Below are 41,234 nucleotides of genomic sequence, written 5' to 3' on the forward strand. Positions count from 1 at the left end.
GCGGACCAGGAAGCCGGCCTCTCGGGGCGGCGGCGCGGCCTTGGGCCGCAACCTGGGAGACTTTATCATTGCCCCATGGATTCCTCGCCGCGCCTGACCATCGAAACCGACCTGTCCCGCATCGACGCCCGTCAATGGGACGCGCTGGCCGGCGACCAGCCCTTCCTGCGCCACGCCTTTTTGCGGGCAATGCACGAGACCGGCTGCGCCTCGCCACGGACCGGCTGGTCGCCGCACTACCTGGCGCTGTGGCGCGGCCAGACGCTGGCCGGCGCCGTGCCGCTGTACCTGAAATCTCACTCGCGCGGCGAGTACGTGTTCGACCATGCCTGGGCCGACGCCTTCGAGCGGTACGGCTTGCGCTATTACCCCAAGCTGCTGTCGGCCATTCCCTTCACTCCCGTGACCGGCCCCCGCCTGCTGGCCGCCGGCCCGGACGAGCGCGCCGCGCTGGCGCGCGCGCTGATCGCCTTCGCCGAGGAAATCGGCGTGTCCTCGCTGCACCTGCTGTTCCCGTCCGATACTGACATGCGCGCGCTGCGCGAGGCCGGCTTCCTGGTCCGCGAAAGCGTGCAGTTCCATTGGCGCAATGCCGGCCATGCCGATTTCGACGCCTTCCTGGCCTCGATGAGCCACGACAAGCGCAAGAAGATCCGGCAGGACCGCAAGAAGGTCGCCGCCGCCGGCCTGCGCCACCGCTGGCTGCGCGGCGACGCCATCGGCGCGGACGAGCTGGATTTCTTCTACCAGTGCTACCGCGCCACCTACTTCCAGCACGGCAACCCGCCCTACCTGAGCGCGGACTTCTTCCACCGCGCCCACCGCGACCAGCCCGACGCCTTCGTGCTGATCCTGGCCGAACGCGACGGCGTGCCCGTGGCGGCGGCGCTGAACCTGGCCGGCGGCGACGCGCTGTACGGACGTTACTGGGGCGCCACGGAATACGTGCCGGGCCTGCATTTCGAGACCTGCTACATGCAGGCCATCGCCTACTGCATCGCGCACGGCTTCGCCCGCTTCGAAGGCGGCGCGCAAGGCGAACACAAGATGGCGCGCGGCCTGCTGCCCACCCCCACCTGGTCCGCCCACTGGGTCGCCGACCCGCGCTTCGCCGACGCGATCCAACGCTTCCTCGACGAGGAAACCACGGCGGTCGAAGGCTACCTGGACGAACTGGAAGCGCACACACCGTTCAAGCAGAACACGCCCGATAGTGCTGGTTAAAAGTCCGCCCAGCAACTACCCCACGAAGCCAACACTCGCCGCATGAAGCAGGCCTCGCCCAAGCGGGGCCACGCGGAGCCGGCTTTGCCGGTCCGCAGTGGCGCCCCCTTGAGGGGGGCCCGCCGAGGGGGAAGCGCGCAAGCGCTTCGGGGGTGATCCTACAAGAACCTATCCAGCAGCTTGCGGCTGTGCTTGTCCAGCGACATCAGGTCGCGGATCAGATAGAAGATGCCGTGGTTGTCGGCGATCAGCAGCGTCTGCGCGTTCAGGCGGCGGATGTCTTCCTCGCCGCGCAGCGTGAAGGCCGTCTCGCCCCGGTCGGTCTCGACCTTCCAGACGGTGGGGGTGGCGAAGGCCGACACGCTCTTGAGCTTGCGGATCTCCGGCATGAACTCGCGGCTGGCGAGTTCCTCTTCCACCAGCGCCCGGGCGTCGGCGGGCAGGTCCGCCAGTTGATCGATCCAGAGCAGTTCGTGGCCGTCGGCGGTCACCAGCGACAGGCCCCGGCCCGGCTGGCTGATGGGAAAGGCGCGCACGGGCAGCACGCCCTCGTGCGCCTGGCCGTCGGCGCCCTGGAACACCAGGCGGCCGAAGGCATTGCGGCGCAATTGGAATGTGGGAAGCGTCATGGCTGGGTTTCCGTTTCCGCGTCAGGCCACGGCGGCCATGTCGTCGCTGCCCGGCGACTGGGCGTCGGCCTCGGCCTGGCGGGCCTGCGCCTGATAAAGGCGGTAGTACGCGCCTTCCTTGGCCATCAGTTCCTCGTGCGGCCCCTGCTCGACGATCTGGCCTCGGTCCAGCACCACCAGCCGGTCGGCCTTGCGCAGCGTGCTCAGGCGGTGGGCGATGGCGATGGTGGTGCGTCCGCGCACCAGGTTGTCCAGCGCTTTCTGGATTTCCTTTTCGGTGGTGGTGTCCACCGAGGACGTGGCTTCGTCCAGGATCAGGATGCGCGGATCGATCAGCAGCGCGCGCGCGATCGAGATGCGCTGGCGTTCGCCGCCGGACAAGGCCTGGCCGCGCTCGCCGACCAGCGAGTCGTAGCCATGCGGCAGCCGCAGGATGAACTCATGCGCGTGCGCGGCGCGCGCGGCCGCGACGATTTCCTCGCGCGTGGCCTCCGGCTTGCCGTAGGCGATGTTCTCGGCGATGGTGCCGAAGAACAGGAACGGTTCCTGCAGCACCAGGCCGATGTTGCGGCGGTACTCGGACACGCGCAGCGAGCGGATGTCGGCGCCGTCCACCATCACCGCGCCCTCGGACACGTCGTAGAAGCGGCAGATCAGGTTGATCAGCGTGCTCTTGCCCGAGCCGCTGTGGCCGACCAGGCCGATCATCTCGCCCGGCGCGATGTTCAGGTTCAGACCGCGGATGACCTGCCGGTTGCCGTAGCGGAAACCCACCTCGCGCAATTCGATGCGGCCGTTGATCTGCGGCAGCTTGGCCGGATTCTGCGGTTCGGGCACGCTGGAAACGTGATCCAGGATGTCGAAGATGCGCTTGGCGCCGGCGGCGGCCTTCTGCGTCACCGACACGATCCTGCTCATGGAATCCAGGCGCGTGTAGAAGCGGCCGATATAGGCCAGGAAGGCCGCCAGCACGCCCACCGTGATCTGCTTCTGCGAGACCTGCCAGATGCCGAAGATCCACACCACCAGCAGGCCGACCTCGGTCAGCAGCGTGACCGTGGGCGAGAACAGCGACCAGACCGTGTTGACGCGGTCATTGACTTCCAGGTTGCGGTTGTTGGCTTCGCGGAAACGGGCGACCTCGCGCTTTTCCTGGGCGAAGGCCTTGACCACGCGGATCCCCGGGATGGTGTCGGCCAGCACGTTGGTGATTTCCGACCAGATGCGATCGACCTTCTCGAAGCCATGCCGCAGCCGGTCGCGCACGGCGTGGATCATCCAGATGATGAAGGGCAGCGGCACCAGCGTCACCAGCGCCAGCCAGGGGTTGATCGACACCAGGATGACCGCCGTCATGACGATCATCAGGATGTCATTGGCGAAGTCGAGCAGGTGCAGCGACAGGAACACGCAGATGCGGTCGGTCTCGCTGCCGATGCGCGAGATCAGGTCGCCGGTGCGCTTGCCGCCGAAGTATTCCAGCGACAGCTTCTGCAGGTGTTCGTAGGTGGTGGTGCGCAGGTCCGCGCCGATCCGCTCGCTGACCCAGGCCAGGATGAAGGTGCGGGCCCAGCCCAGGCCCCACGCCAGGACAGCCGAGGCCAGCAGGCCACCCAGGTAGAGGCGGACCTTGTCGTAGTCGATGGGCGCGCCGTTCTGGAACGGGATCAGCACATCGTCCATCAGCGGCATGGTCAGGTACGGCGGCACCATCGCGGCGGCCGTGCCCAGCAACGTCAGCAGGAAGCCAGACAGCAGCGCCAGCCGGTACGGCTTGGCGAAGCGCCACAGCCGCAGCAGCGCCCAGGTCGATGACGGCGCCGCCTGCTCGCGATGGCAGACCGGGCATTCCTCGGCGTCTTCGGGAATCGGGTTGTGGCAGATGATGCAGGCGCGATCGCCGTCATGTTGCGGCGGCTGCCCCGACAGGCGGATGGCCTGCTGCGCCTCGAACTGCGCCAGCAGGCGCAGCGCCGGCGGGTTGCAGGCCAGCGTGAAGCGCCAGATGCCCAGGCGCGCGTTGTCGTCGTGCAATTCCATGACCGCCGCGCCGGCATGGTCGGCCAGCGTCAGGGACAATTGGGGACCGTACGCCCAGGACTCCCAGCCGCTGTCGTCGGCCTTGCGCGCCAAAAGGCGCTTGTCCGTGGCCGCCACCAGGCCAGGATGGAACTTCAGCCGCTGGTCCAGGTCTATCTCGACCCAGGCCAGCAGGGTTTCGCCATCGGTCAGTTCGGCGCGGATTTCATCCCGCCAGCGGGCAGGAAAGGCATCGGCAAGGCCTGAATGCAGGTTTGGTTTTTTCATTGGTACGCATACCGGGGCCCAGACACTGCCCTAGACACTGCCATGCAAGGTGGCAAAGCTGTTTTCCGCCAAGGGCCGAAAACGTGTCCTTTCCTTACAACAAATCGAGTTCCCGCCCTTGAAGGCGTCGTATAGTATCAGCCGATTTTTCTAATTAGGAATATCTCTGGGATCCCCCACTTGTTGGCATTATTCTTTAAGCGCAACCCCAATCAAATTCGCGGTCATATGCATAGGGGCTTCCGCGCGTGCCAACCTGCATCTCGAGCAAATTAAAACATGAAAAAGAAAGACATTGAATTTCTCGATGTCGTGGCTTTGCGCGGCCCGAACATTTGGACCTACCGTCCGGTCCTGGAAGCCTGGGTGGACATCGGCGAGCTGGAAGACTACCCGTCGAACACGATCCCCGGATTCTACGAACGCCTGACCGAATGGCTGCCGACCCTGATCGAGCACCGTTGCAGCCCGGGGGTGCGGGGCGGCTTCCTGATGCGACTGAAGGAAGGCACCTGGCCCGGCCACATTCTTGAACATGTCACCCTGGAACTGCAGAACCTCGCCGGCCTGCGCGGCGGTTTCGGCAAGGCCCGGGAAACCTCCACCCGCGGCGTCTACAAGGTCGTGGTGCGCGCCTGGCAGGAACAGGTCACCCGCGCCGCGCTGGAAGAAGCCCGCAACCTGGTCATGGCCGGCATCGAGGACCGCCCGTTCGACGTGCCCGCCGCCGTGGCGCGCCTGCGCACGCTGATCGACCGCCACTGCCTGGGCCCCAGCACGGCCTGCATCGTGGACGCGGCCGACGACCGCGACATTCCCTACATCCGCCTGTTCGAGGGCAACCTTGTGCAGTTCGGCTACGGCTCGCGCCAGCGCCGCATCTGGACCGCCGAGACCGACCGCACCAGCGCCATCGCCGAGGGCATCTCGCGCGACAAGGACCTGACCAAGGAACTGCTGTCCACCTGCGGCGTGCCGGTGCCGGAAGGCCGCCTGGTCGACAGCCCCGAGGACGCCTGGGACGCGGCCGAGGACATCGGCCTGCCGGTGGTGGTCAAGCCCTATGACGGCAACCACGGCCGCGGCGTATTCACCAACCTGACCACGCGCGAGGAAGTGCTGTCGGCCTACGCCGTCGCGGTCGAGGAAGGCAGCGGCGTCATCGTCGAGCGCTTCGTGCTGGGCAACGAGCACCGCCTGCTGGTCGTGGGCGACCGCATGGTGGCCGCCGCCGCCGGCGAGCCGGCCTGGGTCACGGGCGACGGCAAGTCCTCCATCACTGAGCTGATCGACAACCAGATCAATACCGACCCGCGCCGCGGCCGCACCGAGAATCACCCGCTGAACCCGGTGCGCCTGGATTCCGCCGCGCGCCTGGAGATCGCCCGCCAGGGCATGGACGCCGACAGCGTGCCCGCCGACGGCCAGCGCGTGCTGGTGCAGCGCAGCGGCAACGTGGCGTTCGACGTGACCGACAAGGTCCACCCCAGCGTCGCCGCGACCGTGACGCTGGCCGCCCGCATCGTCGGCCTGGACATCGCCGGCGTGGACCTGGTGGCCGAGGACATCTCGCGGCCGCTGGACGAGCAGCGCGGCGCCATCGTCGAAGTCAACGCCGGCCCCGGCCTGCTGATGCACCTGAAGCCGGCCGACGGCACGCCCCGCCCCGTGGGCCGGGCCATCGTCGACCACCTGTTCCCCGAAGGCGACGCCGGCCGCATCCCCATCGTCGGCGTCACCGGCACCAACGGCAAGACCGTGGTCGCGCGCCTGATCGCGCGCCTGCTGTACCTGTCGGGCAAGCGCACCGGCCTGGCCTGCAGCGAGGGCCTGTACCTGGACCGCCGCCTGGTGCAGAAGGGCGACCGCGCCGACTTCGCCTCGGGCACGCGCGTCCTGATGAACCGCAACGTCGACGCCGCCGTCATCGAGAACGACAGCAGCGTGATCCTGGGCCAGGGCCTGGCCTACGACCGCTGCCAGGTCGGCGTGGTCACCAACATCGACGACGCCGACCACCTCGGCGATTTCGACATCAATGACGCCGAACGCATGTTCAACGTCTTCCGCACGCAGGTGGACGTGGTGCTGCCCGGCGGCTACACGGTGCTGAACGCGCGCGATCCGCGCGTGGTCGAAATGGCCGAGCTGTCCGACGGCGCCGTGATCTTCTTCGGCATCGACCCCGCCCTGCCCGCCATCGCCGCTCACCTGCAGCAGGATGGCCGCGCCGTGTTCGTGCGCGACGGCGCCATCGTGCTGGCGCAGGGCCCGCGCCAGGAACGCCTGGCCGACGTGGCCGCGATCCCGCTGACCCACGGCGGCCGCGTGGCCTTCCAGGTCAAGAACGTGCTGGCCGCCGTCGGCGCGGCCTGGGCACTGGACATTCCGGTGGAGCTGATCCGCGCCGGCATCGAGACCTTCGACATCGATCAGGCCGACGCGCCCTGGCAGTTCACGCTGTTCGAGCGCGGCGGCAGCACGGTCGTGGTCGACGACGCGCACAACGCCTCGGCGCTGCGCCCGCTGATCGCCGCCATCGACCAATTCCCCGCCACCGCGCGCTGCGCCGTCTACTCGGCCGGCGCGGACCGCCGCGACGCCGACCTGATCGAACAGGGCAAGCTGCTGGGCGACGCCTTCGACCGCGTGGTGCTGTACGACGACGCCACGGTGCGCAGCAAGCGTCCCGAAGGCCAGGCGCGCGCGCTGCTGCGCCAGGGCCTGGCGCAAGGCAGCCGCGTCAAGCACATCGAGGACGAACCCGACCACGGCAAGGCCATCGCCGGCGCGCTGGACGCCATCGCCACCGGCGACTTCGTCCTGCTGCAGTCGGACGAAGCCTTCTCCGGCCCCACCATCGATCTGGTCCGCCGCTGGATCCAGCAACACTGACACCACCCCGGCGCGCCCTGATCGGGGCGCGCCTGAGCCAGACAGACAGGAATACCTGCCATGGAAGTTTCCCGCATCCGAGCGCTGCGCGGCCCCAATCTGTGGAGCAAGAACACGGCGATCGAGGCCATCGTGTCCTGCGCCGACGCCGAGTGCTCCATCGACAACCTCCCCGACTTCGAGGCGCGGCTGCGCGCCCGCCTGCCGCAGACCGGCCTGCTGCGCCCCGAGGGCCACCAGGGCGCCGTCTCCATCGCCCACGTGCTGCAGATCGTCTCGCTGACCATGCAGGCCCACGCCGGCTGCCCGGTCACGTTCGGTCGCACCTCGACCACGATCGAACCGGGTGTGTTCCAGGTGGTGGTCGAGTACAGCGAGGAAGAAGTCGGCCGCCTGGCGATGGAGCTCGCCCAGCAGCTGGTGCGCGCCGCGCTGGACGACACGCCCTTCGACCTGCCCGACGCCCTCAAGCGCCTGCGCGAGCTGGACGAGGACGTGCGCCTGGGCCCGAGCACCGGCTCCATCGTCAACGCCGCCACCGCGCGCGGCATTCCCTACCGCCGCCTGACGCAGGGCAGCATGGTGCAGTTCGGCTGGGGCAGCAAGCAGCGCCGCATCCAGGCCGCCGAGACCGACCTGACCAGCGCCATCTCCGAATCGATCGCGCAGGACAAGGACCTGACCAAGATGCTGCTGGACGCGGCCGGCGTGCCGGTGCCGCTGGGCCGCTCGGTCACCTCCGCCGAAGCAGCCTGGGAAGCCGCCCAGGAACTGGGCGGCCCGGTCGTGGTCAAGCCGCGCGACGGCAGCCAGGGTCGTGGCGTGGCCGTCAACATCGAGACGCGCGAACGCGTGATCCAGGCCTTCGAAGTGGCCGAGGAAATCAGCTCGGAAGTCATCGTCGAGCGCTACATCCCCGGCCATGACTTCCGCCTGCTGGTGGTGGGCGGCAACCTGGTCGCGGCCTCGCGCCGCGATCCGCCGCAGGTCACCGGCGACGGCCGCCACACCATCCGCCAGCTGGTCGAGCAGGTCAACGCCGACCCGCTGCGCGGCGACGGCCACGCCACCTCGCTGACCAAGATCCGCTTCGACGACATCGCCCTGGCCACGCTGAAGAAACAGGGCTATGACGCCGATTCCGTGCCGCCCCCGGGCACGCTGATCTTCCTGCGCAACAACGCCAACCTGAGCACTGGCGGCTCGGCCACCGACGTGACCGACGAGGTCCATCCCGAGATGGCCGCGCGCGCCGTGTCGGCCGCCCGAATGATCGGCCTGGACATCTGCGGCGTGGACATCGTCGCCGAGAGCGTGCTGTATCCGCTGGAGGAACAACACGGCGGCGTGGTGGAAGTCAATGCCGCGCCCGGCCTGCGCATGCACCTGAATCCGTCCTTCGGCAAGGGCCGCAACGTGGGCGAGGCCATCATCGCCAACATGTACGCCGACGGCGAAGACGGCCGCATCCCGGTCGTGGCGGTGGCCGGCACCAACGGCAAGACCACCACCGTGCGCCTGACCGCGCATCTGCTGGGCGCCGCCGGCCACCGCATCGGCATGACCAATTCCGACGGCGTGTACGTCGACAACCTGCGCATCGACACGGGCGACTGCAGCGGCCCGCGCAGCGCCCGCAGCGTGCTCATGCACCCCGACGTGGACGCGGCCGTGTTCGAGACCGCGCGCGGCGGCATCCTGCGCGAAGGCCTGGCGTTCGACCGCTGCAACGTGGCCATCGTCACCAACATCGGCATGGGCGACCACCTGGGCCTGGGCTACATCAGCACGGTCGAGGACCTGGCCGTGGTCAAGCGCGTCATCGTCCAGCACGTGCATCCGTCAGGCATGGCGGTGCTGAACGCCGCCGATCCCATCGTCGCCGAGATGGCCGCCAGCTGCCCCGGCTCGATCACCTATTTCGCCGAGGACCGCAACCATCCCATCATGGCCACGCATCGCGCCCAGGGCCTGCGCGTGGTCTATCGCGACGGCGACAGCATCGTCGCGGCCCAAGGCGCGGAGGAAACCCGCTTCCCGCTGGCCGAGATCCCGCTCACCCGCAACGGCACCATCGTCTTCCAGGTCGAGAACGCGATGGCTTCCATCGCCGCGGCCTGGGGGCTGAACCTGGACTGGAGCATCGTGCGCCGCGGGCTGGCCAGCTTCGTCAACGACGCCCAGACCGCGCCGGGCCGCTTCAACGTGTTCGACTATCACGGCGCGACGGTCATCGCCGACTACGGCCACAACCCCGACGCCATCCTGGCGCTGGTGCGCGCCGTGGACGCCATGCCCGCCAAGCGGCGCTCGGTGGTGATCAGCGGCGCCGGCGACCGCCGCGACGAGGACATCCGCATGCAGACCGAGATCCTGGGCGAAGCCTTCGACGACGTGCTGCTCTACCAGGACCAGTGCCAGCGCGGCCGCGCCGACGGCGAAGTGGTGGCGCTGCTGCGCCAGGGCCTGGTCAACGCCACCCGCGCCAAGCAGGTCGATGAGATCTACGGCGAGTTCCTGGCCATCGACACGGCGCTGGCGCGCCTGCAGGCCGGCGACCTGTGCCTGATCCTGGTCGACCAGGTCGAGGAAGCGCTGGAGCACATCGCCAAGCGCATCCGGGAAGCCTGATTCCGGTCCGTAGCCGGCGATAAGCGAACGGGGCGCTTGCCGAGCGCCCCGTTCGCTTTTTGTTGCTGCCCGGACCTAGCCGTAGGCGCGGACCACGTCCGCCTGCGCCTGGAAGCGGTCCGTGCCCGCGCAGCCCGCCGTCGCCAGGACGGCCAGCGCCAGCATCAGCGCGGCGCAGATTCGTTTCGGCATGCTTGACTCCTTGCTCATTGCCGCCGACATCCGGCGGCCTCCCGGACGAAGATACCAGCGCGCTCGTCCGCCGCCAATCGCACGCGGCGCGCAGCCGGACATGCGCTGGCGGCGCGCGCGAAAACGCCCTCAGATCCCGTTACCTGCCCCGCTCAAAACGGGACAAGACGTTGCTCAAATGTAACTCCCTCTCTGGGCGCAGGCTTGCCTTCACCCGGTCGGAAACGCGGGGATTTGTCCCCATCACCACCGTTACATTTGCCCACAGCCAGGTTTGACAGCCCTTCCGGCCGGCACGTACGGTGGAGCCATGCTGATCAGCGTCCTACTCAACCGCGAACACAGCGCTTACGGCCATAAGCCGACATTCGCACACACGCAGAGAGGTACTTATGAACAACGACATCATCGCTGGCAAGTGGAAGCAACTGACGGGCAAGGCCAAGGCCGCCTGGGGTGAACTCACCGACGACGAGCTGACCCGCAGCGAGGGCAACGCCGAACGCCTGGCGGGCCTGATCCAGGAACGCTATGGCAAGACCAAGGAACAGGCGCAGAAGGAAGTCCGCGACTTCTTCGACCAGAATCGCTGAACCACGCCTGATTCCGTTAACGACCACCGGGAGAAGCTGACATGCTGCACTACGCCGTGGTTTTCTTCGTGATCGCGATCATCGCCGCGATCCTGGGCTTCGGCGGCATCGCCGGCGCCGCCGTGGGCATCGCCAAGATCCTGTTCTTCGTCTTTCTCGTCCTGGCGCTGCTGTCCCTGCTGGGCGGCAGTTTCCGCAAAAAATAACGGCGACAAGCCGTCACAGCCATCGCGTCCACGACGCGCCGAATTCTAACCAACCAGGAGCACTATCTATGGAAATCCGCAAGCTGATCGCCGCCGCCGCACTGGGCACGGGCGCCGTCTTCACTTCCATGGCTTACGCCGCCGACGCCGACAACAAGCCCAAGCAGTCCGTGGGCGAGTACGCGTCCGACGCGACCGTGACCACCAAGGTCAAGGCCGCCTTCGTGGCCGACAAGCAGCTCAGCGCGTTGGACATCGCGGTTGAAACCAACAACGGCGTCGCCACGCTGACCGGCACGGTGGGCACCGCCGCCGAAGCCGACCACGCCGCCAAGGTCACCCGCGGCATCGAAGGCGTCAAGCAGGTGATGAACAACATCAAGGTGGATCCCGCCAAGAACAAGAAGTAGGCCGGATCTCATGCGCCTGAAGGCGCCCGTGCCACGGCACGGGCGCTTTTTTTTTGCGCGACCGATGTCAGAGCGTGATGACGCCGCGCCCGATATCGAGCGCGCGGCCGCCCACCTGGATGCGGCCGTCGGCCGACACATCCAGCAGCAGACGGCTGGGCCGGCCGATCTGCGCGCCCTGGCGCACCACGAGGCTGGCCGGCAAGGCGCGGCCCTGCGCCTGCAGCCAACCCCCCAGGTTGGCGCAGGCCGAGCCGGTGGCCGCGTCCTCGTCCACGCCGCCGCCGGCCTTGGCGAAGAAATAGCGCGCCTCGACCACCAGCCGGCCGGCTTCGACCGCGCCTTCGTCGAAAGCGAACAGATACGTGGTCTTGCGTCCCAGGCTGCTTTCCTGCCAGCGGTCCAGTTGCGAGCTGTCCGGCAGCGCGCGACGCACCGCGTCCACGCTGCGCAGCGGCACCAGCAGCTGGTCCGCGCCGGTATCGATCCAGATGGGATCGCCCAGCAGGTCATCCTCGTTCAGGCCGACCAGGCCGGCGATCTCGGCGCGGCCCAGCGCCGGCGCGGCGGTGCCGACTCCGTTCGGACAAGGCGCGGTGAAGGTCCAGGCATCGCCCTGCGCCGTCACCGGCACCACGCCCGCCTTGAACTCCAGGGTCAGCGCATCCCCGGTCTTCAGCAGGTCGCGCACCACCTGCGCGGTGCCCAGCGTGGGGTGGCCGGCGAACTTCATTTCGTAGCCGGGCGTGAAGATGCGCACGCGCGCATCCGCCTGCTCGGACGGCAGGATGAAGGTGGTTTCGGACAGATTGAACTGCGCGGCCAGCTGCAGCATGACGGCGTCGTCCAGGCCGCGCGCGTCCTCGAACACACAGAGCTGGTTGCCGCTGAAGGCGGAGTCGTTGGTGGCGAAGACGTTGAGCAGGCGGAAGGCGTAATCGGTCATGGCGAGCGGGCGCGAGAGTCTCTGGGTTGGGCCGCGGACACGGCCGGGCCCAACACTTTATCTCAAAGCGCCGCCGCCTTCGCCGCCTGGTTCACCAGATGGCGAAGAACAGCACCCAGGACCAGCAGAACGGCGCCAGGCCAGCCGCCAGCACCAGCCACGCCAATACTTTGCGCGGCACGCCGCCGGGCCTTGCGGCCAACAGCCGCGCGAACAGACGCAGCGTCCACAGCACCGCCAGCGTCAGCAGCGTGAAGCGCACCGGCGCGGCCCAGCCCGCCTGCACGCCTTCATGCTTGAGCAGGTTGACCGTGGTGGCCGACAGGCCCAGGAACACGCCGATGCCGGCGGACGGAATCAAGGCCTGCGCCAGCTTGTGCAGGCCGGGCCGGCCCCAGCGCGTGGCGGCCGCGCCGGGCACGGCCGGCGCCGGCGCGATGCGATCGGCGATCCACAGCGACAGATAGGCCGCGCCGCCGACGCAGATCGTGGCGCCGACCACGAACATCAGGATGCCGGCGCCGTCCAGCCAGGAAAAGCTGTCGTTGACCTCGGGATAGTGCGTGAGGATGAACCAGGGCGCATTGTCCAGCAGCGGCCACATGATGTCGTGCTCGACCAGCCAGGTCGCGGCCCATTGCTTGGCGCTCACATACCAGGGGCTGGCGCTCCACAGGAAGGCGCCGATGGCGATGCCCATCAGACCGAAGCACAGCAACGCGGTCTGCCAGGGTTCGCCTTCGGTGACGTGGACGATCTCGGCTTCCGGCGAGCGCGGCGTCAGCGCAATGGCGCCGCGGTAGCCGCTGCAGCGGCCACAGACATGGCAGTCGCCCGCGCCCTTCATGTGGCGCAGGGGCACGAGCGGCGCACAGTTGATGGGCTCGATGCGGATCACCGGATGACGCCACTTTTCTTCGTCGACCTTGAAGTGCCAGGGCGCGAGCTTGGCCAGCAGGTTGAATACGCCGTTGACCGGGCACAGGTACTTGCACCAGACGCGCTTGTTGCGACCGTACAGATAGCCCACGATCATGGCGGCCACGGTGGACCCGCCCAGCACCGCCAGCACCGCCAGCGGGTATTGGTAGACGCTGACCAGCTGGCCATAGACCGTGGTGAGCGCGAAGGCGACGAAGGGCCAGCCGCCCCAGCGCATCCACTTCGGGATGGCCTTGCCGCGCCCGCGCTCGCTGGCCCATTCGGTCAGCATGCCTTCCGGACAGAGCCAGCCGCACCAGGCGCGCCCGAGGATGGGCATGGACACCAGCACGAACGGCCACCACACGCCCCAGAACGCGAACTGCGCGACGATGGTCAGGTTATTGACGACCGAGGCCGAATTGTCCGGCAGCGGCAGCACCGCCGGCACGATCAGCAGGAAAGCGTATATCGCGACAATGCCCCACTGCAGCTTGCGCAACAGGGGGGCATGGTCACGGAGAAAATCGGCGATACGGGAGGTCGCCCTCCCGAGTGCTGCGGCCATATCTAAACCTTCATGTGTCTGTCATCCGCCGACGTGCCGGATCAGGACGCGCTGCGAGCCGCCGACGGCGCCGGGGCGGGCTTGGCGCCGGCCCAGCGCAGCAGCGCCCAGACCAGGATCCAGTACGCCACCCAGACAAGCACCGAGATCAGGGCCGGCATGGCGCGGTAGCCGGCGAAATCCGCCAGGATCTTGCCAAGGCCGGTGCTGTCGCTCAACAGCGCCGAGGTGTCCCAGACCGGATCGACGATGGCCGGGACCACGTCCAGCGAGATCAGCCGGTCGAGCCCGCCGACCAGCAGGGCGCCGGCCAGCAGCAGCAACAGGATCTCGGTGACGCGGAAAAAGCGGCGCCAGGTGATCAGCTTGCCGCCCAGCTGCAGCAGCCAGAAGGTCAGCAGCGCGGCGATGAAACCGCCCACGCCGGCCAGGGCCAGCTTGATCATGTCGCCGCCGCCCTCGCCCGCCGACACGGTGCCGTACAGGAAGACCACGGTCTCGCTGCCCTCGCGGGCCACGGCGATCGCCACCAGCAGGAACAGGCCCCACCAGTTGTCATTGGCCACCGAGGTGCGCGCGCCGCCTTCAAGCTCGCTCTTGAGCGTGCGGCCGTGCTTCTTCATCCAGATGACCATCTGCACCACCAGCGCGCAGGCGGCCAGCGACATGATGCCCTGGAACCATTCCTGGCCCTCGTCGCTGAGCCAGGACGAGATGCCCAGCAGCACCAGCGCCAGCGCCACGGCCAGCGCCGCGCCGGCGGCGACGCCGCCCCACAGGTAGGCCAGGCCGCGCTTGCCTTGCGGCGCGGCGCGCAGCCAGGTGTACAGGATGCCCACCACCAGCAGGGCTTCGACGCTTTCGCGCCAGACGATAAAGAGGACCTGTTCCATGTCTTGCTACCGACCTATTCCTTGGGCTTGACCACCAAGGTGCCTTTCACGTTCTGGTGAAAGTCATCGAAAAACGGATACTCGCCGGGACGGGAGATCGTGATCACCACGAAGGATTTCACGCCCGGGCCCAGCACTTTTTCCTTGCGCAGCGGGATGCTCTCGAATTCCACCGGCTCGTTGCTCTCGTTGATGAGTTCGATCTTGAAGCGCCCCGCCGGAACTTCCAGCGTGGCGGGCTCGAACGTGCCGTTCGGCTTGAAGGTCAAGGTGAACGTGGGCAGCTCGTCGGCCGCCGCCGGCGCGGCGGCGCCGATCAGGGCCGCCGCGATGACGCTGAGCAGGCGACGCACGATCAGTAGCCGCCCTTCTTGCCGGTGCCGGCGTAGACGAATTCATATTCCAGGTCGATCGGCTCGAACCACGGGCCCACGCCCGTTTCCTTGTCGACATGGCGGCCGAAGTGATTCATCTTGTTGGCGGTCGGCGGCAGGATCGAGTACTTCAGCTTGTACTTGCCCGGGCCTTCGAGCTTGATGTTCTCGCCGTAGTGCGGGCCGTCGTTGGCGACCATGGGCATGAAGGTGCCCTTCTGCACGTTCTGGCTGCCGACCTTCTGGATCTCGTAGTTCACGACCAGGTAGGGCACCCACTCGCCTTCCGGAAAGCCGGTCTTGTTGTCCGCGGTGGCGTGGATGTCGGCTTCGAGGTGCACGTCGGAATCCTTGGCCGGACGCATCATGCCGGGAGGGTCCATTTCGATCGGCTGCAGGTACACCGCGCCGATTTCCATGCCGCCCTTCTGTACCGGCTTGCCGATGGGGTATTCGGCCGCCTGCGCGGCAGACACGCTCAAACCGACAATGGCCAGCGCCAAGGCTTTCTTGATCATGTGCATATTCCTCGATACATGGATGAAACGATGGTTCTTAAAACATAAACAAGAACCGTTTTCATTAATGTAACCAAAGAATCTGACATCTCCCTGAACCGGAACCGCCGGAAACAGGCGGACGATTGCGCCGGATCAAGCCCGCAAAAAAGCCGGCGCACCGCGCCGGCTTCGTTCCCGGACCGCCGCGACGGCGGCCGGCCTTGCCTGCCTACTTGCGTCCGCCCGGGTTCCCGCCCGGCGTGAACGGGAAGGTCGAGAACATGGCGCGGGTCTGGTCCTGCATCTGGTCCTGCATCTGCACGAACAGGTTCTTGCTCTGGTCGATGTAGTTGTTCATCATGTTCTGCAGCATGGGCGTCTGCACGTTCATGAACTGCGTCCAGGCCTCCGGGCCGAACTGGCTGCCATACAGGCCCTTGGACTGCTCGGCCATGCGCTGCTGGATTTCCATGAAGGCCTGGATATTCTTCTCCAGGTAGGAGCCCATGATGCCCTGCATGGCGTGACCATAGAAGCGGATGATCTGCGACAGCATGTTCGACGAGAACATGGGCATGCCGCCGCTCTCTTCTTCCAGGATGATCTGAAGCAGGATGCTGCGGGTCAGGTCTTCGGAACTCTTGGCGTCGACGACCTGGAACTCCTCGTTGGCCAGAACCAGTTGCTTGACATCGGCCAAGGTGATGTAGGTGCTGGTCCGGGTGTCGTACAGACGACGGTTGGGATATTTTTTAATCAGGCGCAGGCTGGCGCCGGTTTGTGCTTGCGTCATGTGTTTGTCCCCGGATCGGGCGATCTCTCAAGCTTTGGATAGGTCAAGTGTAATGCCGGGCGGCCTTCTCCCCGAAGCCGCCCGGCGCCAGGGCCGCCAACCGGCGGCCCCACATGCGTCAGCCCATGTGCAGGCCGCCGTTGAGCGAGAAGTCCGCGCCCGTCGAAAAGCCGGATTCATCCGACGCCAGCCACGCCGTGATCGACGCGATTTCCTCCGGCGTGCCCAGGCGGCGCACCGGGATGGTGGCGACGATCTTCTCCAGCACGTCGGGGCGGATCGCGCGGACCATGTCCGTGCCGATATAGCCCGGCGAGATCGTGTTGACCGTCACGCCCTTGCTGGCGACTTCCTGCGCCAGCGCCATCGTGAAGCCATGGATGCCGGCCTTGGCCGTGGAGTAGTTGGTCTGGCCGAACTGGCCCTTCTGGCCATTCACCGAGCTGATGTTGATGATGCGCCCCCACTGCTTCTCGACCATGCCGTCGATGACCTGCTTGGTCACGTTGAACAGGCTGTTGAGGTTGGTGTCGATCACCGTGCGCCAGTCGTCCGCGCTCATCTTGCGGAACAGGCCGTCGCGGGTGATGCCCGCATTGTTGACCAGCACGTCCACCTGGCCGAGTTCGGCCGTGACCTTCTCGAACGCCTTCACGGTGGAGTCCCAATCGGAGACGTTGCCCACCGAGGCATGGAACGTATAGCCTTGCGCGGCCTGTTCATCCAGCCATTGCTGGTAATTCCGGCTGGGGCCGCAACCCGCCACGACGCGAAAGCCTTCCTTGGCCAAGCGCTGGCAAATAGAGGTGCCGATTCCGCCCATCCCGCCTGTTACGTAAGCCAGTTTCCCGCTCATACTTCCTCCTGTGTGCGACGGACGATTCGTTTGATTGACTGCTTTTGCTCATCTGCTCCGGACCAGCCGCGAACGCGGCCTCAGGCGGCCCGGACCTTCACGTACCTGCCAGGCGCCGGCTCGATCGGCCGATGGCTGGCATTGCCCAATTTGACGCGCGCCTTGACCTGCTTGCCCGAATGGCCGGCCAGCCAGGCGCTCCAGTCCGGCCACCAGCTGCCCGGCTGCTCGACGGTCTGCGCCAGCCAGGCGTTGGGATCGCCGGGCAAGGGGTTGCCCGGCCCGCCATCGCGCTCCATGACCCAGTAGCTGCGGCGCTTCTTCGCGGGCGGATTGACCACGCCGGCGATGTGTCCCGACGCGCCCAGCACGAAGCGCTGCGGTCCGCGCAGCAGCTGCGTGGACGCGTAGGCCGCCGTCCAGGGCACGATATGGTCCTCGCGCGAACCGAATATGTAGGCCGGCATGGTCAGCCGCGTCAGGTCCAGCGGCAGGCCCGCGGCCTGCGCCCGGCCCGGCACCTTGAGATTGTTTTCCAGGTAGGTGTTGCGGAAGTACCAGGAAAAGAACGGCCCGGGCAGGTTGGTGCTGTCGCCGTTCCAGAAGAGCAGGTCGAACGCCGGCGGCTTCTGGCCCTTGAGATAGTTGCCCACCACGTAGTTCCAGACCAGCTCGTTGGGCCGCAGGAACGAGAACGTGGTGGCCAGGTCGCGGCCCGGCATCAGTCCGCCGCTGCCGAACTGGTGGTCGCGCAGCAGCGCGTGCGCCTCGTCGACGAAGACCTTGAGCACGCCGGTATCGTGGAAATCGAGCAGCGTGGTCAGCAGCGTGAGCGAGGCCACCGGGTGCTCGCCGCGCGCCTCGGCCAGGGCCAGCGCGGAAGCCAGCATCGTGCCGCCCACGCAGAAGCCCAGGGCGTTGACCTTGGGCTGCTTGGTGATGTCGCTGGCCACGCGCAGCGCTTGCAGCACCGCGTCGTCCAGGTAGTCGGACCAGGTGGCGCGATCGATGCCGTCGGTGTCGCTGGACACCGGGTTGCGCCAGGAAACCAGGAACACCGTATAGCCCTGCTCCACCGCGTGCCGGACGAAGGAATTCTCGGGCTGCAGATCCAGGATGTAGAACTTGTTGATGTTTGGCGGCACGATCACCAGCGGACGCTCGTGCACGGTCGCGGTCAGGGGGGCGTACTGGATCAGCTGGATCAGCCGGTTCTCGAACACCACTTCGCCCGGCGTCACGGCCACGTTGCGGCCGATCTCGAACTGCGATTCGTCGGTCTGGGTGATGCGCCCTTTCTTGACGTCGCCCAGCAGGTTGGCCACGCCTTCGGTCAGCGCGCGGCCGGCGCTTTCCACGATGGACTGCTGCGCATCGGGATTGAGCGCCAGGAAGTTGGACGGCGACAGCGCGTCGACCCATTGCATGACGGAAAAGCGCAGGCGCTCGCGCAGCGGTTCGCTGACCTGCGCCGCATCGACCAGGCGCGACATGGCGCGGGCCGACAGCAGGTAGGCATGCGCCATCAGCAGGTGCGAGCCTTGGGCGGCCCAGGCCGGACCCGCGAAGCGCCGGTCGGACGGCGGCGGCAGCGCGCCTTGCCGGGCGTCATCGCACAGGCGCTGCCATTCGCGGGAAAACTCGGCCTGAATGTCGGCCAGAACGTCCGGTGCCACGCTCACCGGAATGGGTCCTGCGGAGAGATTGGCGTTCACTTCGACACCTTGTTATCGACACTGCGCGATTGATGTTGCATGCGGGGTCCGGGACTGTCAATGCGGGAATACAAGGAGAGGCCCGCCAGGGTAGCAAAGGCCCGCCGGCCGCGCTTTGCGCTACATCAGACTTGACCTAGGACAGCCAGGCCAGCAGCGCCATCCGCCCGGTTATCCCGTCGCGCCGGTACGAAAAGAAGCGCCCGCCGTCCGCAACCGTGCACAGGCGGCTCAGCGTCACGTCCCCGACGCCCGCGCGCCGCAGGCGGAACTCGGCCAGTCCAGGCAAGTCGGCCAGCCATTTGCCGGGCAGGCCCGGCCGGGGGCGGAAATAGGATTCCGTGGCCGGATCGTCGGCCATGAAGGCGTCCAGCACATCCCGACCCACCTCGAAGGCGTCAGGGCCGATACCCGGCCCGACCCAGGCGCGCCAGCCGCCGGCATCCGGCGCCTTGGCCCGCATGGCCGCCAGGGTGCGCTCCAGCACCCCGCCGGACAGCCCGCGCCAGCCGGCATGGGCCACGCCCAACACGCGGCCGGCGTCGTCGGCGATCACCACCGGCAGGCAATCGGCCACCATCACGGCCAGCACCCGGCCCGGCCGCGCCGTGACGCTGGCGTCGGCGGCCGGCTCCTGCGGCGTGGCGGGATCGTCGGCGTCGACGACATCGGCGCCGTGTACCTGGCGCAGCCACAGCGGCTCGGCCGGCAGCGCGGCGCGCAGGCGCCGGCGGTTCTCGGCCACGGTGTCGGGATTGTCCTCGGCGCGACGGCCGAGATTGAAGGTGTCGTGCGGCGCCACGCCGACGCCGCCGGCGCGCGTGGTGCAGAAATACTCGACGCCGGCCCACTGCGGGCCGGTCACCACGGGCAATCCTTGAATCACGCGTTCCATACGATGTTTTCCTGAACCTGCGCCATGTCGGCCGGCACGACGGCGCTGAACCGGACCTCGCCCCGGCCGCCCGGGTCTTCGAAATGCAGCGCGCGGGCGTGCAGCATCTGCCGCCCCGCGCCCGCGACGGTCTTGCCGCCGTACAGCACGTCGGCCAGCAAAGGATGGCCCAGGCTGGCCATGTGCACGCGGATCTGGTGCGTGCGGCCGGTTTCCAGGCGGCAGACCACTTCGCACACCCGGCCGCCGGGATCGACCTCGCCGCGGCGTGAAGGAAAGTAATGCGTGACGGCGGGCTTGGGCGCCACCGGCCGTTCCACGCTCATGCGCACCGGCACCCGGGCATCGCGGCCGATGGGGCGATCGACCTTGCCGGCCGCCCCCAGCCAGCCATGCGCCAGGGCGATATATTCGCGTCCCATGCTGCGGGCCTGCAGTTGCCGTACCAGATGGGTCTGGGCGGTTTCATTGCGGGCCACGACCATCAGTCCGGACGTGTCCTTGTCCAGCCGGTGCACGATGCCGGCGCGGGCCACCTGGGCCAGCTCGGGATAGCGGTGCAGCAAGCCATTGAGCAAGGTGCCGCTCCAGTTGCCGGCGCCGGGATGCGTCACCAGCCCGGCGGGCTTGTTGACCACGATCCAGTCCGGGCTGGCGTCCACCACCTCGAAATCCACGGGTTCGGGCGCGAAAGCCCGCGTTTCGGGCGCGGGCTGCGTCCAGACGGTCAGTTCGTCGTCGGGGCCGACCACCTGCCGGACCTTGGCCGGGCCGCCGTTGACCAGCACCTTGCCGGCCTCGATCCAACCTTGCAGGCGGCTGCGGGAATGCTCGGGCATGAGGCCCGCCAGCACCTTGTCCAGGCGATCGGCCCGGGTGCCCGGCGGAACGGTAAGCAGTTGCGGCGCGCCAGCGGCCGCCTGGGAGGATGAACCCGGGTCGGAATTCGGACCGGAATCGGGACCAACCCCGAGGTCTTCGCCCTCGGAATCCTCGTCGAAATCGGGATCTGCGCTGACGGCTGTATCAGACATGGAGACAAATCATATAATCAGCCTGCCATGCTAACACCAAGGATACGATTCTCGTGATTCACCGTTCCGCAGCTCCCTCGATTCCCGCCTCCCGTAGCGGGCCGGTCTTGCGCGCGGTCGTCGCGCTATTCGCCGTGCTGGCCATCGCCGGCTGCGGTTCGACCAGCAGCAAATACGACAAGACCGCCAACTGGAGCGCCGAGCAGCTGTATGCCGACGCCAAAGCCGAGATCTCCTCCGGCGGCTGGAAGGAAGCGCGCGAGCGCCTGACCGCCATCGAAAGCCGCTACCCGTTCGGCGTCTATGCCCAGCAGGCGCTGCTCGAGCTGGCCTACGTCAACTGGAAGGACGGCGAAAACGAGCAGGCCCTGGCCGCCATCGACCGCTTCCAGCAGCTCTACCCCAACCATCCTGGCACCGACTACGCGCTGTACCTGAAGGGCCTGATCAATTTCACGCCGCAAAGCGCGTTCATGAGCAACATCACCGGGCAGGATCCGGCCGAACGCGACCCCAAGGGCCTGCGCGCGTCCTACGACGCCTTCAACGAGCTGATCAAGCGCTATCCCGACAGCAAGTACGCGCGCGACGCCGAGCTGCGCGTGAACTGGCTGGTCAACACCATCGCCATGAACGAAGTCTACGTGGCCCGCTACTACTACGAGCGCGGCGCCTACGTGGCGGCGGCCAACCGGGCCCAGACCGTGATCACCGACTTCGAGGGCGCGCCCGCCACCGAAGAGGCGCTCTACCTGATGGTGCAGTCCTACGACAAGCTCGGCATGACCGACCTGAAGAACGACGCGCAGCGCGTATACGACAAGAACTTCCCCAACAGCAACTTCAAGTCCAAGGGACTGAAGGCCGACAAGAGCTGGTGGAACCCGTTCTGACCACTTCACGCATGGGCAAGAAAATCCCCTCTGACGAGGGGATTTTTTTTGCCCGCCGCCGCGGGCGATCAAGAACCTGCGCGGGAGGCGCGCCGCTCAGCCGCCCTCGCCCTTGCGCCGGTAGAACGCCAGCGCCTCATCCAGCTCGCGCGTGCGGGCAAACGGCGGCAGGCCGCGCCAAAGACGCTTGCCATAAGGCTTTTCGACCAGACGGCCGTCACCCACCATCAGCACGCCCCAATCGGATTCCGTGCGGATCAGGCGTCCCGCGCCCTGCTTGAGCGAGATCGCGGCCTCGGGCAGCTGATATTCGGCGAAAGGATTGCCGCCCTGCGCGCGACAGGCGCGCAGCCGCGCCTCGATCACCGGATCGTCGGGCGGCGCGAAAGGCAGCTTGTCGATGGCCACCAGCGTCAGCACGTCGCCGGGCAGGTCGATGCCTTCCCAGAAGCTGGCGCTGCCCACCAGCACCGGATGCGGCAGCTTGCAGAAGCGTTCGAGCAGGTCGCGGCGCGTGGCGTCGCCCTGCTTGAGCAGCGGCCATTCATGGCCGGCGTCATCGAAGGCGTCGGCCAGCAGGCTGGCCACTTTGTCCACCGCGCGCAGCGTCGTGCACAGCACCAGCGTGCCGCCGGGACTGGCTTCCAGCAAGGGCAGCAGCGTCTGCACGAAACGGTCCAGGAACTGCGGCGACTGCGGCTCGGGCATGCCGCGCGGCACGAACAGGAGCGCCTGCTCGGGATAGTCGAACGGCGACTCCCATTTGCCCGTGCGCGCCTTGTCCAGGCCAAGCTGGCCGGTGAAGTGCTCGAACTCGCCATTCACCGACAGCGTGGCCGAGGTCATGATCCAGGCCTGGCCGGGCTTGCGGAATTTCGAGAAGGCCTGCGCCACCGACAGGGGCGCGGAATGCAGACGCACATGATGCAGGCCGTGCTCGACCCAGCGCACGGCCGGGCCGGTCCATTGCATGGCCGCGGCCGCGCCCTCGAGCAGCGCCACGGGCGTGGACAGGCCGTCGCCCGCCGCCGTCTCGGCCGACTGGTCGTCGCGGCCCCAGCCGTCTTCGTCGGCCTGCGAGCCGGCGCGCGCCGGCGTGGCCCAGCGCTTCAGGCGCGCGGAGATCTCGGCGCCGCTGCGCGCCGCCGCCATCAGGTCGGGATGCTTTTCGGCGACCGCGCCCAGCGCGTTGGTGGCCGTGTCCACGGCCTCGCGCAGCACCGCCAGCGCCTGGTCGAATTCCTCGGCCTCGGGCATCGCCTCGAAGGTCGCCTTGCGGCCCGGCAGCTTGTCCAGCGGCGCACAGACCAGCCGCAGCTCGCGCGCGGCGGTTTCCAGGTGGCGGCTGACGTCGCTCCAGCGCGCGGCTTCGCGCGCGTAGGCCAGGCCCGCCGCTTCCAGCGCGCGGCCGAAATCCAGCAGCTGGTGCGTGGACACGCTGCTGCCCAGGAAACGCGTGGCCGTGTCGGGCAGCTGGTGGGCTTCGTCGAAGATCACCGTGTCGGCCTCGGGCAGCAGGTCGGTCACGCCCTCTTCGCGCAGCACCAGGTCGGCCATGAAGAGCGCGTGGTTGACCACCACCACGTCGGCGTCCTGCGCCTGGCGCCGCGCCTTGACCACGAAACAGTCGCGGATGCGCGGACATTCCTGGCCCAGGCAGTTCTCGCGCGTGGAGGTCACGCGCTGCCAGATCTCGGCGTCTTCGGGTATCTGCGCCAGATCGCCCCGGTCGCCGGTCTTGGAGATGCCGGCGAACACCTGGATCTGGCGCAGCTGCGCGATCTCGGAACGCGATTTCAGGGCGCGCTCGTCGCCCTGCATGCGGTCCAGGTGATAGTGGCAGATATAGTTGCCGCGCCCCTTGAGCAGCGCGGCCGTCACCGGCGCGGCCAGCGCCGCGCGCACGCGCGGCAGATCGCGCGAAAACAACTGGTCCTGCAGCGTGCGGGTGCCTGTGGAAATCAGCACCTTGCCGCCCTGAATGAAGGCGGGTACAAGGTAGGCCCAGGTCTTGCCGATGCCGGTGCCGGCCTCGGCGACGAGCGTGGCGCGGTCCTGGATGGCCTGGCCGATGGCCTGCGCCAGCTCGATCTGCGCGGGGCGCGGCTTGTAGCCGGGCATGGCCGAGGCCAGCGGCCCGTCCTCGGCGAAGAATTCGGATATGTCCAGGTCCAGCATCGATGCAGCCTAGCGCTGGCCGCGACCGCGTCCGGACCGGCGCCGGTCGGCGGTTCTGGCGCAAAACGCGTGTGTGGGGAAAGGACCAGATGATACCTGGAGCCGCCCCGCTTTTCCGGCCCAACCCTCCATTCATAGGGACGGATTGGTCCACCCTGCCACGTTCTGTAACAGTGGCTTGTGGCACAATCCGCCCCTTGTTTTTCCTTTTTGTCGTCGTATCGAGATGTCTGAAACTTCCGTTATCACGAACGTCGCCGCCGGCGTCGACAACGCCCGCATCGTCGCTTTGCTCGCCACCGAGCTCGGCGTGCGCGCCAACCAAATCGCAGCCGCGGTCGAGCTGCTGGACGACGGCGCCACGGTGCCTTTCATCGCCCGCTACCGCAAGGAAGCCACCGGCGGCCTGGACGACACGGTGCTGCGCAACCTGGAAGTCCGCCTGGGCTATCTGCGCGAGCTCGAAGAGCGTCGCGGCGCCATCCTGGAATCCATCTCGCAACAGGGCAAGCTGACGCCCGAGCTGCAGCAGGAAATCGCCGCCGCCGACACCAAGCAGCGCCTGGAAGACCTGTACGCGCCCTACAAGCCCAAGCGCCGCACGCGCGCCCAGATCGCCCGCGAAGCGGGCCTGGAACCGCTGGCCGACGCCATCCTGGCCGATCCGGGCTGCGATCCGGCCGCGCTGGCCGCGCAGTACCTGAATCCCGAAGCCTCGATCACCGACGCCAAGGCCGCGCTGGACGGCGCCCGCGACATCCTCGCAGAGCGCTACGCCGAGAACGCGGACCTGCTGGCCGACATGCGCGAGCACCTGTGGTCCACCGGCCTGCTGTACTCGAAGGTGGTGGACGGCAAGGAAACCGAAGGCGCCAATTTCCGCGACTGGTTCGACTTCAACGAGCCGCTGCGCACCCTGCCCTCGCACCGCATCCTGGCGCTGCTGCGCGGCCGCCAGCAAGGCGTGCTGGAGCTGCGCCTGGGCCTGGAAGCCGAGCTCGAGGCGCAGACGCCCCACCCCTGCGTGGCGCGCATCGCCGACTTCCTCAAGCTGGGCCGCGGCTTGTTCGCGCTGGACGCCACGCCGCGCGCCCGCTGGCTGGGCGAGGTATGCCGCTGGACCTGGCGCGTCAAGCTGCTCACGGCCTTTGAAAGCGAGCTCATCGGCCGCCTGCGCGAGAGCGGCGAAGCCGAGGCGATCCGCGTGTTCGCGGCCAACCTGAAAGACCTGCTGCTGGCCGCGCCGGCCGGCCCCAAAGCCGTGCTGGGCCTGGACCCCGGCATCCGCACCGGCTGCAAGGTCGCCGTGATCGACCAGACCGGCAAGGTCGTCGACACCACCACCGTCTACCCCTTCGAGCCGCGTCGCGACCGCGAAGGCACCATCAACACGCTGGCCGCGCTGGTCGGGCGCCACAAGGTCGACCTGATCGCCATCGGCAACGGCACCGCCTCGCGCGAAAGCGAGAAGCTGGTGGGCGACATGATGGAACGCTTCCCCGACCTGAAGGTCACGCGCGTGGTGGTCTCCGAGGCCGGCGCCTCGGTCTACTCCGCGTCGGAACTGGCCGCGCAGGAATTCCCGGACCTGGACGTGACGCTGCGCGGCGCCGTATCGATCGCGCGCCGCCTGCAGGATCCGCTGGCCGAGCTGGTCAAGATCGATCCCAAGGCCATCGGCGTGGGCCAGTACCAGCACGACGTGAACCAGCGCGAGCTGGCGCGCTCGCTGGACGCCGTGGTCGAGGATTGCGTGAACGCCGTGGGCGTGGACGTGAACACGGCCTCGGCTGCCCTGCTGACGCGCGTGTCGGGCCTGAACTCGCTGCTGGCCAAGAACATCGTGGCCTGGCGCGACGAGAACGGCGCCTTCGCCACCCGCAGCATGCTGCTCAAGGTGCCGCGCTTCGGCGACAAGGCCTTCGAGCAGGCCGCCGGCTTCCTGCGCATCCCCAACGGCGACAATCCGCTGGACGCGTCCTCGGTGCACCCGGAAGCCTATCCGGTGGTCGAGCGCATCGTCGCCAAGATCAAGGCCGAGGTGAAGCAGATCATCGGCCAGCGCGAGGCGCTCAAGGGCGTGTCGCCATCGGACTTCACCGACGAGCGCTTCGGCCTGCCGACCGTGCGCGACATCTTCGCCGAACTGGAAAAGCCCGGCCGCGACCCGCGCCCCGAGTTCAAGACTGCCCAGTTCAAGGAAGGCGTGGAAACGCTGAACGACCTGTATCCCGGCATGGTGCTCGAAGGCGTGGTCACCAACGTGGCGAACTTCGGCGCGTTCGTGGACATCGGCGTGCACCAGGACGGCCTGGTCCACATCTCGGCGCTCGCCGAGAAGTTCGTCAAGGATCCTCGCGACGTGGTGCGCGTGGGCCAGACCGTGAGCGTGAAGGTGCTGGAAGTGGACGTGGCGCGCAAGCGCGTGGCCTTGACCATGCGCCTGAACGACACGGCCGCGCCGGCCCGGCGCTCGGGCGACGCCGCCCCCAAGGGCAGCGACCGTCCGGCCCGCCGTGGCCAGGGCGACGGCGGCCGCGGCGGCAATGGCGGCGGCGGTGGTGGCGGCATGATGAACAGCGCGATGGCGGATGCGTTCGCCAAGCTCAAGCGCTAGCCGCAACGACGGCTTGCCAAGAAAAAACCGGCGCCTCGTGCGCCGGTTTTTTTGTCGACAAACGAGACTGGGAACCACGACTAGGACTTACCCCTAGCCCCCCGCTTTTCTTGCGATCCCTCAATCCAAAAGCAACAAAAATAAGGGAAAATATCGAATTGTGTCCAAATAATAAAAAGCGGTAGCGCCAGGGGGCGACAGGGCGCGGGCACATCCCATGATCAGGCGAGCGACGGCGCACACGCCTATCGGACAGAAGCACAAGAAGAAAAGCGCGCCGCCCCTGAGAAAGCCCGGAGATCCGTCTGTCATGCGCACTACCATTACGCTTGCCGCCAACGAAACGGCAACCATTACCGAAAAAGAAGCCAGTCTCAGCGGTGTCTACAACGAAATCACTTTAGGCCAGTACACGCGGCTGATCGTGGACGGCGCCGAAGTCACCTTCAAGCACATCACGCTGGAGCGCCTGGGCACGCGCGTGATCGAGCTGGTCAACGGCGCCCAGCTGCACGTCGGCGCGCTGGGCTTCGCCAGCATGGGCGCCAGCATCGTCTATCGCATCGGCGCCGGCTGCGCGCTGACCTTCGACGCCAGCCAGTGGGACCCGGAGGTCGTGGCCAACACCACCTTCGATTTCGCCAGCCAGGGCAGCGGCTCGTTGAAGTACTTCCCCTTCATCAATCCGGAATGGCTCGACTGTCCCAACGTCACCGGCTATTCCGACGGCGACCTGCTCGAAATCGCCGGCCAGGGCAGCGCCCAGCGCTTCCAGGTGCGCGACGGCCGCATCGTCGCCAACCGGCCGCGCTGACGACTCGGCAAGGCGGGTGACGCGCTCCTCTCGCCCGAGAGGCGGCGCGTGCACGCCCGCCAGCCCGCGCCGCCGCAAACGCGGCCCGGGCACGGACCGCTACGCCGCAAACGCCGGCGACACGCCATTCTTGGCCCCGAGCGGTATCCGCATGCACGCCTTCTCTGCATGCTCTCTCTCTCGCCTGTCCGCCCTCCCTCTCCTGCCCGCTCTTCCTTCCCGGTAGTGTCAACGCCAGCCCCCCCGATTCCGTCGGCCGACCTCGACTGCGTGACAAGGGCGCGTCCAATCGCTGAAAGCCGGCGCGTCACTCATATTTTCTCCAATTCTTGATAGAAGAAATTTGATTGAGAAATAGAAGAACTGCGTTTTTGCACCATGCACGTTTCCGCCCGTCCGAAAGCGCCTACAACCCCTAGCTTGCAAAGTTCGACATTCGCATCGCGGGGCCCATCTGCTGGGGAGCAGCAGAATCAATCGACAAAGGACGTTCGCTATGAACAAGAGTTACGCGCTGGTCTGGAACGCTACCCAGGGGTGCTGGCAGGTCGCCAGCGAACTGACACGCCGCCGTGGCAAGGCGGGACGCGGCCGCGTGCTGATGACGGCAGGCGCCTCGCTGATCGGGCTCGCCTTCGCCGGACTGGCCCATGCCCTGCCGACGGGCGGAGCGGTGGTCGACGGCAAGGGCACGATCCAGGCCGAAGGCCAGCAGATGATCGTGGACCAGCAGAGCCACAAGCTGATCACCAACTGGGAGAGCTTCAACGTCGGCGCCCAGGAAGGCGTCACGTTCCGCCAGCCCGACCAGAACGCGATCGCGCTGAACCGCGTCATCGGCAATGAGGGCAGCAGCATCCTGGGCCGCATCGACGCCAACGGCCAGGTCTTCCTGGTGAACCCGAACGGCGTGCTGTTCGGCCAGGGCGCGCAAGTCAATGTGGGTAGCCTGGTGGCTTCGACCCTGAACATCAGCAACGAGGACTTCAAGGCGGGCCGCTACGTGTTCGCTGGCGACTCGGCCGCTCAGGTCGGCAACGCGGGTTCCATCCAGGCCGCCGCCGGCGGCACTGTGGCGCTACTGGGCGCGCAGGTCGGCAACACCGGCACGATCCAGGCCACCGAGGGCAGCGCCGCGCTGGCCGCCGGCGGGAACATCCGCCTGCATCTCGACAAAGGCAGCTTGATGTACCTGCAAATCGACAAGGGCGCGGTGGACGCGCTGGCACACAACGGCGGCCTGATCCAGGCGGCGGGCGGCGACGTCTGGTTGCAAGCGAACGCCACCAATGCGCTGCTGCGCACCGTGGTCAACAACGAAGGCACGATCGAGGCGGTGTCCCTGCAGGGCGACAGGTCCGGCCGAATCATGCTGCAGGGCTTCAATCACGCCGTAAGTGTCAGCGGCAAGCTGGATGCCAGCGGCGTGAAGAACGCGGCCGATGGCGGCATGATCATGGTCCACGGCTCCAAGCTGGAGCTTGCTCAGTCGATGAAGGCATCCACCCAGGCCGGCGCCGGCAGGGAAACCGGCATGCTGGAACTGAGGGGCTCGCGCGTGCGCGTGAGCGATACCCTGCGGATGACGCCGGACGGGTCCAGCGATACGCTGTTGTCCGCCGCGCAGCTGACCAATCTGCTGGCGCAGAACCAGGTATCGCTCATCGGCGACAACAGCCTGGCGGTCGAGAACACCCTCGCGTGGCAGCACGACAACGCCCTGAACCTGCTGTCCTCGGGCGATGTCAAGATCGGCGGCGCCATCACCGCTCAAGGCCACAACGCCCGGCTGACGCTGGGCGGCAGCAACGTGCTGATCGACAAGAACATCACCCTGACCGGCCGGAACGCCGCGCTGGCGCTGAACTCCGGCAATGGCCATCGGATCGGCCGCGGCGCCGCCGTGACGCTGTCCGGGGCGAACGCCGCGTTCAGCGCCAATGGCCAGGACTACAAAGTTGTGCACACGCTGGCCCAACTGAAGGCCATCGACGCCAATTTGAGCGGCCATTACGTGCTGGGCAGCGATATCGCAGGCCAGGGCTACTTCACGGCGCTGGCCGGCGGCCAGCGGGAGTTCAGCGGCGTTTTCGACGGCCTGGGCCATACCATTACCGACCTGAGCATCTACGGCAACGGACAAGCGCTTGGCATGTTCGGCCGCGTCAGCGGCACGGTCCGCAACATGACGCTGGACCGCGCCACGGTCAACGGCATGCAAAGCCCCTGGGCCACGCAGCTGGGCGTGCTGGCCGGCTTCAACTCCGGCAATATCGACAACGTCCATGCCACCAACAGCTCGGTGATGGGCAGCCGCAATCCGCATGTCGTCGGCGGGCTGGTAGGCAACTACTTCTGGGGCGATATCAGCAACTCGTCCTTCAGCGGCAACGTGCTGGGCAACGCCGGCAGCACCGCGATCGGCGGACTGGTCGGCCTGGTGCAGGACACGCCGCGCGCCAAGCAGATCAGCAACAGCGCGGCGCACGCGTACATCGCCGGTGGAAGTTATGACAACCCGGCAAACGGCACCGCCGTCGGCGGCCTGGTCGGCCGCAACCTTGGCGCCGAACTGCGCGACGTGCGCAGCAGCGGCACGATCTCGGTGCAGTATGCCAATGCCAGCGTGGGCGGGCTGGTCGGCCTGAATACGCTGGACAGGACGGGCGCCTACAGATCCGGCTACATCAGCAACGCCACCAGCACCGTCTCGGTATCGTCGGCCGGTATCAAAAGCAAGGTGGGCGGGCTGATTGGCGTCAACATCAACGGCATGCTGTCGAACGTGGAAGCTCGGGGCGCAGTGAATGGCTACCGCAGCGCCGCCATCGGCGGCTTGATCGGCGAGAACCAGGGCACTGGCTACTTGGGCGGCACGATCGAGGACGCGCGCTACGAGGGTCAGGTCAGGGACCTCACGGCCGCAACGCTCGGCGGACTGATAGGCAGCAACGTGTCGGCCAACGTGCAGCGAGTGCAGGTGAACGCCACGGTACAGGGCGGCGTCAACGCGAAGATTGGCGGCATCGCCGGCCAGATCGTCGATAGCAACCTGTCCGACGTCAACGCCACCGTCGACCTGCGCGGCGGATCCGGCGCACAGATCGGCGGCATTGTGGGCAATGCCGAAGACGCGCGACTGCAGAATCTGAACGTCAAGGGCGTGCTGTCGTCGTCGCCGGCGTACTCCGGCGCCGGCGCACTGGGCGGCATCGCCGGCGTGCTGACGTCGGGATACATCGCGTACTCCGTCGCCAAGGTCGACATCCAGGCGCCCCCCGGCGCGTCGGCGGGCGGCATCGTGGGCGTCAACGTCGGTAACGTCTACAACACCCAGGCCTCCGGATCCATCACCGGCGGCTCGGCGACCGGCGGCCTGATCGGGACCAACTTCGGCTGGATCGCGGACTCGACCACATCGGTGCAAATCAACCGGCCGAACGGTTGGCATGGCAGCTTGATCGGTGACGACCACAATTACAGCTGGTGGACGCAGCAGCAAAACTCGGCGCAGGATAGCGCTCGACCGTCGATCGGGCGCATCGTGGCCGCCTACTAATCACCACCCAGGCAAGGCCCTGCCCCAGGCGGCCCCGGGGCCTTGCCACCCTGCATGGAAGGTAAAAAGGCCGGTACGCCTCACAGCGCACCGGCCTTCATTTTTTTCCACCCGCGTTCAATCGCGCGGCAGGGACAGCAGGGCCTCGCGCAACCGCGCCGTCCATTCGGACGCGTCCTGGTCCGCCGGCGCAACAGCGATTTCGTTTCCGTCCACCGTCACGCGCCCGGCCTGCAGCAGCTCGTCCGGCGAGGCTTCCTGCAGTCGCCGCATGTACTGGCCGGCTTCCTTGGGATCGACGAAAGGACGCGACAGCAGCACCTCGGCGCCATCGGCCGCCAACAGTCGGAAGCGGAAACCACCGTCGTCGCGGAAGCTGACGAAGCGGGCGCCCTTGCCCTTGGCCTTCTTGCCGGCCGCCTTATCCTGCGACACGGCGACGCTCAGATTGCGCAGGCCCACGGCCTCGCGCAGTTCGGCCATGAACGGCGTGGCCAGCTTGCGCGCCTTCGCCGCGCCGGCCTGCAACACTTCTTCGATGCGACCGGGGTTGGCCATCAGGTCGAAGTACTTTTCGCGCATCGGCGCCAGCAGCTGTTCCAGATGGTCCAGCAGGAACTGCTTGGCGTCGCCCCAGCCCATGCCCTCTTCCAGCTGCTTGCGGAACGCGGCGGACTGAGCCGGCGTCGCGAAAGCGCGGTAGATCGTGAACAGGTGCGAATTCTCGGCATCCTTGGGTTCGCCCGGCGCGCGCGAATCGGTCACGATGCGCATCACCGAGGCGCGCAGCGCCTGCGCGCCGCCTTCGAACAGCGGAATCGTGTTGTTGTAGCTCTTGGACATCTTGCGACCGTCCAGGCCCGGCAGCGTGGCGACTTCTTCCTCGATCGTCACCTCGGGCAGCGTGAAATAGTCGCGACCGTACTGATGGTTGAAGCGCTGCGCGATATCGCGCGCCATTTCCAGGTGCTGAATCTGGTCGCGGCCCACCGGCACCTTGTGCGCGTTGAACATCAGGATGTCGGCGGCCATCAGCACCGGATAGGAAAACAGGCCCATGGTCACGCCGTCGTCCGGCTCCACGCCCTTGGCCTCGTTCTGGTCCACCGAGGCCTTGTAGGCGTGGGCGCGGTTCATCAGGCCCTTGGCCGTGACGCAGTTCAGCACCCAGCACAGCTCGGGGATCTCGGGAATGTCGGACTGTCGATAGAACGTGACGCGCTCAGGGTCCAGGCCCACCGCCAGCCAGGTGGCGGCGATTTCCAGCCGCGATCGCGCCACCCGCGCCGGATCGTCGCACTTGATCAGCGCGTGATAGTCGGCCATGAAGAAGAACGCGTCCACGCCGGGCTGGGTGCTGGTGACGACGGCCGGGCGGATCGCGCCGGCGTAGTTGCCGAGATGGGGGGTGCCGGAGGTGGTGATGCCGGTAAGGACGCGGGTGTTCATGAGATGAGGCTGCGGTTGCTGGAGGAGGGTCCAAGTGTAACGTGTCGGCGTTGCGTCCCTGGATTGCCAGCCCCGCTGGCGCGGTCAGGCCCCGCCTTTCCGGTGCCGCCTGGCGACGTTCCGGGTCGCCGATGCGACGGGCGGCGCGACAGGCGGGGAAACGCCGACGTAGCGCGCGCGCGGCCGGATCATCTGCCCTGACCCGGCCTGCTCCAGCGCATGGGCGAGCCAGCCCACGCAACGTCCGATGGCGAAGAGCGCCAGCGGGGCATGCGAGGGCAGACGGTGCACGGCGCTCAGCGCCGCCAGTCCGAAATCGATGTTCGGCCGCTCGCCCGCCAGGCGCTCGACCTGCCGGGCCAGGTCGGCATAGGCGCTTGGCAGGGCCAGGCTTTCCAGCAGCGCGGCGGCGCGCGGATCTCCGGCGGGATACAAGGGGTGCCCGAAGGCGGGAAAGCCCAAGCCCATATGCAGGCGCTCTCGCACCAGGGATTCGGCATCGGCATGCGCCATCGCATCGATCAGCGGTTTCAGGCTCATCGCCGCCCGGCCATGCAGCGGCCCCGTCAAGGTCGCCAAACCCGACAGGATGCCGGCGGACAGGCTGGCGCCGGTCGAGATTGTCACGCGCGTGGCGAAGGTCGAGGCATTGAGCTCGTGGTCCGCCAGCAGACACAGCGCCTGCCGGATGGCGGGTTCCGCGCGCGGTCGTTTCCAGGCAGCCGCCAGCTGCTGGCTGATGCTGCCGCCCGCGAGCAGCGCCTGGGATCCGAACATCGAGACGACAAGCGTTGCCAGGACGCCGCGGGCTTCCGCCCTGAGCGCGCCCAGGGACCGGCCCTGCGTGGGCAGGTCGGCGACACAGCGTCCCGCCATCGCCACGATGCCCGGCTGTATGGCCCCGGCTTCGCCAGGAGGCGGCGCCGCGCCGGCCGGCACGGCGGCAAGATCCACGCTTGCATCGCCGGTCTCCCACAGGACGGCCGCAATATCTTCCAACTGACTCGCGCGGGCCAGTTCGACGGCATCGGCGCCCCGGTACCACAGGCGGCCATCCCGCACCGTCGAGATGGCGGACGGCATGACCGGATCACCCCATTCCATGGCGCCGCTGGCCACCGTGGCGGCATTGCGTTGCCCGCGCTGGCGTCCCGCCATGCGGACCACGTCGTCACGGTGATACAGGCTGCGGCGGGAATCGGCGCCGTCCTGCCTGCTGCGGATCTTGCCTCGGCTGACGTAGGCATACAGGGTCTGCATGCGCACGCCCGTCAGCTCGACGGCTTCATGGGCGGTGATCCAGGTCATGGAATTTATATTGATCAAATTAATCAAGATTGACGTCAACACTATTGCAGATGAACATGATCCCATCAACAAGGAGCATGTGATGGCGATAGGTTTGGACGAAGTGATCGCGGCGGAAACCGTCTTGTCCGAGGTGGATGGCAATCGTGGAAAACTGATCATCCGCGGGCGCTCGCTCGATGATCTGGCAGCACGCGAGACCTATGAAGGCGTGATGGCGATGCTGTTCGAGCAGTTCCTGGATGAGCCCGCGCCCCCGCAGCACTGGCAATCGGCGCTGGGCGCCGCCCGGGTCGCGGTGTTCCAGCACCTGGGTTCGGCCGACGCGGCCTTGCTCGCGCTGGAACCCATCGACGCGATGCGCGCGCTGGTCGCCAGGATCCAGGACGGCAATGACCCGGTCACCGCGCTGCATCTGGTGGCCGCGCCGGCGGTCTTCACCGCCGGCCTGATCCGGCTGCGGCAAGGCCACGCCCCGATTCCGCCGGACGCTGGCCTGGGACACGCCGCCGACATTCTGCGCATGTCGGGACTGCCCGCCGAGGCCGCCCATGTACATGCGCTGGATGCGTACCTGGTGACGGTGGCCGACCATGGCCTGAACGCGTCCACGTTCGCGAGCCGGGTCGTGGCCTCGACCCGGGCCGGACTGACATCGTCGGTCCTGGCCGCGATCAGCGCATTGAAGGGCCCGCTGCACGGCGGCGCGCCGGGTCCGGTGCTGGACATGCTGGATGCCATCGGCACGGCGGACAAGGCGTCGACGTGGCTGGATGCGGCGCTGGCGCGCGGCGACAGGCTGATGGGATTCGGCCATCGCATCTACCGGGTCCGGGACCCGCGCGCCGATGCGCTGAAGGCCGCATTGCAGCCGCTGCTGCAGGGCCATCATGTGCCCGGCCAGCGCGCCGAACTGGCGCAGACGATCGAACGGATCGCGCTGGATACGCTGCGCCGCCACAAGCCTGATCGCGCGCTGGAGACGAATGTCGAGTTCTATACGGCCTTGCTGCTGGACGCCCTGGGTTTCGATCGCGAGGTCTTCACCTGCATCTTCGCCATGGGACGCGTCTCGGGATGGATCGCCCATGCGCGGGAACAGGCATTGACAGGAAGATTGATCCGGCCGCAATCTCGCTATGTCGGGCCCTTGCCCGAAGCGATTGCGGATGAAGCGATGGCCGTCGGCGACTGAGCCCGCCGGCCCGTGACGGGAGCGTGCACATGGCGACACTCAAGGCGCATTTCGATGTCCTCGCGCGGTACAACGCTTGGGCGAACCGGATCCTGTACAACGCGGTCGGCGGGCTCGAAGCCCAACAATACCGCCAGGATTGCGGCGCCTACTTCAAGTCCATCGAGGGCACGCTCAATCACCTGCTCGTGACGGACCGGATCTGGCGGCATCGCCTCTGTGGCCTGCCGGATCCGGGTTATCGCCTGGACCAGATCCTTCTCGAGGACTTCCCGGCGTTGAAAGCCGCGCGAGAACGTGAGGACGAGGAGATCGCCCGCTATGTCCTGGCCTTGCCCGAGTCCGCCATGGATACCGTCATTTCGTACCGGCGGACCTCGACGCCGGAGCAACTGCGGCAGCACGTCGGATCCGCCCTCGCCCACTGGTTCAATCACCAGACGCACCACCGCGGGCAGGCGCACGCCATGCTGACGCGCGTTTCCGGGCAGGCTCCCGAGCTCGATCTGCTGTTCTATCAACGGCAGATGAAACTGGCCGCTCCGGCCTGAGCAGACCGGCGGCGCGTCAGACCACGGCGAGCACGGGCGCGGCCAGCGCGCACAGGCCGCCGGCGGTCAGGGCCGCGCGCGGACGGAAGGTCAGGAACCAGATCAGCAGCAGGCCGGCGATGCTGAGGATGCCGATCCATTCGACCGTGCCGTAGCTCCAGCCCCAGACCGCCGCCGAGGCCCACAAGGACAGCGCCAGCGCGATCCAGCCGAACAGCCGCAGCGGCAGACGATGGCGTTGCGGCAGTTCGCGGTCGAACACGTCTTCGTAATGACGGTCCATGCCCAGGCACAGGGCGGAGAAACCCGCATAGGCCAGGCAGAAGGCGGCAAGCGTCATGGTTGCTCCTCGATTCTCAAGCGGCTGGGGAAGATTGAGGGGACGGCGCGGGCCGGGCCGCCGGACGGCCGGCCGGCGCCTTGCGGGCGCGGGCCGCCTTGCGGGCCACCCAGGCCAGCAGCAACGCACCGGCCAGGCAGGTCAGGTCGAATCCGGCCATCACCCAGTCGCCGGCCGGCAGCGAGACCGCCAGATGGCGCTGGGTGGTCAACGCATTGATCACCGGCACCAGCGCCAGCGACGCGGCGGCGACGGCCAGCAGGTCCAGCCATTTGCGGCGTTGGAACAGGAAAGCGTAGACCAGCGACAGGCCCCAGGCCGAGAAAAAAGCGCGCACTTCCCAGAGCTGGCGTCCCGGCAGGTCGTGCGGCAGCAGGCGGTTGGCCCAGAAGAAGGCGGCGACGGCGATGAACAGGCCGGCCACCGTGCCGGCGTTCAAGCCGTCCACCAGGCGCAGCGAGAAGGCTTCGCGCGCGCCCGGCCGGGCCTTCTGGCGACGCTTGGCGATCCACAGCACCAGGCCGGTGCCGACCATGCCGGTGCCAGCCAGGCTCACCAGGAAATAGAACCAGCGCAGCACCGGCGCGGCGAACAGTCCCAGGTGCAGGCCGGTGATCACGCCCGCCGTGCGCACGGTGGGGCTGAGCGCGTCCAGGTTCTCCTGCATCTGGCCGGTCACGCCATCAAAGCGCATGTAGGGAGACAGGCGGCCATAGGACACGCCGTCGGCCGCGTTGCGCGTCAGCGTCACGGTGGCGCCGGCATCGCCGGGGTTGTTGACGGTGACGCGCCCCACGTTGCCCTGCCAGTGGCTCTCGGCCTGCGCCACCAAGGGCCCGAGATCGGTCAGGGGCGCGGGCGTGCCGCGCGGCGGCGTGACCTTGAACGAGGCGAAGACCTCGTCGCTGAACTGGCGCGCATCGTCATAGACAGCCAGGATGCCCGCCGGCATCAACATGCCCATGAACAGCACCAGCCCGCTGAACGTGATCATCAGGTGGAATGGCAGGCCCAGCACGGACAGCGCGTTGTGGCCGTCCATCCAGGCGCGCTGTCCGCCCTTCTTCGGACGAAAGGTGAAGAAATCGGCAAAGATCTTCTTGTGCGTGATGACGCCGCTGATGATGGCCACCAGCATGAACATGCCCGCGATGCTGGCCAGCCAGCGTCCCCAGGGAAAGCCGATCTCCAGCTCGAAGTGGAAGCGGTAGAAGAAGTCGCCGCCGCGCGTCTCGCGCGCCGTCACGGCCTGGCCGGTCTGTGGATCGAGCTTGACCCGCACGAAGCCGCGCTCGCCCGGCTTGGGCTTGGGCGTCTGGTAAAGCAGCAGGATCAGCGGCTCGCGGTCCGTCGGCGGCGTGATGAACCAGCGCTTGGCGTCGACCGCGTGCTCGCTGAGATAGCGCTGGGCCGTGACCACGGCCTGTTGCGCGGGCGCGGGCCGGACCTGGATCTCGGGCTGCATCCAGCGCGTGATCTCCGGCCGGAAGAATGCCAGCGTGCCGGTCAGGAACATCGCGAACAGCGCCCAGCCGAAGATCAGCCCCGACCAGGTGTGCAGCCAGGACATGGCCTGGCGCAAGCCCTCCTGGCCCTGCTGCTTGGCGTCCGCCGGCTTCATGCCGGCACCGCGACGCGGCCCGCCAGATACAGCAGGCTCAGCGCGGCCGTGGAGATCAGGATGCCGCCCCAGGCGCGCCAGGCGTTGCGGGTCGCGAAGACCCAGATCACGCCGCAGGCGTAGAACACGAAGGACAGCATCTGCGCCGTCACCACGGCGTCGGCCCGCGCCAGCGGCAGCCAGACGGCCAGGCAGGCGGCGGCGGCGGAAGCCAGGCCGTAGCAGCCCAGGATGGCGGCGATGGCGCGCGAGGCCACGGCCAGTTGATAGGGCAGCATGGCTGCGCCGGCGGCGGGAGCTTTCACAGGAATAGCGGAAATGTCAGGTTGGATACGGAGCGGGCCGGGCCATCGGGCTTGCCCGCGGCCAGGCCGGAATCCGCCTTTCAAGCGGATAGAAGTTATAAATTATAACTATTCTCACTACGATATGAGAAACAAAAAAGGCGGCCGTGCGGCCGCCGATTCTTGCCACCCTCCCCGCGCCTTGCCGACGCGGTGGCGCCGCTACAGCGTCACGGTGAGCCGGCGCTCGGATTCCAGGTACTCGCGCGACTGCATCTCCAGGATGCGCGACACGGTGCGGTGGAACTCGTTGGCCAGCGCGCCCTCGGTGTAGATCTCTTCCGGCTCGCACTCGGCCGACATGATGAGCTTGACGCGATGGTCGTAGAACACGTCGATCAGCCAGGTGAAGCGGCGCGCCTCGGAGGCCTGGCGCGGTCCCATGCGCGGCACGCCGGACAGGATCACGGCGTGGAAACGGTTGGCCAGTTCCAGGTAGTCGTTCTGCGAGCGGGGACCGCCGCACAGCGTGGCGAAGTCGAACCACACCACCGAGCCGGCCAGCTGAAGCGCGCGGATCTCGCGGTGCTCGATGTGCAGCAGCGGTTCCTGCGGCGGCGTGTCGGCCAGCTGGTTGAACGCGTCCTGCAGCGCCGCCTGCGCGCGCTCGTCCAGCGGCGTGTGATAGCACTGCACCTGCTCCAGCGAACGGCGGCGATAGTCGACGCCGGCGTCCACGTTCATGACGTCCATGCGCGCCTGGATCAGCTCGATGGCCGGCAGCACGCGGTCGCGGTGCAACCCTTCGGGATACAAGGTCGATGGTTCGTAGTTCGACGTCATCACGAAGGACGTGCCGTGCTCGAACAGCTTGAGCAGCAGGCGATGCAGGATCATCGCGTCGGCCACGTCGGACACGTGGAACTCGTCGAAGCAGATCAGGCGGTAGCGCTTGGCCACGCGCCGAGCCACTTCGTCCAGCGGATCCTGCATGCCCTTGACCTCTTCCAGCTCGCGGTGCACGCCGCGCATGAATTCATGGAAGTGCAGGCGCGTCTTGCGCACCACCGGCACGGTGGCGTAGAAGGCGTCCATCAGGAAGCTCTTGCCGCGCCCCACCCCGCCCCACAGATAGACGCCTCGCGGCACGTCCGGCCGGTTCAGCAGCTTCTTCAGCGCGTTCGAGCGCATCGCCTTGAACTTGACCCATTCGTCGTAGTAGCGCTGCAGGCGGTCGATCGCCTTCTTCTGGGCCTCGTCGGGCTGATAGCCGCGCTCGGCCAGGGCGTGTTCGTAGTATTCGCTGACGTTCATGTGGGAAACAGGCTGGCAGGATGAAAAAAGGGCGGATCCGCGAACCCGCCCCCAGGCAACCATGGCGCCGATCCGCCGGGGCCAGGCCCCGAACGGACCGGAGCCCGCGCATCAGAAGTTCAAGGCGCGCTTGTCCACCGCCAGCGCGGCTTCCTTCACGGCTTCCGACAGGGTCGGGTGCGCGTGGCAGATGCGGGCGATGTCTTCGGCAGCGCCGCGGAATTCCATGATGGTCACGGCTTCCGAGATCAGCTCCGAGGCCATCGGGCCGACGATGTGCACGCCCAGGACCTCGTCGGTCTTGGCGTCGGCGATCACCTTGGCGAAGCCGGTGGTGTCGCCCAGCGCGCGGGCGCGGCCGTTGGCCAGGAAGGGGAAGCTGCCAGCCTTGTACTCGCGGCCTTCCTTCTTGAGCTGCTGCTCGGTCTTGCCGACCCAGGCGATTTCCGGCGAGGTGTAGATGACCCACGGCACGGTGTCGAAGTTGACGTGGCCGTGCTGGCCGGCGATGCGCTCGGCAACCGCCACGCCCTCTTCCTCGGCCTTGTGCGCCAGCATCGGGCCGCGCACCACGTCGCCCACCGCCCAGACGTTGGGCAGGTTGGTCTTGCAGTCGCCGTCCACGGCGACGAAGCCGCGCTCGTCGAGCTTCAGGCCCACGGCGTCGGCGTTCAGGCCGCCGGTGTAGGGCACGCGGCCGATCGAGACGATCAGCTTGTCGACCACCAGCTTCTGCTCGGCGCCCTTGGCGTCGACGTAGGGCACGGTCACGGACTTGGCGGTCGCCTTGATCTCGCCGATCTTGACGCCCATCTGGATGTTCAGGCCCTGCTTGGTGAAGGCCTTCAAGGCTTCCTTGGCCACTTGTCCGTCAGCGGCGGCCAGGAATTCCGGCATCGCTTCCAGGATGGTGACTTCGGAACCCAGGCGGCGCCACACGCTGCCCATTTCCAGGCCGATCACGCCGGCGCCGATCACGCCCAGCGTCTTCGGCACGGCGCCGATGTTCAGCGCGCCGTCGTTGGACAGCACGACCTTTTCGTCGAACGGCAGGCCGGGCAGCTCGCGCGCCGACGAACCGGTCGCCACGACCACGTGCTTGGCCACCAGGTCCTCCTCGGTGGTGCCGGTGACCTTGATCGCCCAGCCGCCTTCGACCTGGCCGGCGAACGCGCCCTTGCCGTGGAAGAAGGTGACCTTGTTCTTCTTGAACAGGTACAGGATGCCGTCGTTGTTCTGCTTGACCACCGAGTTCTTGCGACCGATCAGCGTGTCGAGCTTCAGGCTCACGCCCTTGACTTCGATGCCGTGCTCGGCGAAGTGGTGGTTGGCCTGCTCGTAGTGCTCGGACGATTGCAGCAGCGCCTTGGACGGGATGCAGCCCACGTTGGTGCAGGTGCCGCCGGGAGCCGGGCCGCCCTGGCCGTTCTGCCAGGCGTCGATGCAAGCCACCGACATGCCGAGCTGGGCGGCGCGGATGGCGGCGATGTAGCCGCCGGGGCCCGCGCCGATGACGACGACGTCGAATTGTTTGGACATAGTGTTCTCGCGATGGGAAATGAAGGGGAACGCGCACCGTCCGCGTCAGGCCGGCATGACGCCGGCCCGGGCGCGCGTGGCGGGGCCGCCGCGCGCCGGGACGGGAAAGCTGGAATTACAGGTCCAGCAGCAGGCGCTGCGGATCTTCCAGCGCGTCCTTCATGGCGACCAGGCCCAGCACGGCTTCGCGGCCGTCGATGATGCGGTGGTCGTAGGACAGGGCCAGGTAGTTCATCGGACGGATGACGATCTGGCCGTTTTCAACCACGGGGCGCTCCTTGGTGGCGTGCACGCCCAGGATGGCCGATTGCGGCGGGTTGATGATGGGGGTGGACAGCATCGAGCCGAACACGCCGCCGTTGGAGATCGAGAACGTGCCGCCGGTCATCTCTTCGATGCCCAGCTTGCCGTCGGCGGCGCGGCGGCCGAAGTCGGCGATGGCCTTCTCGATGTCGGCGATCGACAGCTGGTCGGCGTTGCGCAGGATCGGCACCACCAGGCCGCGCGGGCTGCCCACGGCGATGCCGATGTCGAAGTAGCCGTGATAGATGATGTCCTTGCCGTCGATCGAGGCGTTGATCAGCGGGAACTTCTTCAGGGCGGCCACGGCGGCCTTGACGAAGAACGACATGAAGCCCAGCTTGATGCCGTGTTCCTTCTCGAACTTGTCCTTGTACTTGTTGCGCAGGTCGATGACGGCCTGCATGTTCACTTCGTTGAACGTGGTCAGGATCGCGTTTTCCTGCTGCGACTGCAGCAGGCGCTCGGCGATGCGGGCGCGCAGGCGGCTCATCGGCACGCGCTGTTCCGGACGGCCGTCCAGCGACAGCGTCGGGGGCGCGACCGGAGCGGCGGCGGCCTTGGCGGGCGCGGCGGCGCTGGCGGCCAGGGCGTCGCCCTTGGTCACGCGGCCATCGCGGCCGGTGCCGGCCACGGCAGCGGCGTCCACGCCCTTCTCGGCCAGGATCTTGGCGGCGGCGGGCGAGGCCA

The 41,234-nt window shown here is 67.4% G+C and carries 33 protein-coding genes; 12 read left to right on the forward strand and 21 right to left on the reverse strand.

Features of this window, described 5'->3' with window-relative positions:
• Positions 1–75 precede the first annotated feature (75 nt).
• Positions 76–1,224, forward strand: coding sequence for a GNAT family N-acetyltransferase (locus tag ACEU5R_RS22150; protein WP_392411662.1), 1,149 nt, complete (start codon positions 76–78; stop codon positions 1,222–1,224).
• A gap of 158 nt (positions 1,225–1,382) precedes the next feature.
• Here ACEU5R_RS22150 and ACEU5R_RS22155 read toward each other — a convergent pair whose 3' ends face one another.
• Together ACEU5R_RS22155 and ACEU5R_RS22160 are read right to left on the reverse strand one after the other, a co-directional pair.
• Positions 1,383–1,853: a DUF1854 domain-containing protein gene (locus ACEU5R_RS22155; protein ID WP_103273260.1), complete on the reverse strand. Its 471-nt coding sequence runs from the start codon at positions 1,851–1,853 to the stop codon at positions 1,383–1,385.
• A 21-nt stretch (positions 1,854–1,874) separates the two neighbouring features.
• A complete protein-coding gene (locus ACEU5R_RS22160) occupies positions 1,875–4,160 on the reverse strand; it encodes an ABC transporter transmembrane domain-containing protein (protein WP_392411664.1) in 2,286 nt (761 codons plus the stop codon).
• A gap of 279 nt (positions 4,161–4,439) precedes the next feature.
• Between ACEU5R_RS22160 and cphA (ACEU5R_RS22165) the strand changes: the two genes are divergently transcribed.
• The 5 genes from cphA (ACEU5R_RS22165) to ACEU5R_RS22185 all read left to right on the forward strand — a co-directional run bounded on the left by cphA (ACEU5R_RS22165) (position 4,440) and on the right by ACEU5R_RS22185 (position 11,087).
• Entirely contained in the window at positions 4,440–7,055 is a 2,616-nt protein-coding gene (cphA, locus tag ACEU5R_RS22165) for a cyanophycin synthetase (protein WP_392411666.1), read from the forward strand.
• Positions 7,056–7,115: 60 nt separating this feature from the next.
• Complete coding sequence (gene cphA, locus ACEU5R_RS22170) at positions 7,116–9,686, forward strand: cyanophycin synthetase (protein WP_392411668.1); 2,571 nt, start codon at positions 7,116–7,118, stop codon at positions 9,684–9,686.
• Positions 9,687–10,270: 584 nt separating this feature from the next.
• Positions 10,271–10,471: a CsbD family protein gene (locus tag ACEU5R_RS22175; protein ID WP_103273256.1), complete on the forward strand. Its 201-nt coding sequence runs from the start codon at positions 10,271–10,273 to the stop codon at positions 10,469–10,471.
• Positions 10,472–10,512: 41 nt separating this feature from the next.
• The gene (locus ACEU5R_RS22180; protein WP_103273255.1) at positions 10,513–10,677 is read left to right on the forward strand and encodes a DUF1328 domain-containing protein; all 165 of its coding nucleotides are present in this window, start codon (positions 10,513–10,515) and stop codon (positions 10,675–10,677) included.
• A 68-nt stretch (positions 10,678–10,745) separates the two neighbouring features.
• Positions 10,746–11,087, forward strand: a complete 342-nt coding sequence (locus ACEU5R_RS22185) for a BON domain-containing protein (RefSeq protein ID WP_103273254.1) — start codon at positions 10,746–10,748, stop codon at positions 11,085–11,087.
• 67 nt (positions 11,088–11,154) lie between these two features.
• Here ACEU5R_RS22185 and ACEU5R_RS22190 read toward each other — a convergent pair whose 3' ends face one another.
• The 10 genes from ACEU5R_RS22190 to ACEU5R_RS22235 form a co-directional block, all read right to left on the reverse strand.
• Complete coding sequence (locus tag ACEU5R_RS22190; protein WP_392411670.1) at positions 11,155–12,033, reverse strand: PhzF family phenazine biosynthesis protein; 879 nt, start codon at positions 12,031–12,033, stop codon at positions 11,155–11,157.
• A 91-nt stretch (positions 12,034–12,124) separates the two neighbouring features.
• Positions 12,125–13,522 carry a 4Fe-4S binding protein gene (locus ACEU5R_RS22195; protein ID WP_103273252.1) on the reverse strand — a complete coding sequence of 466 codons (1,398 nt, stop codon included), beginning with the start codon at positions 13,520–13,522 and terminating at the stop codon, positions 12,125–12,127.
• Positions 13,523–13,563: 41 nt separating this feature from the next.
• Entirely contained in the window at positions 13,564–14,415 is an 852-nt protein-coding gene (locus ACEU5R_RS22200; RefSeq protein WP_103273251.1) for an FTR1 family protein, read from the reverse strand.
• Positions 14,416–14,429: 14 nt separating this feature from the next.
• Entirely contained in the window at positions 14,430–14,768 is a 339-nt protein-coding gene (locus tag ACEU5R_RS22205; protein ID WP_103273250.1) for a cupredoxin domain-containing protein, read from the reverse strand.
• A 2-nt stretch (positions 14,769–14,770) separates the two neighbouring features.
• On the reverse strand, positions 14,771–15,307 hold the full coding sequence (locus ACEU5R_RS22210; RefSeq protein ID WP_103273249.1) for an iron transporter: 537 nt from the start codon (positions 15,305–15,307) through the stop codon (positions 14,771–14,773).
• Positions 15,308–15,518: 211 nt separating this feature from the next.
• Positions 15,519–16,082 carry a polyhydroxyalkanoate synthesis repressor PhaR gene (gene phaR / locus ACEU5R_RS22215; protein ID WP_103273248.1) on the reverse strand — a complete coding sequence of 188 codons (564 nt, stop codon included), beginning with the start codon at positions 16,080–16,082 and terminating at the stop codon, positions 15,519–15,521.
• 118 nt (positions 16,083–16,200) lie between these two features.
• Positions 16,201–16,938 (reverse strand): acetoacetyl-CoA reductase, encoded by a 738-nt coding sequence (gene phbB, locus ACEU5R_RS22220; protein ID WP_103273247.1) that lies wholly within the window; start codon positions 16,936–16,938, stop codon positions 16,201–16,203.
• 80 nt (positions 16,939–17,018) lie between these two features.
• Complete coding sequence (locus ACEU5R_RS22225; protein ID WP_103273246.1) at positions 17,019–18,653, reverse strand: alpha/beta hydrolase; 1,635 nt, start codon at positions 18,651–18,653, stop codon at positions 17,019–17,021.
• A 136-nt stretch (positions 18,654–18,789) separates the two neighbouring features.
• Positions 18,790–19,548, reverse strand: coding sequence for a peptidoglycan editing factor PgeF (gene pgeF, locus ACEU5R_RS22230; protein WP_392411673.1), 759 nt, complete (start codon positions 19,546–19,548; stop codon positions 18,790–18,792).
• The gene (locus ACEU5R_RS22235; RefSeq protein ID WP_392411675.1) at positions 19,536–20,582 is read right to left on the reverse strand and encodes an RluA family pseudouridine synthase; all 1,047 of its coding nucleotides are present in this window, start codon (positions 20,580–20,582) and stop codon (positions 19,536–19,538) included. Before ACEU5R_RS22235 ends, pgeF begins: the two co-directional genes overlap by 13 nt.
• A gap of 107 nt (positions 20,583–20,689) precedes the next feature.
• Here ACEU5R_RS22235 and ACEU5R_RS22240 point away from each other — a divergent pair, with 107 nt between their 5' ends.
• The gene (locus ACEU5R_RS22240; RefSeq protein ID WP_103273243.1) at positions 20,690–21,475 is read left to right on the forward strand and encodes an outer membrane protein assembly factor BamD; all 786 of its coding nucleotides are present in this window, start codon (positions 20,690–20,692) and stop codon (positions 21,473–21,475) included.
• A 96-nt stretch (positions 21,476–21,571) separates the two neighbouring features.
• Here ACEU5R_RS22240 and ACEU5R_RS22245 read toward each other — a convergent pair whose 3' ends face one another.
• Entirely contained in the window at positions 21,572–23,653 is a 2,082-nt protein-coding gene (locus tag ACEU5R_RS22245; RefSeq protein ID WP_392411677.1) for an ATP-dependent DNA helicase, read from the reverse strand.
• Positions 23,654–23,879: 226 nt separating this feature from the next.
• Between ACEU5R_RS22245 and tex the strand changes: the two genes are divergently transcribed.
• From tex to ACEU5R_RS22260, 3 genes are all read left to right on the forward strand, one after another.
• Positions 23,880–26,270, forward strand: a complete 2,391-nt coding sequence (gene tex, locus ACEU5R_RS22250; protein ID WP_392411679.1) for an RNA-binding transcriptional accessory protein Tex — start codon at positions 23,880–23,882, stop codon at positions 26,268–26,270.
• 310 nt (positions 26,271–26,580) lie between these two features.
• Positions 26,581–27,084 (forward strand): hypothetical protein, encoded by a 504-nt coding sequence (locus tag ACEU5R_RS22255; protein ID WP_392411680.1) that lies wholly within the window; start codon positions 26,581–26,583, stop codon positions 27,082–27,084.
• 496 nt (positions 27,085–27,580) lie between these two features.
• Entirely contained in the window at positions 27,581–30,643 is a 3,063-nt protein-coding gene (locus ACEU5R_RS22260; RefSeq protein ID WP_392411682.1) for a GLUG motif-containing protein, read from the forward strand.
• Positions 30,644–30,760: 117 nt separating this feature from the next.
• Here the strand turns inward: ACEU5R_RS22260 and ACEU5R_RS22265 are convergent, their stop codons facing one another.
• Positions 30,761–32,092 carry a tryptophan--tRNA ligase gene (locus ACEU5R_RS22265; protein ID WP_392411683.1) on the reverse strand — a complete coding sequence of 444 codons (1,332 nt, stop codon included), beginning with the start codon at positions 32,090–32,092 and terminating at the stop codon, positions 30,761–30,763.
• 84 nt (positions 32,093–32,176) lie between these two features.
• A complete protein-coding gene (locus ACEU5R_RS22270; protein ID WP_392411685.1) occupies positions 32,177–33,400 on the reverse strand; it encodes a citrate synthase family protein in 1,224 nt (407 codons plus the stop codon).
• Here ACEU5R_RS22270 and ACEU5R_RS22275 point away from each other — a divergent pair.
• Both ACEU5R_RS22275 and ACEU5R_RS22280 read left to right on the forward strand, forming a co-directional pair.
• Entirely contained in the window at positions 33,351–34,595 is a 1,245-nt protein-coding gene (locus tag ACEU5R_RS22275) for a citrate synthase/methylcitrate synthase (RefSeq protein ID WP_392411686.1), read from the forward strand. The two genes, ACEU5R_RS22270 and ACEU5R_RS22275, sit on opposite strands and share 50 nt — an antisense overlap.
• 29 nt (positions 34,596–34,624) lie before the next feature.
• Positions 34,625–35,146, forward strand: coding sequence for a DinB family protein (locus tag ACEU5R_RS22280; RefSeq protein ID WP_103273235.1), 522 nt, complete (start codon positions 34,625–34,627; stop codon positions 35,144–35,146).
• Positions 35,147–35,162: 16 nt separating this feature from the next.
• Here the strand turns inward: ACEU5R_RS22280 and ACEU5R_RS22285 are convergent, their stop codons facing one another.
• The 6 genes from ACEU5R_RS22285 to odhB form a co-directional block, all read right to left on the reverse strand.
• Entirely contained in the window at positions 35,163–35,486 is a 324-nt protein-coding gene (locus ACEU5R_RS22285; protein ID WP_392411688.1) for a DUF3325 domain-containing protein, read from the reverse strand.
• A 16-nt stretch (positions 35,487–35,502) separates the two neighbouring features.
• The gene (locus ACEU5R_RS22290) at positions 35,503–37,107 is read right to left on the reverse strand and encodes a PepSY-associated TM helix domain-containing protein (protein ID WP_392411690.1); all 1,605 of its coding nucleotides are present in this window, start codon (positions 37,105–37,107) and stop codon (positions 35,503–35,505) included.
• Positions 37,104–37,385 (reverse strand): DUF3649 domain-containing protein, encoded by a 282-nt coding sequence (locus tag ACEU5R_RS22295; RefSeq protein WP_392411691.1) that lies wholly within the window; start codon positions 37,383–37,385, stop codon positions 37,104–37,106. The genes ACEU5R_RS22290 and ACEU5R_RS22295 overlap by 4 nt, the downstream gene beginning before the upstream one ends.
• Positions 37,386–37,613: 228 nt before the next feature.
• Complete coding sequence (zapE, locus tag ACEU5R_RS22300; protein WP_392411693.1) at positions 37,614–38,705, reverse strand: cell division protein ZapE; 1,092 nt, start codon at positions 38,703–38,705, stop codon at positions 37,614–37,616.
• A gap of 111 nt (positions 38,706–38,816) precedes the next feature.
• Complete coding sequence (gene lpdA / locus ACEU5R_RS22305) at positions 38,817–40,244, reverse strand: dihydrolipoyl dehydrogenase (protein ID WP_103273230.1); 1,428 nt, start codon at positions 40,242–40,244, stop codon at positions 38,817–38,819.
• A 115-nt stretch (positions 40,245–40,359) separates the two neighbouring features.
• Positions 40,360–41,234 (reverse strand): 2-oxoglutarate dehydrogenase complex dihydrolipoyllysine-residue succinyltransferase (gene odhB, locus ACEU5R_RS22310; protein ID WP_392411696.1); only part of this gene is annotated, 875 nt, incomplete at its 5' end.

Source organism: Achromobacter sp. 413638 (assembly GCF_043119405.1).
GTDB lineage: Bacteria > Pseudomonadota > Gammaproteobacteria > Burkholderiales > Burkholderiaceae_B > Achromobacter.

Coding starts and splice junctions, on each gene's coding strand:
- ACEU5R_RS22195 (WP_103273252.1), bottom strand. CDS start 13,522: ATGGCCGCAGCACTCGGGAGGGCGACCTCCCGTATCGCCGATTTTCTC.
- ACEU5R_RS22285 (WP_392411688.1), bottom strand. CDS start 35,486: ATGACGCTTGCCGCCTTCTGCCTGGCCTATGCGGGTTTCTCCGCCCTG.
- ACEU5R_RS22200 (WP_103273251.1), bottom strand. CDS start 14,415: ATGGAACAGGTCCTCTTTATCGTCTGGCGCGAAAGCGTCGAAGCCCTG.
- ACEU5R_RS22235 (WP_392411675.1), bottom strand. CDS start 20,582: ATGTCTGATACAGCCGTCAGCGCAGATCCCGATTTCGACGAGGATTCC.
- ACEU5R_RS22175 (WP_103273256.1), top strand. CDS start 10,271: ATGAACAACGACATCATCGCTGGCAAGTGGAAGCAACTGACGGGCAAG.
- ACEU5R_RS22180 (WP_103273255.1), top strand. CDS start 10,513: ATGCTGCACTACGCCGTGGTTTTCTTCGTGATCGCGATCATCGCCGCG.
- ACEU5R_RS22295 (WP_392411691.1), bottom strand. CDS start 37,385: ATGCTGCCCTATCAACTGGCCGTGGCCTCGCGCGCCATCGCCGCCATC.
- cphA (WP_392411666.1), top strand. CDS start 4,440: ATGAAAAAGAAAGACATTGAATTTCTCGATGTCGTGGCTTTGCGCGGC.
- phbB (WP_103273247.1), bottom strand. CDS start 16,938: ATGAGCGGGAAACTGGCTTACGTAACAGGCGGGATGGGCGGAATCGGC.
- ACEU5R_RS22265 (WP_392411683.1), bottom strand. CDS start 32,092: ATGAACACCCGCGTCCTTACCGGCATCACCACCTCCGGCACCCCCCAT.
- pgeF (WP_392411673.1), bottom strand. CDS start 19,548: ATGGAACGCGTGATTCAAGGATTGCCCGTGGTGACCGGCCCGCAGTGG.
- ACEU5R_RS22155 (WP_103273260.1), bottom strand. CDS start 1,853: ATGACGCTTCCCACATTCCAATTGCGCCGCAATGCCTTCGGCCGCCTG.
- ACEU5R_RS22280 (WP_103273235.1), top strand. CDS start 34,625: ATGGCGACACTCAAGGCGCATTTCGATGTCCTCGCGCGGTACAACGCT.
- ACEU5R_RS22290 (WP_392411690.1), bottom strand. CDS start 37,107: ATGAAGCCGGCGGACGCCAAGCAGCAGGGCCAGGAGGGCTTGCGCCAG.
- ACEU5R_RS22150 (WP_392411662.1), top strand. CDS start 76: ATGGATTCCTCGCCGCGCCTGACCATCGAAACCGACCTGTCCCGCATC.
- lpdA (WP_103273230.1), bottom strand. CDS start 40,244: ATGTCCAAACAATTCGACGTCGTCGTCATCGGCGCGGGCCCCGGCGGC.
- ACEU5R_RS22275 (WP_392411686.1), top strand. CDS start 33,351: ATGCGCACGCCCGTCAGCTCGACGGCTTCATGGGCGGTGATCCAGGTC.
- ACEU5R_RS22245 (WP_392411677.1), bottom strand. CDS start 23,653: ATGCTGGACCTGGACATATCCGAATTCTTCGCCGAGGACGGGCCGCTG.
- tex (WP_392411679.1), top strand. CDS start 23,880: ATGTCTGAAACTTCCGTTATCACGAACGTCGCCGCCGGCGTCGACAAC.
- zapE (WP_392411693.1), bottom strand. CDS start 38,705: ATGAACGTCAGCGAATACTACGAACACGCCCTGGCCGAGCGCGGCTAT.
- ACEU5R_RS22210 (WP_103273249.1), bottom strand. CDS start 15,307: ATGATCAAGAAAGCCTTGGCGCTGGCCATTGTCGGTTTGAGCGTGTCT.
- cphA (WP_392411668.1), top strand. CDS start 7,116: ATGGAAGTTTCCCGCATCCGAGCGCTGCGCGGCCCCAATCTGTGGAGC.
- ACEU5R_RS22270 (WP_392411685.1), bottom strand. CDS start 33,400: ATGACCTGGATCACCGCCCATGAAGCCGTCGAGCTGACGGGCGTGCGC.
- phaR (WP_103273248.1), bottom strand. CDS start 16,082: ATGACGCAAGCACAAACCGGCGCCAGCCTGCGCCTGATTAAAAAATAT.
- ACEU5R_RS22185 (WP_103273254.1), top strand. CDS start 10,746: ATGGAAATCCGCAAGCTGATCGCCGCCGCCGCACTGGGCACGGGCGCC.
- ACEU5R_RS22255 (WP_392411680.1), top strand. CDS start 26,581: ATGCGCACTACCATTACGCTTGCCGCCAACGAAACGGCAACCATTACC.
- ACEU5R_RS22260 (WP_392411682.1), top strand. CDS start 27,581: ATGAACAAGAGTTACGCGCTGGTCTGGAACGCTACCCAGGGGTGCTGG.
- ACEU5R_RS22190 (WP_392411670.1), bottom strand. CDS start 12,033: ATGACCGATTACGCCTTCCGCCTGCTCAACGTCTTCGCCACCAACGAC.
- ACEU5R_RS22160 (WP_392411664.1), bottom strand. CDS start 4,160: ATGAAAAAACCAAACCTGCATTCAGGCCTTGCCGATGCCTTTCCTGCC.